The following is a 42843-nucleotide window of genomic DNA, read 5'->3' on the forward strand; positions in this document are numbered from 1 at the left end:
TGCACTTGAGCTCACCACTCATCAGCGCTCCGCGCACCTGCTCCAGCACTTCGGGGGCGGGCTCGGGGGGCATCATGATGGGCTCGGGCTGTGCCGCCATCGCCAACGCCTCCTGCGCCTCTCTGCGAGCTTGCTCCTGCTGCCCACGCCACATCCGGCGAAAGCGGTTCTCCTCGCCGATCAGGCTGACGAAAAAGGCGCCGAACACGTCGAGCAGCACCGAGAGGAAGCAGACCAGCAGGAACTGCACCTGGCTGATGCTCATCCCCACCCCGTCCGCCAGACTGCTCATCAGCCCCAGCATGGAAGATTGTTCGTTGACCGGCTTGGCATCGCGCTGCTGACGCAGCTCATCCTGCTGCAAGCGCAGCTTGGTGTTGGCATGCTGCAATGAGGAGACACCACTGGAGATGCGCTCCAGCTCGATGTATTTGCGGGCTGCCTCCTCGTTGAGCTGGATCTGCCGCTCGATGCTGGCGATCTGCTCGTCGAAACGGGCAAGCTCCCGTTCGTGGCGCGCCTGCTGGCTCAACACCGTATTGGTGGCGCTGTTGATGCCACCGATACTGCCGCCGATGGAGATGGCCGCCAGCACACTGTAAAACAGCAGCGACCAGAAAGCGCCACTCAGATCCCGCCGCGCCTTGCGCTCGCCGTACTCGTACCAGACGTAAAACTTGCCCAGCTCGAAGATGATGGCCAAGCCGCCGAACAACCACTTCATCAGCGGGTTGTCATCGATGGAGAGGAACAGCAGCAGGGAGAAGATAATGGAAGCCAGAATGGCCAACCCGGTGAAACTGTATACCGTCGTCAGAGCAAACCACCCCTTGGGGTAGCGCAGTGTGGAGGAGTCCTGTGTGGTCATGATGAAGGGGTGTGCTGTGCAGGAAAAGTTGGCTGCCGATTATAGTCGCCAGACTCGCCCAGAGAAGGGCAAATGACTGAATTCCTTCAGATTGGCAACCAGCTGCCCAGAGTGCGACCAAAACGGACAAATCGACAGCAGAAAAGCGATACAATCCCTCCCTGACTTGATCATGTGGTGAGATGGGGAACAGTTCCGCCCGGGTTCAGCTCCGGTCTGTACACTCATCCACCGTTGCAATTATCCGAGGCCATCATGAACAGTAAGACCACTTTGCTACTCTCCCTTCTTCTGGTTACCGGCAGCGCCGCAGCGACCCAGCAATATCAAGAGAGCAGTGGCTCCGAATTCTCCGTCGATGAGCTTAAATTCAACCTGGACTGGGATGACAAGCAGTTCGGCTGGACCCAGAACGACTGCCTCGACTTGGGGGTCGGCGAAACCGCCCCGGCCGACTGCCGGGCAGTCAAATTCAATCTGGAAGATGAAGAGAACCGCAACCAGCCGCCGCAAACCAACCAGATCCCTGCCAACTCGCAGAGTGGCCAATAACGACAGGAGTCCCCTTGCGATGACCCAAGCCAAACACAACCCCGTTATCCAGCGTGGCGCCCTGCTGCTCTCCCTGCTGATGACGCATGGCATCGCGGTTGCGGCACCGCCAAGCAAAAATAGCGATGGCATCAAGATCTCCGGTGATGACATCAAGATCAATCTCGACTGGGATGACAAAGAGTACGACTGCTGGCAGGACAACTGCCTGGATCTTGGCATTGGCGACAGCCGGATCAAACTCAACTGCGACAAGATGGATGGCAAGTACCGGGCTCACTACAACCGCAGCATCCACAGCGGCAATAACCCCGGGCAAGGTCACGACAAACAGAAGGATAAAAACAAGGGCAACGGCAAGAAGAACTGAACGCCCTCTCCAGATGCAGCAGGGGCCTGGCGCCCCAGTGCTGATTGTTTTACCAATAATTCTCCGCACTGATATTGCCCGGCGCCCGCCGCAGATTCTTGGCCAACCCCAGCGCCAGCAAGGTCTGCTGGGTCTCTTTCACCATCTCCGGATTGCCACAGACAAGCACCTGACTCAGCTCGGGTGAGAACTCCAACCCTACCCGCTGCTGCAACTGGCCGTTGGCTATCGCCGCCGGGATCCTGCCAGCCATTGCATCGGGCCAGGGCTCGCGGCTGACAAAGGGGACATAGCGAAAACGCTCGCCATATTGCTCGACAAAGCTGGCGATCAAATCCTGATAGCTCAGCTCTTCGCCTTTGCGCACCCCATGCACCAGCACCAAATTCTCGAAACGGTTGAACGCCTCACCCTCGGCCAGCATGGAGAGGAAGGGGCCGATGGCAGTGCCGGTCGAGAGCAGCCAGAGATCGCGCCCGGCGGGCACCTCATCCAGCGTCAGAAAGCCGGTAGCCTGGGATTGCACCAGCAATGTATCGCCCGCTTGCAGCGAGCCGAGGGACGGAGTCAGCTCACCACTCGGGATCTCGACCAGATAGAACTCGTGGTATGGCGCAGAGGGGGGATTGACGAAGGAGTAGGCGCGCTGAATGCGCCGCTCGCCCTGCTCAAGGGCCAGTTTGGTGAATTGACCTGCCTTGTAGGGGGCCAGATCGGCCGCTACCCGCAGGGAGAACAGAGTAGGTGTCCATTCGATGCGTTCGATGACGCGACCTTCGACCCAGGCCATAGAGATCTCCTCCAGAGGAACAGAGCTTCACTCTACCCCCGGGCCGGAAAATAAAAAACCCGCGCAAAAGCGCGGGTTTTCTCTGCAAAAGCGAATCGCTATTACAGGGCAACAACCTGGATCTGTACGGTTGCTTTAACGTCAGCGTGCAGCTGAACAGCAACTTCGTAGTCACCGGTGTTACGCAGAACGTTGCCCATACGGACTTCGCTCTTGGCAACGGCTACGCCGGCAGCAGTGATGGCTTCAGCCACGTCACGGGTACCGATGGAACCGAACAGCTTGCCTTCGTCGCCAGACTTGGAAGCGATAACCACGGTAGCCAGTTCGGCCAGCTTGGCAGCACGCTCTTCAGCAGCAGCTTTGTTGGCAGCCAGTTTGGCTTCCAGCTCAGCGCGACGAGCACCGAAAGCTTCGATGTTGGCCTTGGTGGCCATAACAGCTTTGCCTTGCGGGATCAGGTAGTTACGGGCATAACCAGATTTCACGGAAACTTGGTCACCCAGACCGCCCAGTTTGGCGATTTTGTCGAGCAGGATAACTTGCATTACCTTTCCTCTATAAATTTCGTTGAGTTAGGCTTAAGTGCCGGGCCGATTCTTACTTGTTGTGCAGATCGGTGTACGGCAGCAGAGCCAGGTAACGAGCACGCTTGATGGCGCGTGCCAGCTGACGCTGATACTTGGCGCGGGTACCGGTGATTCGGCTCGGTACGATCTTGCCAGATTCAGTGATGTAGTTTTTCAGAGTAACGATATCTTTGTAGTCGATCTCGGTAACGTTCTCGGCGGTGAAGCGGCAGAACTTACGACGACGGAAATAACGTGCCATGGCCTTTATCCTCTAGTCAGTGATCCAGAATTACTCTTCGGAAGCAGCTTCAGTAGCTTCTTCGCGGCGCTCGTCGTCACGACGGGTGAAGCGCTCTTCTTTGGCCTTGGCCATCGGAGAAACTTCAGTCACGGCGTGCTTGGTGCGCATGATCATGTTGCGGATAACGGCATCGTTGAAGCGGAAGTTGGTTTCCAGCTCATCGATAACGGCTTGCTCTGCTTCTACGTTCATCAGAACGTAGTGGGCTTTGTGCAGTTTGTCGATCGGGTAAGCCAGTTGACGACGGCCCCAATCTTCCAGGCGATGAATGGTACCACCGGAGGTGGTGATGGCGCCGGTGTAACGCTCGATCATGCCGGGAACTTGCTCGCTCTGGTCCGGATGAACCATGAAGACGATTTCGTAATGACGCATTTTAGCTCCTTACGGATTAATTCAGCCTCCGCCCAGGTGCAGCCAGACCTCGGAGGCAAGGAACATAAAGGTGTTTAGTCGCTGCTTTTCTAGGGCGGAGTATTGTACGAAATCACATCCCTCACTGCAACTGACCGCCTTAAATGTTTTTCCCGATGGAAATCATCAGAAACAACAATTGATAATGATTATCACTTAGATCTATTCTCTCTCCATATCCTTATGGAGGGTGATGCCATGCAACCCGCACTGACGACTACGATTCCAGCCCGCAAATTCAAACTGACCCTGCTCGGGCCTGCCTTTATCGCCGCCATCGGCTATATCGACCCGGGCAACTTCGCCACCAATATTCAGGCGGGCTCTACCTTTGGCTACCAGTTGCTCTGGGTGGTGGTATGGGCCAACCTGATGGCCATGCTGGTGCAGACCCTCTCGGCCAAACTTGGCATCGTCACCGGCAAGAATCTGGCGGAGCACATCCGCGACCGACTGCCGAAACCGGCGGTCTGGGCCTACTGGGTGCAGGCAGAGATCATCGCCATGGCCACCGATCTCGCCGAATTTATCGGCGCCGCAGTCGGCTTCAAGCTGCTGCTTGGCGTGACCTTGCTTGAAGGAGCCTGTATCACCGCCGTAGTGACCTGGGGGATCCTGATGTTGCAATCCCGTGGCCAGAAACCGCTGGAGTTCGTGGTCGGTGGCCTGTTGCTGTTTGTCGCGGCGGCCTACATCGTCGAGCTGATCTTCTCCCGCCCTCATCTGCCCAGCCTGCTGGAGGGCGCCCTCTTCCCCGGTCTGCCCAACAGCGATGCCGTCTATCTGGCCGCCGGTGTGCTCGGTGCCACCGTGATGCCCCACGTTATCTATCTGCACTCGGCACTGACCCAGCACACGCAGGATCAGGGCTCGGTCAGCCAGCGGCTGCACACCACCCGGGTCGATGTGGCGATTGCCATGACCATCGCCGGTTTCGTCAATCTGGCGATGATGGCGATGGCGGCCGCCGCGTTCCACAGCTCGGGCCACCAGCAGGTAGCGGAGCTGGAATCCGCCTACCAGACCCTCACTCCGCTGCTGGGTCAGGCTGCCGCCACCCTGTTTGGCCTCTCGCTGGTCGCCTCCGGCATCAGCTCTACCGTGGTGGGCACCCTGGCCGGGCAAGTGGTGATGCAGGGCTTTGTCCGCTTTACCATCCCGCTCTGGCTGCGACGCGCCATCACCATGGCTCCCGCCTTCGTGGTAATCGCCATGGGGCTCAACACCACCGAAATTCTGGTGTTGAGTCAGGTGATCCTGAGCTTTGGCATCGCGCTGGCCCTGATCCCGCTGTTGATGCTGACCGGCGATCGGGCACTGATGGGGCAACATCGTAACCATCCGGTCACACAAGCCATCGGCCGCCTTATCGTTGCGCTGGTGATCGGGCTCAACGCCTATCTGCTGGTCGCCATGATCTAGCGAACCGTCAAACCGAGAAGAGGGGCTCATTAACTCTGGTTAATGAGCCTCTTCGCACTTTGGCGTATGCTGCCGCTTTCTCTTCTCATTTATCGTTGCGGGAGCCTTGCCATGGAACATACCCGAGCCAGCTTCGTGCTGGGCCATCATCAAGAGCAGGCCAGCGTGGTCTGCTGCCAGCGTGGCGACACCACGCTGCTGGTCACCGACCTCACCCCCTTTCATCCCCAGAGCCACCTCTGGCCCGATCAGCCGGGGGATGTGGGCCATGTTCGCTGGGAAGGGGGCGAAGCAACCATTGGCCCCTGCCGGATGGGGGCCATCAGCCCGGATGGCGAGCTGTTCGTCGATACTGCCATTCCGGTCAAACGGGGCGCTGAGGGGTGGCGTTTCGTGGTGGTCCATCCGCTGACCGGTGACCATGCGCTGACCGTTGGCAGCCAGGTCGAATTGCAAGTGGATAGCGCTACCCGCCACGCCCTGAGTCTGGGTCATAGCGGCTGCCATCTGGCCGCGCTGGCGCTCAATCGAGTACTAACTCCCTACTGGCGCAAGGAGGTAAGCGAGCGTGATGCACTGGGCCAGCCCGACTTCGACCGCCTGGCTATTCAAAGCTCTCGGGTCGAGCCTTGTGGATCGCGGGAGCAGTACCGCATCGGCAAGAGCCTGCGCAAGAAGGGGGTCAACAGCGAGGCGCTGCTGGCAGATCTGGCGCTGATTGAAGAGAAGATCAACCAGCAACTGGCCGACTGGATCGCAGCCGGAGGCGAGATCCGCCGTAGCCGCGCTGGCGAGGCGATCATCGATTCCCGTTACTGGCACTGCATGCTGGAAGGCCAGGAGGTGACCATTCCCTGTGGTGGCACTCATGTTGCCTCGCTCGCCGAGTTGGGGGCGGTCAAGGTACAGCTCACACAAGTGGAAGAGGGCTTTGCCATGCTGACACGGGTCACGCCAACCGGCGCCTGAGTCGCAGACTTGACCACTCAGGGCTAACGCCCAAATTGGCAATAGAGACGTATCGCAAAGAGGGGGCATCATCATGCCCCTCAACGCCAGTCACGACGGGCCGATGCTTCTCTTTTAACCACTCCCTGATTAGAATGCGCCTCCCACAGGAGGCATATCCCCATGAGTAGTACTCAACTTCGCACCACCCCTGATCGACTTCGTTATCTGGTTCTCTACGAAGGCATCGGGCTGGCACTGGTCGCACCGCTGATCAGCCAGCTGTTCGGTCAGGGCGTCGCCGAGGTCGGTTCGCTGGCCATCTTCTTCTCCATCGTCGCCACTGCCTGGACCTACGGCTGGAACCTGTTGTTCGACAAGGAGTTGCTCAAACTGTGCGGGCGCACCAACAAACGACCACTGGACCGCTTCCTGCACGCGTTTGGCTATGAGGCGAGCTTTATGATGCTCTCCCTCCCCTGCGTCATGTTCTGGCTCGATTTGGGAGTGTGGGACGCCCTGATGCTGGATCTCGGTTTCGTCGCCTTCTACCTCGTCTACATCATGGTCTTTACCTGGGCCTATGAGCGGATCTGGCCGCTGCCATCCAACCCGCAGACGGCATAAGGCCTCAGCCGCAATAAGGCTGACAGAAGGAAAAGTCAGGAAGGACCAATAGGAAGGATGTGAGAATCCCATAAAAACAATGCCAGTCAGCAAGCTGACTGGCATTGGACAAAACAGACTTTCGGACTTACTTGACGGCGTCTTTCAGAGCCTTGCCAGCCACGAATGAAGGCACGTTAGCAGCAGCAATCTGGATCTCTTTACCAGTTTGCGGGTTACGACCGGTGCGGCCTGCGCGGTGGGTGACCTTGAAGGTGCCAAAACCGACCAGTTGCACAGCATCGCCTTCTTTCAAGCTCTGGGTAATACCATTGATGATCTCTTCCAGAGCCACTTTGGCCTGAGCTTTGCTCAGATCTGCTTTGGCGGCAATCGCATCGACAAGTTGAGCTTTGTTCATAACATTTCCTTTATGATCGGGCATTTAGCGCTGGGTCACTCTATGCAAAAAAAAACGCACAGGCAAAGCCTTTATCGAGCCGAACGCGTCAAACGCTGGGGTTTTCATCAAGATCTGCGGAAATAGTCACATTCCACACGCGAAAAACCGTGAGCAGGCCTGAAACCTGCTAGCACTCAGACACAATCCACTGACTATTTCTTCGCCACTTAACATTATCCCCCCATGGCTATTGACGCTTGCCCAGATTTTCCCTAGTTATAGGTTGTGTCACTGCTCAAACGGCTCGGAATACCGAACATTCGGCCAGCCTTTGCCCCACGGAGGGATAGGGATTATGTTGACGAAACTGGAACAGACCAAGCAGGCGCTGGCAGGCAAGCATAAGGCTATCGACGACTGGCTGGATGCAAGGCAAGCGTTGCTGGTTGGATACATGCAGCTGGCAGGCCTTACTCCGGCGCGGACCAAGCAACGCAGCCTGCCCAAAACAGAAGAGCTGCATCAGTTTTGCGACCGCCTGGTCGACTATGTCAGCGCGGGCCATTTCGAGATCTACCACCACGTCGTCACCGCCTTCGAGCAAGCCAGCGGCGAAACACTGGAGCTGGCCAAGCGCATCTATCCCCATATTCGTAACAGCACTGAATTCGCCCTCGAGTTCAACGACAAATACAGTGATGCCGACGAGGCCCAATTGCTGCTACTGGATGATGATCTCAATGAGTTGGGTCCGGTTCTGGAAGAGCGGTTCAAACAGGAGGACCGCCTGGTCAAGGCGCTTCATGTGGTGGAATCCTTGGGTACCCAGCAAGCCTGAATGCCATTTTCGGAGCAAGTTCAAGATACTGGCAACCAAGGTGGATTACACTCAGAGCAATGACCCTAGCGTCCACACTTATTGCATACAGGAGATGAGCATGTCTGAGCGCCGCCGTTTTGCACGGATCCTCTACTTGACCATGGCAGAACTCACTCAGGGGGAACAGAAGTGGCAGACCCAGCTTGTCGACGTCTCCTTGCAGGGAGCCCTGCTGATCCGCCCCGACGAGTGGGAGAGTCGTGACAACAAGGAGTACCAGCTCAGCTTTATCCTGAGCGGTAGCGATATCGAGATCAAAATGCAGGTCGAGCTGACCCACGAAGCCAGCAAGAAGCTGGGTTTCTACTGCCACCACATCGATATCGACAGCGCCACCCACCTCAAGCGGATGATAGAGCTTAACGTCGGCGACGAAGAGCTGCTCCACCGCGAGCTGGAACAACTGCTGAGCGAACATCTGGAACATAGCCAGCCCTGATGGCAGGTTCCAGCCCATAAAAAAGAGCGCCGAGGCGCTCTTTTTCCGTTGTGCTGTTGTATCGATTGCAATGCTGAGGGATTACAGCGCCTCGAGTGCCTCAGACAGCTTCTTGACCGGCACTACTTCCATCCCTTCGATGGGATGCTTGGGGGCATTGGCGTGCGGCACGATGGCACGGCGGAAACCGTGCTTGGCCGCCTCCTGCAACCGCTCCTGGCCGGACGGCACCGGGCGAATTTCACCGGAAAGACCCACTTCGCCGAACACCACCAGATCCTTGGGCAGCGCCTGGTCCCGGAAGCTGGAGACCATCGCTAGCAGCAGCGCCAAGTCCGCACTGGTCTCCTCGACCTTGACCCCGCCGACCACGTTGATGAAGACATCCTGATCCGCCATCTGCAGCCCGCCGTGACGGTGCAGCACCGCCAGCAACATGGCGAGCCTGTTGTGATCCATCCCCACCGCCACCCTGCGCGGGTTGGAGAGCTGGGAGTAATCCACCAGCGCCTGCAACTCCACCAGCAGCGGTCGGGTGCCCTCCCAGATCACCATGACGATGGAACCGGGCGCCTGCTCCTGCCCCCGGCTGAGGAAGATGGCGGAGGGGTTGCTCACCTCGCGCATCCCCTGCTCGGTCATGGCAAAAACCCCCAGCTCGTTGACCGCACCAAAGCGGTTCTTGTGGGAGCGCAGAGTCCGAAAACGGGAGTCATGGCCACCGTCAAGCAGCACAGAGCAGTCGATACAGTGCTCCAGCACCTTGGGACCTGCCAGACTGCCATCCTTGGTCACATGGCCCACCATAAAGATGGCTACATGATTCTGCTTAGCGTAGCGGGTCAGCAGCGCCGCCGCTTCGCGCACCTGTGAGACAGAACCGGGGGACGATTGCACATCCGCCACATGCATCACCTGAATGGAGTCGATCACCATGATCTGCGGCTGCTCCTGCTGGGCAATCAGGCAGATCTGCTCGACGCTGGTCTCGGAAAGCATCCGCAGCTTGTCGGTGGGCAGCCCAAGGCGGTTGGCCCGCATCGCGACTTGCTGGAGCGACTCCTCGCCGGTGACATAGAGGGTTTTCATCCGCTCTGCAAGACCACACATGGTCTGCAGCAGCAGGGTGGACTTGCCCGCCCCCGGGTTGCCGCCGATCAGAATGGCCGAGCCTGGCACCACACCGCCACCAAGCACCCGATCCAGCTCCTTGAAACCTGAGGTAAAACGGGGAATTTCGGTGGTGGCGATCTCTGCCAGTGTCTGTACCTGACTGCCGACCGCGCCGGCATAACCGGAGTAACGGGCACTCTTGCCAGCGGGGCTCACCGAACCGAGGCGCACCTCGGTAATGGTATTCCACTCTTTGCACTCGCTGCATTGACCTTGCCAGCGTGTGAAGTCGGCACCACATTCGGAACAAACATAAGCAGTTTTATTTTTGGCCATTGATAACTCGGGGACAGGATGAATTCCTGCTTGATATACTTGTTTGCGACCGACAGATCAAACCCAGAATCGGAAAAGTGACTTTCCGTGGCAGGAACAAATGGATTCAGAACACCAGCAACATCTGATTGAACAACTCGTCCCCTTGCTGCGGGAGAAAGATTTCGAGGAGATCTTCAACCGCATGACCCAGGAGGAAAACAGCAACAGCCGTTTTCTGATCAAGATGGAGCTCAAGCGCAAGTGCTCCCCCTGCCGCAGGGTCATCGACATGCGCGATGAGCTGGAGGATGAGTGCCTGGTGCATGAGTTCGACGGCATCACTCACTTCATGCCCGCCGATGCGATTGCCCTGTTCCAGTCCCAGTGCTATCTCTACCGCGATATCTATACCCTCGGTGTCTACGAGGCGCTGCAACAGTGGCAAAAACAGCACCACAACGCCCGCGTGGATGGTCAGCTGTCGCCGCCGGCCAGCCCCTTCCGGCAATATGATGTCAACACCATTGCCTTTGCCAGCTACTACGGCCGCCGTCAGGAGCGGATGCACTTCAGCTCGCCGGTGCTGATCAAGTTTCAGGATGGTGAGAAGCTGTTCGCCAAGAGTTCAGATCTCTCGCTGGGTGGCATGCGGGTCTCGGTTCCCTATCTGCCGAACTATCACACCGGCGCCCAGGTGGAGGTCTTCTTTACCGGACTGGAGCGGGACACCCCTAATCCGGTGCTGCACCAGCCGGTCGGCTATCAGATCCTTGGCGAAGAGAGCAAAGAGGGGAAATACTGGCTGCGGCTGGTGCGCTCCGGCGAACAGCCCGCCTTTGATGCCTTCCTCAGCGACTTTATCGATGCCAACAAGATCCGCTATCGGGTCAGCGTCGACTATCTGCTCTCCGCCGCCATCATCAAGGGGTATGAGCAGTTCTACCTGCCGCGGATGACCGGCATGCCGCTCTTCTTCGGCACAGGCGACAGCCCCAATCTCGAGATTGCCCTGCGTACCGAGAACAACCAGCACCTGCTGGAGTATTGGCGCGATGAAAAAAACCGCGATGCCCTCGCGGGGCTTTTCAGCGCAGAGCGGATGAAACGGCTTTGCCCGGCCCCCGGAACCACCACCGAGACCATCATCTACTGCTTTACCCACACGGTGCGCAGCCACATCTACTTCTTTTCCGCCACCGCCGAGGAGCTGCGCCAGAGTGGCCTCACCGCCCTCTTCTTCCAGGTGGGCTCACGCCGCCCCAGCTGGCGTGTCTACAAGTTCACGCTGGAGGCATGCGATCTCGTCGAGGCGGATGTGGGGCAACTACAGGGGCAGGACAACCCGCAGTTACAAGACATCCTGCTGCTCGAGCGGCTCAAGCAGATCGGCTATTGCGGCCTGCTGCAGGAGATCGGTCTGGAGTCCCAGCGGGAAGAGTTCCACCAGGAAGGAGTCAGCAACAACGCCAACGAGCTGCAACGCTTTGGTCACGAACAGGGGGTTGCCCCGTTCGAGATCGAGACCCTGCACTATGTTCAGCTGCGCAAGGAGTCGCGCTACATCCACAAGACCGCGGTCGCCATCCATCACAACGGCAAATCCTGGATCGGCTGGACCCGCGACATCTCGACTCACGGCCTGCAAATCGAGCTGGAAGATGCCTTTATCGGCGAGAAAAACGATGTGGTGACCATCGCCCTGCCCCGCCTGCAGGAGCTCTCCAAGAGCATGGACCTGCAGCGCCTCTCCTACCGGCTGGTCAGCCTCAACATGACCCGCACCGTGCTGCACCTCTGCATCGAAGGGGATTCGGATCGCCATACCGGCCGCCAGTTCTTCAGCCTGCTGATCGAGAGCAACCAGAACAAGCTCAAGGCGGCGCAGGAGCAGCGCCGCTATCGCGGGCTGGCGCGGGCCCTGCGCAACATCTACACCCACCACCTGTTCAACTCGCCAGTCTATGTCAACAAGCTGAAAGGCGCGCCCAAACCGGCCTCCATCGGCAAATCCCTGCAACCGCGCAGTCTGCAGCGCCTGCTGCAAGCCTGTGCCGAGCTACCGGAGCAGGAGAACCTCTATCCGCTGTTTCAGGGGGAGCTGCTCAAGGAGCTGCTCATGAACCCGCTGCGCGCCATCGAGCGGGAGGACAAACCGAGAGAAGATGAGGTCTATATCGCCAGCATCCAGACCAAGGCCGGTCTGCCCATCTTCAGCAGCCGGCTGGCCAGCAGCTTTGCCAATGTCAAAGAGAAGCGTCAGTTCATCGAGCTGGCGCAGCAACAGGGGGAGTTCTACTCGGTGCTGGTCGGCATCTCCCGTACCGGACGGCCCGACACCAACTTCATCGCCAACGAGCTGGACTACATCGCCAAGTTCGCCATCCACAAGGCACGCAAGCTGGAAGAGGAGCTCTGGAGCGTGGTGGGGGTGGGCGAACTGACCGATACCACCCAGGCCACCCTGTTCCGCTTTGGCATCACGCCGCCGCTGAACTGAAGATCCGGAAACAGACAAAAATGAAACAGGGCGCGCGAGGCGCCCTGTTTTTTGTCATGCCGCCTGCGGGTTGAGCAGCCAATCGAGGATCTGGGGGAAGTGATCCTCCTGGGCCTGCGGGGCGGTCAGCATATTGATGTGGTCATAATCGAGGCGGTTGCCATTGTCCCGCCCCAATCGGGTGTGACGTGTGGCCGACCCCATCTCGTCGCTGAAGCGGCGCACATCGGTCGGGTGACCCAGCACCTTGTCCGCTTTGGCCGAGATCATCCAGAGCGGTGGCCAGTTGACCCGTGCCGCCGCCTCGTCATAGGCAAAACCGTCGTGAGGATCCTGCCAGGGGCCGCACTTGACCCAGGGGATGGTCTCCTGCAGATAGCGCAGCGGCTCGTCGTCAGCACCGATCTTCAGATTGCGAGCCGCCAGAAAACCACGGCGGCGAGCCAGCCAGGGGGCCAGCCGATTCCAGATCAGGTCCACCTTCAGCCAGCGCTCGGGATTGTGCACCGACACGCCGCGCTTGGTGCCAAAAAACAGCAGACTGGCCACCTGCTCCGCCAGTTCGGGAAAGCGCACCAGCGTGGAGGCCATGATGACGCCGCCCCAGGAGTGGGCCACCCAGTGCACCTTGAAGCCGTGATGGCGCTCGGCAATCCCGTGCTGCAGGGCGGGCAGATCCTCGGTGATCAGCTCATGCTGACCGTGCTCCGCCTGCTCGGCGATAGCCGGGGTACTGAGCCCCCGCCCCCGCAAATCAGCCACATAAACCTGATAGCCATGGCGGGCCAGAAAGCAGGCCAACCCTTTGCCCGACTCGGTATAGAAAATCCGCCCATTCTCGATGGCGCCGTGCACCATCAGGATCGGCTCGCCATGCACGGCGACCCGGGGTTTGATGTGGCGCACATGCAATTGATGGCCACCACAGGGGATAAACAGAGACTGCTGCAACAATTCCATTTTTATGGGTTTCCTCCTTGAAACACTGTCAGCGCTTGCCCCAGCGTTGCTCGCTGCAGGCCCACGCCGCCAGCAGGCAGATCACCCCCTCCAGATCGTGATGATTGAGGGTGGCCGCCGCCTGCGCCCGCACCAGCGGCTTGGCGTGAATGGCGATGCCAAGGCCCGCGACCCCCATCATCTTGAGATCGTTGGCACCATCGCCGATGGCCACGGTCTGTGCGGCAGCAATGCCGTACTCCTGAGCAAGCTGCTGCAACACCTCGGCCTTGACGCTGGCGTCGACGATACGCCCGCTCACCTTGCCGGTCAGCTGACCCCCTTCCACCGCCAGCTCGTTGGCGAAGATGGCATCGAGCTTCAGCTCGCGCTGCAACTGGCCAGCAAAACGGGTAAAACCGCCAGAGGCGATGGCCACCTTCCAACCCGCCCCTTTGAGGGTATCGACCATCAGCTGCAAGCCCGGCATCCAGGGCATCCATGCCGCCACCTCGTCGAGAATGGTGACCGGCGCCCCTGCCAGCAGGGCCACCCGATTGCGCAGGCTGTCGGAAAACTCCAGCTTGCCCTGCATGGCAGCAGCTGTTACCGCCGCCACCTGATCGCCGACCCCCGCTAGCCGCGCGATCTCGTCGATGCACTCGATGCAGATCGCGGTGGAGTCCATGTCCATCACCAGCAGGCCGGGCTCGTTCAGGGTCGGTAGCGCGGGCAGATGGCAGAGATCGATCTCCCACTCACCGCTCTTGAGCTCGGCCACCAACTCGGCAGAGAAGCGATCGCAGCCAAGCAGCAGCAACGGCACGCCTGCCACCTCGGTGGGAGGATAGAGGGTGGCCGCCAACCCCTCCGCTGCCAACAAAGGCGACAGACGCGCCAGATGGGAGGCGCCCAGCCCCTTGCCAAACAGCACCAGCCAGCCGCCCGCCTGCGGGGTCTCTGTCGGTTGCAACGCATCTGCGTTGAGCTGCCAACAGGGTGAGCCGGACAACAACGCGGGCCAATCGGATAACAGAGGGGGGAGCCGGGACAACAACATAAGGGATACGCCTTCCTTGGTGATCAGGGGGTTAACAATGCTGGCCCAGAGTAGCGTATTGCTTTTTGTACAGGCAAGCGCCAAGATCCCGCCACTCCTTGTTACCAGAGGTCTTACGCTTGCAGCGTCATCTTCCCATTAAACGTGTTCTCAGCCTGGGTGCCGGTATCCTGCTCGGATGCTGGGTGCTCGGTGTGCTCATTCATATGCAGGGTGAAAGCCAGGCCTCGCTGCACAGCGAAGCGCGCAACCGGGCACAGGCGCTGGTCGCCTATGCTGCCCGCGACATGAAGCGCTGGATCAAGGAGGAGAAGAGCAGCGAGCTGGAGCGTCTGGCTCGGGATCTGGCGGCGGAGCCGGAGATCCTCGATGCCACCCTCTACGACGGACGCGGCATTCCCCTCGCCCAATCGGAGCAGGCGGTGCCACTGGAGAGCCTGCTGCCCATCGGCAGCGATAACAAGTCACTGCCGGAGCAGGGAAAGGGGCGGATCCAGTTCGTACAGGAGATCCGGGATGGCGAGCAGACCATCGGCTTCCTGCGCATCACCCTGGAAGAGCAGCAGATGCTGGCAGACAAGGACACCCGGCTCAAGGTGGTGCAGGAGAAACAGCGCCTGATGCTGCTGGTAGCCCTGCTGGCCGGGGTGCTCATATCCTACGGCGTACGCCGCAACTACATGCGGGTGCGCAAGCACAAGAAAAAGAGTACGCCCCCCGCGCCGCCTCCGGAAAACTGATGGCGCAACCAATGAGCAGATACAAAAACGGCGGCCAGAAGGCCGCCGTTTCTTATTCGCAAGGGAATTACTTGTCGCCCAGCAGGACGGAATCCAGTGCGATCTCGATCATGTCGTTGAAGGTCAGCTGACGCTCTTCAGAGGTGGTCTGCTCACCGGTACGGATATGGTCGGAGACGGTGCAGATGGTCAGTGCCTTGGCACCGTACTCTGCGGCCACGCCGTAGATACCGGCGGCTTCCATCTCGACACCCAGGATGCCGTATTTTTCCATGACGTCGAACATGGAGGGGTCCGGAGTGTAGAACAGGTCGGCGGAGAAGATGTTACCGACGCGCACGGCAACACCCTTGTTCTTGGCGGCCTGCACAGCATTGGCAACCAGGTCGAAGTCGGCGATGGCAGCGAAGTCGTGATCTTTGAAGCGCAGACGGTTTACTTTGGAATCGGTGCAGGCACCCATACCGATCACCACGTCACGCAGTTTCACGTCTTCACGCACGGCGCCACAGGAGCCCACACGGATCAGGGTCTTCACACCGTAATCGGTGATCAGCTCTTTGGCGTAGATGGAGCAGGAGGGGATACCCATGCCGTGACCCATGACGGAGATACGACGGCCCTTGTAGGTACCGGTAAAGCCGAACATGTTGCGCACGTCGCAGATCTGCTCGACGTTCTCCAGGAAAGTTTCAGCGATGTACTTGGCGCGCAGGGGGTCGCCCGGCATCAGCACGGTATCAGCAAAGGCGCCATCTTTCGCATTGATATGAGGAGTTGCCATTCTCTTGATTCCTTCACACTAGGTTGAGTTTTATTGTTTTATAAATTGCCCGCCGCCGAAGTGGCGGGCGGGTAAATTACAGGAAGCTGGTACCGTACGCCAGTTTCGGCAGGCCGTGATAAGCCGCGATGCTCTGGCCGATATCGGCAAAGGTCTCACGACGACCAACGGAGCCAGCCTTGACCGGCTTGCCGAAGAACAGCACCGGAATGTATTCGCGGGTATGGTCGGTGCCACCCCAGGTCGGGTCGCAGCCGTGGTCGGCAGTCAGCACCACCACGTCGTCATCCTGCAGCAGATCAAACAGCTCCGGCAGGCGGGAATCGAAATACTCCAGCGCACCGGCATAACCGGCAACGTCACGACGGTGGCCGTAGGAGGAGTCGAAGTCGACGAAGTTGGTGAAGACGATGGTGTTGTCACCGGCCGCTTTCACCTCTTCCAGCGTGCGATCCCACAACTCGGTCAGACCGGTCCCTTTCACCTGCTTGGTGATGCCCTGCTGGGCATAGATGTCGGCAATCTTGCCGATGGAGACCACCTGACCGCCCGCATCTTTCATGTAATCCAGCACGGTCGGCGCCGGCGGCAGCACTGAGTAGTCGTGACGGTTGCCGGTACGCTTGAAGTTGCCCTTGCCACTGCCCACGAACGGACGCGCAATCACGCGGCCGATGTTGTAGGGCTCCAGCAGCTCGCGCACGATGTGGCACAGCTCATAGAGCTTCTCGAGGCCGTAGGTCTCTTCGTGGCAGGCAATCTGGAACACGGAGTCGGCAGAGGTGTAGAGGATCGGCTTGCCGGTCTTCATGTGCTCTTCGCCCAGATCGTCCAGCACCTGGGTACCGGAAGCGTGGCAGTTGCCCAGATAGCCAGGCAGACCAGCCTTCTCGACGATGGCGTCCAGCAGCTCCTGCGGGAAGCTGTTGTGGTGATCCTTGAAGTAGCCCCACTCGAACAGCACGGGCACACCGGCGATCTCCCAGTGACCGGACGGGGTATCCTTGCCGGAGGAGAGCTCCTGAGCAAAGCCGTAGGCACCGACCACCTCGATATCTTTCTTCAGCCCTTCCGGGAAGTAGCCGGAGGCCTGCTCGCAGGCGTGGCCCAGACCCAGCTTGTTGAGGTTGGGCAGATTGAGGGCACCACGGCCTTCAATTTCACCTGCCGCACACGCCTTGGCGATATGGCCAAGGGTGTTGGCGCCCACATCTCCGAACTTGTCGGCGTCGGCAGCTGCGCCAATACCGAAAGAGTCCATCATCAGAATAAAGGTACGTTTCATGGGTCTTCCCCTTGTTACAAATCGGCCAGGGTGATACGGCGGTACACTTCAGGCAGTGCCTCCGGCCGCTCGCCACCAATCCGGACAGCCGCCTGCACCATGCTGGCAGCCTGAGCATATTGCTCTTCAGTCTGAGCGTGGATCATCGCGATCGGCTTCTCAGCATCGACGCTCTGACCCAGGCGGATAAAGTCGGTCAGACCGACCGCATAATCAAGTTTGTCACCGGCAGCGCGGCGCCCCCCGCCCATCGCCACCACGGCCAGCCCCAGCTCGCGGGTATCCATGGCGGTCACGAAACCGCTGTTGGCCGCGAAAACCGGGCGGACGATGGCTGCCTTGGGCAGGTAAGCGTCGTAACGCTCCATAAAATCGGCCGGGCCACCGAGACCAGTCACCATGCGACCGAAGATCTCGGCAGCCTTGCCGTTATCCAGCACCGCCTGCAGCTTGGCGCGGGCATCGCGCTCGTCGCTGGCCAAGCCTGCAGAGATAAGCATCTCGGCGCACAGCGCCATGGTCACTTCGTGGATCCGCGGGTTGCGGTATTCACCGGTCAGGTAGCGCACCGCTTCACGCACTTCCACCGCGTTACCGGCGCTGGAGGCCAGCACCTGGTTCATATCGGTCAAGAGCGCAGAGGTGCGGCAACCGGCACCGTTGGCCACGGCCACAATGCTCTTGGCCAGCTCTTCGGAGGCTTCAAAAGTCGGCATAAAGGCGCCGGAGCCCACTTTCACATCCATCACCAGCGCTTCGAGCCCAGAGGCGAGCTTCTTGGAGAGGATGGAGCCGGTGATCATGGCAATGGATTCGACGGTGGCAGTGATGTCCCGTACTGCATAGATACGCTTGTCAGCGGGGGCCAGATCGCCGGTCTGACCGATGATGGCGACACCCGCCTCTTTCACCACTTTCAGGAAACGGTCGTTGTCGACCGAGGTCTGGTAACCGGGAATGGCATCCAGTTTATCGAGGGTACCGCCGGTGTGGCCCAGGCCACGGCCGGAGATCATCGGCACGAAACCGCCACACGCAGCGACCATCGGGCCAAGCATCAGAGAGACCACATCACCCACACCACCGGTGGAGTGTTTGTCGACAATCGGGCCACCCAGATTGAGGTGATCCCAGGTCAGCACCATGCCGGAGTCGCGCATGGCGCAGGTCAGGGCAACCCGCTCATCCATGGTCATGTCTTTGAAGTAGACCGCCATCGCCAGGGCGGCGATCTGCCCCTCACCGATGGTGTTGTTGGTAATGCCCTGAACGAAGAATTGAATTTCTTGGGTACTGAGCGCTTCACCGTTGCGCTTCTTGCGAATAATTTCTTGAGGCAAAAACATCTTTCATTCCCTCCGCCATTGCTGGCGTTACACAAGCCTGAATCCTTGCCCGCACACCACATGGTGGGGGCTAACAGGGCGGACAGCAGTCCGCCCTCTCATCAACCTATTAGTAACCGCTGGTGTTGGCCGGCTTGTCGCCATGCCCCAAAGTGGCCAGCAGACTAGCCAGCAGGCTGGATGCACCAAAGCGGAAGGTACGGGCGGACACCCAGTCGTTGCCGAGGATCTCTTCGGCCATGGCCAGGTACTGACCGGCAACGGCTGCGTCTTTCACGCCACCAGCTGGCTTGAAGCCGACTTTCGGATTCTTGGCCTTGATCACTTCCATCATGATCCGCGCCGCTTCCAGGGTCGCATTGACCGGCACCTTGCCGGTGGAGGTCTTGATGAAGTCGGCACCGGCATCGATACAGATCTCGGAAGCGCGACGGATCAGCGCCTCTTCTTTCAGCTCGCCGGTTTCGATGATCACTTTCAGCAGCACGTTGGCACCGCAGGCCTCTTTACAGGCTTTGACCAGATCAAAACCGATCTGTTCATTGCCAGCCATGAAGGCGCGATACGGGAACACCACGTCCACTTCGTCAGCACCGTAAGCGACAGCGGCACGGGTCTCGGCCACGGCGATCTCGATGTCGTCGTTGCCGTGCGGGAAGTTGGTCACGGTCGCAATGCGTACGTCGGCAGCGCCGATCTCACGCAGGGTCTTGCGAGCGATAGGGATAAAACGGGGGTAGATGCAGACAGCGGCGGTCAGACCGGCCGGTGACTTGGCCTTATGGCACAGGTCGATCACCTTCTGATCGGTGTCGTCATCGTTCAGGGTGGTCAGGTCCATCAGGTTCAGGGCGCGCTGAGCGGCCACTTTCAGGTCAGTCATTCTGTTCTCCAAAGTCTCGATTTAATCCAGATAACCGGGCACCACCATACCATCCAGCGATGGATGCACAGGCAGTAATCCCCAGCTATACGGGAATGGAATTACAGTGCGAATGCACCGGCACTATCGGGATGCTATTCAAAACACCCTGCAGGCACTGCGACTGTAAATAAGGCAAGAGCCCTGTCACTTTCTTACAAAAGTGCGGACTTGGTTCCATGAAGACTTGAGAAAGGCCGACAGCATCTGACCCAACTTCCCAATCAATTCCATTTGACCGCCAACACCCGATTTCATCGAGTATTAGTCATTGCCAGCACCCTGCTGGCAACGCCTATTTCAGCCGAGATACCCCCTGTTTGCAAGCCGGATTTGCCAATTTCAGAGGTACCTCACATCTGGCAAATCCAGGTCTAAAAAAGCCTTACGAAAAGAAACGAGTCAGGATCCAGGAGTAGGCCAATCCCCCCAGATAGACCCCGACGATCCCCATTACCCCGGACAAAACGGGAGGCGCAGGGATCGGCAATTTGAGGAAAGAAAACAACAAACCAACTATAAAGCCGGCCACCATCGCCAGTAGCACTTCATTCATATAACCTCCGATTTGACTCATTTTATTATTAGTTTAGATAGGAAAACGGTTGTCACCGCTCCATACGCGAACGCCACGGCAGATGCCGTGGCGTTCGTGTTTATACCCTGTCAGTCAGGCGGCGATTACATGCCGGACAGTGCCAGGAAGAAGCCTGCGATAGTGGCAGACATCAGGTTGGACAGAGAGCCAGCCAGTACGGCTTTCAGACCAAAGCGTGCAATGGTACCGCGGCGGTTCGGCGCCATGGACCCCAGACCACCCAGCAGGATGGCAACAGAGGAGAGGTTGGCAAAACCACACAGCGCGAAGGAGATGATCGCCTTGGTGTGATCGGACATGGCCACACCGTTGATCAGCACTTCGTCTTTCAGGTACGGAGCGAAGTTCAGGTAAGCCACGAATTCGTTCACTACCAGCTTCTGACCGATGAAGGAACCGGCAACCACTGCTTCATTCCAGGGCACACCGATCAGGAAGGCCAGCGGGGAGAAGATCCAGCCCAGCAGCAGTTCCAGAGAGAGTTGCGGATAACCGAACCAGCCACCCACACCGGAGAAGATGCCGTTGATCATGGCAATCAGACCGATGAAGGCCAGCAGCATGGCGCCGACGTTCAGGGCCAGTTGCATACCGGCAGAGGCACCAGCAGCAGCAGCGTCAATGACGTTGGCAGGCTTGTCATCCAGCTCGGCATCGGCAGAGCTTTCGTCGTAGTTCGGGGTCTCGGTTTCGGGAACCAGCAGCTTGGCGAACAGCAGACCACCCGGTGCAGCCATGAAGGAGGCAGCAATCAGGTACTCCATCTTCACGCCCATGGAGGCGTAACCGGCCAGTACGGAACCGGCAACGGAAGCCAGACCACCACACATGACGGCGAACAGCTCGGAGTCAGTCATCTTGGCGATGTAAGGACGAACCACCAGCGGCGCTTCGGTCTGACCGACGAAGATGTTGGCAGTTGCAGACAGGGATTCGGTGCGGGAAGTACCCAGTACTTTCTGCAGACCGCCGCCCAGCAACTTGATGACCATCTGCATGATGCCCAGGTAGTAGAGCACTGCAATCAGGGAAGAGAAGAAGATGATGACCGGCAGAACACGGAAGGCAAAGACAAAGCCGCCGCCACCAAACACTTCAAACATCTTGTTGCTGACCAGACCGCCAAACAGGAAGTCGATCCCGTTCTGGCCGTAGCTGATCACGCTGGATACCGCGTCGGATACGCCGACCAGGATATCGCGACCAACCGGAACATAGAGTACAAACGCCCCCAGACCGGCTTGAATTGCGAACGCACCGACAACGGTACGAACGTTGATTGCCTTGCGATTGCTGGAGAACAGCACCGCGATAAGGACGAGCGTCGCCATCCCTACCAGACCCATGAACAAATTCATTATTATCTTCCTCTAGTAGCACCTGGCTTGTTAGCGAGTTGTTATTAAACCCAACTAATCAAGGGGAGCGCATTATACTAATTAAAGTCCGATAAAATAGAATGCTGGTCACATTTTATCGTTATCAAAATGTCCAAGTGTCACAAAATTAGACAGCAAACGATTTTTACGCTCATTTTTTTTCCTGACAACTAAATCAGGTGTTGCGAATTTGTTTCATGGCTATTGGTCGTGATGGAAAATATGCCGGGCAGTTTCAAATAACACCTTGGCAACATCTGCCGATGGTTCATCCCGCAATGTCATCATTATTTCCGCTATTTTCGGCAGCGCTTCCGGTGTATTTCGGGAGCCTTGTGCGCCTTGCAACGGCATATCTGGCGAATCGGTTTCCAGCACCAGAGCCTCGAGCGGCATAGCCCGAAATACCTCTCGCGTCTTGTTCGCCCGCTCAAAACTGATTACCCCGCCCACCCCGAGTCGAAAGCCCAGTTGCCAGAAAGCCTCCGCCTGCTGCAACGAACCGCTGAAAGCATGGATCACCCCACCACGAGGCGGCTTGAAGCGGCGCAACAGCTTGGCCACAGTGTCATTGGCACGCACCGAGTGGATCATAAGGGGAAGCCCGGCATCAACAGCCAGCCGGACCTGAGCCTCAAACAGCGCAAGCTGCCCCTCCTGCGGCACGTGAGAACGGAGGTCAAGCCCGCACTCGCCAATGGCCACCAGCCCTGCAGGCTGGCTCATCACCAACGCTCGCAACCGTTCCATCACCCCCTCACGCTGTTCACCGGCATACCAGGGATGAACGCCCAGACCATAAAAGAGGCCGTCATGTTGCTCTGCCAGTGCCATCACACGAGTCCAGTTATCTTCTGCGATGGCAGGAATGATATACTCCGTCACCCCCAATGCCCGGCAACGGGCCAGCAGTGCCTCCCTGTCCTGATCAAACACCGGAAAGTCGAGATGGCAATGGGTATCTATCAGCTGCATATCACTCACACCTGTTTGCGGTATTTAAATGGGTCATTGAACATGATGAACAACAGAAACAACGGCTTTACCCTGATTGAACTGGTGCTGGTGATCATAGTGCTGGGGATCCTGGCCGTCACCGCCCTGCCCCGCTTTATCAATATCAAGGATGATGCCCTGAAAAGCACGGTCTCGGCGACCGCAGGCAGCTTTGCCAGCGCGGTACAGCTGGCTAATGCAGGATGGGCGGTAGCCACACAAGGACAAGCACTCGCTCTATATAATCTGGGAAGCTTTGGCGCCAAGAATATGGACATCAATCTCTATGGCTGGCCGGTGGGCTCTGAAGAGGGCAGCGGAAAAGGCATAAACGAGACGTATGACCTGAGCAAACTGCCATCAGACTATATTTCTATTTCTGGAAATGATGACTGCAAGCTTGTCTTCAAGGAGTTACTCGAAACTGAATACACGGTTGCAGCCAGCAATGAAAACCAAGCTCTGCGCGACAAAGCAGACTACATATCTACAGTCAGCAGCAATTACAAAACCGACGAGCATGGTCAAACCCATAGGAATTGCACCTATATTCTTCGCGATTCTATCGGCCGCTTCCCGGATCACCCCAACGGCCTCGGCTTCGAGTACAACAGTGTTACCGGTGCCGTGACCCGCAATTTTGATTGAGCTCAGCCTCTTCTGTGCAAGCTCGCTCTTTGCTTGAATCATCATCATAACGAACCGGCGTGCAGCAGCGCCGGTTTTCCTGGGTGAGCCCCCACTCCTCGCACCACGCGTCGTAACGGGCCAGCCAACGCAGCAATACCCCTTTCATCGTCACACCTCCGCCAACAGGTTCAGGTCAAAAACCATCCTAATCAGAGTCAGCAAGGGGAGCAAGTCATCCCCATGACCGCGATCGGGCGGAATAAAAAAGAGCCGGTCAGCATGGCTGACCGGCTCTTTTAACATTCCCTGAAGAGGTTATCCGATGAGCGACAGCTCATCAGCCTCACAGACTCTTCAGCTTCTCTTCCGGCAGGGCCAGCTCGTCGTTGTGGTTGACGCCGATACCGCGCTCCAGCACATGACGGGCGATGGCGTGCGCCTCTTCCAGCGAGTGCATGCTGTAGGTGCCGCACTGATACTCGTTCAGCTCGGGGATCTTGGCCTGATCCTGCACGGTCAGCACGTCGCTCATGGCCGCCTGCCAGGCTGCGCCAACACGGGCTTCGTCCGGCGCGCCGATCAGGCTCATGTAGAAACCAGTACGGCAACCCATGGGGGAGATGTCGATGATCTCCACGCCGTTGCCGTTCAGGTGATCACGCATAAATCCGGCGAACAGGTGCTCCAGCGTATGGATACCGCGCTCGGAGAGGATCTCCTGATTCGGCACACAGAAACGCAGATCGAACACGGTAATGGTGTCCTTGTTCGGGGTCTGCATGGTCTTGGCCACACGCACCGCTGGCGCTTCCATACGGGTGTGGTCAACGGTAAAACTGTCCAATAACGGCATTTCTGACTCCTGATTTGGTTACCAGAACCAGCCCCCGCGGGAGAGCTGATCCTTGCATTGACGGTACTGGGCGCCGTAGCGCTGGGCGCGAGCTTCCACCTTGCGAGAGGTCTTCATCAACCACCCCTTGCTGCGATAGCTGCCACGCCGGTAGCCACCCCACCCTTCGTGATAGTTGAGGTACTGGCCATAGGCATCCCACTTGGAGGTGCCATTTAGCCGCTGGGCTTTGTTAGTGTACCAACCCATGAAATCGATGGCGTCGGCAAAGTCATCGCGATCGCTCCAGCTGTTGCCGGTTTCCCGCTGGTAATCCGCCCAAGTTTCATCTTTGACCTGAGCATAACCATAAGCCGAACTGGCCCGCCCGGTCGGGATGAAGAGGAAATACTGCATCGGCGGCTGGGCATCATGTACGTAAGAGGACTCCTGATACATCATGGCCATCACCACATGGATCGGCGTCCCCCACTTCTCATTCATCTTGAGCGCGGCCTTGTGCCACTCGGGTTTCTCCCGAAAAATCTGGCACAGATTCTCCGGCTGAGCCGGTGGACGGGTACTGCAAGCAGTCAGGCCCGCCAACAGGCTGGCGACTACCACGAAGCGCATCCACCCCATCAAATGAGGTCGCGCTTCACGCCTCTGGTCAGGTAAAGAGATAGCCAAGGTCAGATCGCGTCTTCATTCTCTTCGCCGGTACGGATACGAATGACACGCTCCACCTCGCAGACGAAGATCTTGCCATCACCAATCTTGCCGGTGCGGGCGGTGTTCTGGATCGCTTCCAGACAGGCATCGAGATCCTCGTCCTGCACCACCAGCTCCACCTTCACTTTCGGCAGGAAATCGACCATATATTCGGCGCCGCGATAGAGCTCGGTATGGCCCTTCTGGCGGCCGAAGCCTTTGACTTCGGATACGGTCATGCCGTTGATGCCGATCTCGGCCAGGGCCTCGCGCACATCGTCCAGCTTGAACGGTTTGATGATGGCTTCAATCTTCTTCATGGTGACTCCTTACCAGTTCTGTTTACCGAACCCGGATGTAATGGGGTAACGGCGATCCTTACCAAAGTTGCGAGCCGTGATGCGGGGCCCGACCGCCGCCTGACGGCGCTTGTATTCGTTGAGATCCACCAGCCGGATCACCTTGCGCACCACCGCTTCCTCGAAGCCTTCTGCCACCATATCGGCGACCGAAGCATCCTCTTCCACATAACGCTTGAGGATCGCATCGAGGATATCGTAGGGGGGCAGACTGTCCTGATCCACCTGATCCGGCGCCAGTTCCGCTGAAGGGGGGCGGTCGATAACCCGCTGCGGGATCACATAGTCGACCGAGTTGCGATATTCGCACAACTTGAAGACCAGCGTCTTGGGCACATCTTTCAGCACGTCGAAGCCACCAGCCATGTCACCGTACAGCGTGGCATAGCCAACAGCCATTTCACTCTTGTTGCCAGTGGTCAGCACGATACGACGACGCTTGTTGGAGAGCGCCATCAGCAGCACGCCGCGGCAGCGGGCCTGCAGGTTCTCTTCGGTCGTATCGCGAGCGGTACCTTCAAACAACGGCGCCAGCTGGGTCATAAACCCTTCGAACATCGGCTCGATGGAGATGATGTTGAACTCCACCCCCATCCGCTCGGCCTGCTCCTTGGCATCTTCCACACTCATCTGGGCTGTGTAGCGGAACGGCATCATCACCGCCTGCACTTTGTCGGCGCCGATGGCATCGGCAGCGATGGCCAGGGTCAGTGCCGAGTCAATGCCGCCGGATAGGCCCAGCACGGCGCCGTGGAAGCCGTTCTTGGTGACATAGTCGCGCACAGCCAGCACCAGCGCCTGATAGGTCTCGACCAGCGGCTCCAGCGGCGCAGCGGGTTCCCGCTCCTTCACCGGCTGGCCATCGGCAAAACGTACCAGCGCCAGCTCTTCGGCAAACGGGGCCAGCTTGTGGGTCAGCTCGCCCTGGCTGTTGAACACCTTGGAGCAGCCGTCGAAAATCAGCTCATCCTGACCACATACCTGATTGAGGTAGACCAACGGCAGATCGGTCTGATCGCAGCGCTCAGTCATCAGTTCGCGGCGGATCCAGGGTTTCTCTTGATCGTAGGGCGACGCATTGATGGTGAGCAGCAGCTCGGCCCCCGCCGCCTTGGCGGCCAGCGCCGGGCCCGGCTGCCACAAATCTTCGCAGATGAGCAGCCCCAGCTGGTGACCACGGAACGGCACCACGCAGGTCTCGGTCGCCGCGGTGAAGTAGCGCTTCTCGTCAAATACCCCGTAGTTGGGCAAGTCCTGCTTGAAGTAACGGGCAATCAGCTTGCCCTGCTCATACAGTGAAGCCGCGTTGTAGAGCGCCTCCCCTTCACGCCAGGGATGCCCCACCAAAATGGCACAGTTGCCCTGCCATTCGGCAACACGAGCCAACGCGGCTTCGACCCGCATCATCAGATCGGCGCGCAGCAGCAGATCTTCCGGTGGATAGCCGGTCAGGGCCAGCTCGGAGCAGACCAGCAGATCGGCACCTTGCTGCTCGGCCTGAGCCGCCGCAGCGAGCACTTTGTCAGTGTTATCTTCGATGGCGCCTACCGTCAGATTCAACTGGGCAAGCATCAGAGAGAGGGCTTTTGCCATGGCGATGCATCTTGAATTCGAAAATGATGGGGAATGATAAAGAAAAGGGGGGCAATCTGCCAGTTCAAGACAGGCGTAACCGTGTGACAGCAACCAACGGGAAGGATAAGCTGTACATAGTCACGGAACGACAGGCCTTCGCAGATATGAAAAACGCCGGATTTACCCTGATGGAGTTGATGATAGCCATTGCGCTGGGTGTCATTCTGTTGGGGATTGGTATTCCTTCCCTCTCTAACCTGCTTGGCAGCAATAATTTGGCGACCCAGGAAAAGAGCCTGCTAAACCACTTAAACTATGCGAGACAACAGGCAATATCTAACCAACAAACGGTTACTCTCTGCCTGACCACTATCAATAATTCTGTAGAGGAGTGTGTTACTGCCAATCAAAGTGGAGCGACCCGGCAGATCGCTTTTATCGATACTAATAGCGATCAGAAGCTCAATGGCAGCGAAACAACTCTGACGGCAAGTCCCGAGTTTCCTGCAGAACTGGCCATTTCTGCAGATGCACAGGCGCTGCGCTTCACCCCAGATGGCACCATTACGTCTGACAGCGAGGTCATCTTTTCACTCTGTGTAAGCGGCGAAAAGGGCGTTCAGATTGAAGTTATGCCTGCCGGACGTGCCCATAGCCAAGCAAGTGGTGCTGTATGTCCATGACCAGCGTTAACTACAGCGAAACACACATGAGCACAAAAGGATCCATTTCAATCCAGTAGCTATGCTTAGAGTCTCCTTTGAGCAAGGACTCATACGCTATGGCACGAAATGGATTTACCCTGCTTGAGTTTTTGATATCGGCAAGCCTGACAACCATCCTGCTGACTGTGGGACTACCGTCATTGGCAAATTTGCTAACATCCACTGACAGCGACATCTACACCAGAAACCTGCAGGACCACCTGATCTTCGGTCAACGGCAAGCCATCACACAGCAGCAACCCGTCACAGCATGTCTTGCCATGCCGGTCAGAAACTCCACAAAAGAAGGCTGTGTACTCGCAAATCAAACCGGCGCCCAGCGCATGCTTGTCTTTATCGACATCAATCAGGATCGCCAATTCGATATTACAAATGGCGATATCTTGTTATCAGCAACAGAACCCTTTCTTGAAAAACATACCGTGACGGCCAATCGACAATTTGTGCGCTTTAGTCCAGATGGCACTGCGATTGGCACCAACATGACACTCAGGTTCTGTATCGACCAGGTGCCCCGAGTCGATATCATCGTTTCCCCATCCGGCAGAAGCAGAAGCGAAAAAAAGGGGCTGAGTTGTTCTTAGCCCCTTTACCCTACTCAATAACCAACGTTATCTGGGTTGGATTTCATCTTGTTTTTTTGCATTAGCCAGCGAAAAGGTGGCCGCCAAAGGAACGCACTCGATTACCTCTGTCACAAGATGCACCACCCCATCAATCTCATAACCTTTCTGTTTAAACACCCTGACAAGATTTGCCTTGCTCGTATCAACAACCGGTTGCTGCAACACCATCTGTATGCCACCTTCCAGAGTGACATAACATTTTATGTCTTCCGTTTGGGCATGAACCAACAAGGGCAAGCCCACACACCAGAGCAGCATGCGTTTCATCCCTGTTCTCCTTCATAGAGATAGATTTTCTTGGGAGACATATCCATTTTTGCCTCTTCCGCACCTTGTGAGCATTCTCCTTCACCGGTACAGCGCTCAGGCTCTCCCTTCCCATCATCTTTGAGGATGACCTCCTTACCCGGAGCACCACCTATAATCCTGATCCGGCCATCATCCCCACCATGAATAACCAGATCATCAGCAACCTTATTTTGCACCTCTACGTAACGCTGAATAACTTCCTGATTGTTGCTATCCAGTACATATTTGAAAGAAGTGCCATAGTGCATATCAATCATATATTGGCGCATGGCACCGATCGATTGAATCGTACATTGTTGGAAGTCCTGTACCTGAGGCAGGAAGGAGGTGAAATAAAGCTTGCCTTGCAACACCAAACCAGCCCCCATTGATTTTTCACCGCTTTCATTGAGCCAGAATTTCCATCCCAACTTGCTGGTCAACGCCTTGGTGGTGTTTACGATCTGCTCTTCATTCAAACCCGTAAAGGGATCGCTGGTCACATCGTAGAGATCGTTCAGTGTGATACTTGATGGCACCGCTGGTTCAGACGTTGCCCCAAACAAGGTTGGATTAACATTGTAGTCACGTAGCATCACATACACATTTTGGGTTGTCGCCTCCGAGGAGGGGCGGTTTCTATCACCACTGCCTATCAATACGGCATCAAACGGACGCTCGCTGTAAAGATAATTTGTCCCATCATACTTCCAACCTTTATTGATGGTGCGCACCAATACGGGCTGGGTAAAGAAACGGCGATCATCTTCCAGCTTCTTGGCAGTTCCACTTAAATGTGCATTTCCCAAACTGGCAAACTTGATGGCCGTCCATTTGGATTTTTCTGTCCCCTTCATGTCGATGCGCCAGATCTGACCGCCGGTATCACCCGCATAAACTCGGTCAGATACACCATCTCCATCGCTGTCCAGCACAGAAACAGCGCCTGGCATGCTATAAACCATGCCTGCAACCTGTTTGTTGGTTGCACTGGCCGCATCCGGGGTAAAGCTGAACAACAGCGTGCCGGCCTCAGCATCCACGATATAAATACCCAACCCTTCACTGTCTTCAGCCCCCTGGCCCAAATAGCTCTTGGCCTGATCATAACCTCCAGAGAATATCAGGACTGGCTTATAGGTTTTTTTACCATTGGTTTCTGTGTAATGACCGGGAATAAACGCAACCTCGGGGATCGACCAGGTCTCGCCTAGTTTGCTGAAACCGGCGCTGTTTTTATCCAACCGCCACATCAGCGAAGGGGAGTCCGGATTGGATATATTCAACGCATAATAGGCCTTGCCACCACCCCGCAGCCCGGTAAATAACCACACCTTGTCACCTTGTGACGACTTGATATGACCATCTTTGACTTGCTCATTGACCAGCACAGTGGGCGATGAATCTACACCATATAGATGAGCCGATGAATCCAGGTTTTCTCGCAGCGCTTTCTGATTGGCAATAAATTGATAGGGCATAACGGCCCAGCTTTCATCAACCGTGGTGACGCTGTCTTTAAACATATGCAAGAAGCCGGCATTACTTCCCATCACAATGCGCAAGTCAGGTGTACATGTAGTCTGTCCTGTCGACGTTGTACAACCGTAGTTGATCACTAATGGCCGTGAATGCAACGGGTCACCAAGAATATGCTCCCGATTATCTGTTCTATCACCATCCTGATTCTCATCAAACGCATCAATCCCCTTGGTCCAATTAAGCAGGTCATCCATGCTATCAGCACTATCAAGCTTCATGACAGTGCGTAGCTGCGTCGCCCCGCCTGCCATGCCCTCAAGAGCAGACTTGCTAAAGGGAGCTAATGCATTAGTGGAGGGGGGAATAACATAAAGATTGCGATTGGTCTTAGCTGCCAGCATCTCCTGTACCCCACCCTCGGCAACGTTATTACCATCACTAGTGGATGACCAATAGGTTTTAGCTGACTTGAGGATGGTTCCATCACCAGCGATAGCAGGCAAGCCTGTTTGATCAACCACGTAACCTTTCTCCGGCGCAAGAACCAGTTTCTTCAGGTTACCCTTCCATCTCGGTCCTGCTCCGGGTTCAAACATGGCGTAGTAGATATTATTAAGGCTGCGAGTTCGGTCAAAGTTATTAGTGGCTATGGCAGGAGAGACCAGCGAGGTATTCATCTTCAAGATAGCCAGCAATGATGACTTTAACGCTTCGTTAAGTTGGGTTGCATCGGTGGCGGGATAATATTTTCCTTTACCACGACGGGCGGTTTCAGCCAATAGAACGCCAGCCCCCTTAATTGCATCATCCCCAAACCCAACGGTAAAGGTTGTGACAGTTTGTGTACCTGCAGCTGATGTATTGACATCTTTATGACTCATATAACCCGCAAGTGCAGCAAGGTAGCTTGTTTCTTTTCCTGTGCCATAAGGAACTGGATCTTTATCTGTGCTAATTGCTGGCTCATAATCTTTAAGCAACCCTTTCACCAACTCATCAGCAGCTTTATCATTTGTTGGAGCACCATCAGTCATATATATAATATAACCGTTACTGGAACACTTATCATATGGAGATTTGTAAATACCTGCAGACGACTCTGAATTTGGATCACGTTTTGGATTTCGATCAGAATCATCATCCCCAAAATAAACACCCGCGCCACCAAAATAACGGTAGGCCTCATACAAGGTTTCGCACAAGGGCGTCCATGTCTCCGCCGAAAGGCTATTTGACTTGTCAATGAGATCCTGTGCGCCTGTTTTGCCGCCAGCCAAGATAGCGTCATTACCCATAATGTGCCTAATGATACGACCACCATTTTTATTGGTACTGCTGTTGCCATCATTTTGGTTAAACACCGCAAGGCCAAAATCTACCGCTGGCGTAGATCGAACCAACTCCCTCAGCGCCTGTTTGGCTACATTTAGTCTCGATGTGGTAATGGTGGAAGGTGCATAATACCAACGTAAATAGTTTGCGGTATATATGGTCAGCACTTCTGTCCCACCCGTATTCGGGGCGACAGGAGTAGCACTATCAACCCATGGCATATTAATATTAGTGTTGTTTGATCTATTTACAGGGTAACCTTTAGTAGTTCCTGAGACAGACTGATATGAGCCGGTAAAGCCGCTATTATCATTGTTTTTTGCTGAAATGTCCTGTTGACAATCCACTATATTGGTTGTGTTGGACGCATAGTTCTTCAATGGCTTCCACTCCCCTTTCTTTTTAGCTCCAGTGCCAGACACCTCATAATTCCAATAGACAGATGAGAATAGTCCAATTTGGTTAAGAGGCTCCCGAGATGTGGCACAAGCATTTTTACTCGTTGAGAACCGTCTGGTATTGTTACTATCTAACGTTTGAGGGGGAGTTCCATTTGTTGAGTAATAGAGAAAACTGTTACTCCCATCATCATATGTCAATCTTGGATAAGGAAATTCAGGGTCATACTCTTCCTTTCCTAGCAAAGTTGTTTCGCCCATACTGCCTGAGTTATCGAATATAAATAGAACCTTTGGCCGAAAATCCCCGGCTTTGGCAAAGTCATAAATAAACAACTCGGTATCATCGGAATAACCAGTACCTACCGCCAAAGATGCCCCTGATACTCCGTAACACAATACCAGCAAGCTTGTAAACAAACAGTTCCTTATGTTCATTACGGGCTCCCTAATTGGCACTGAGCAGGGGCTGTTCTACCCCGGCGGTAAAGGTCATTTGGCTATTCACCTTGCCATAAGCACTGGATGTGGTGGCTTCAGCATAACGACAAGCTGGTGTTACATTCTGGCTACTGGCTTCAAATTTACGTTTGCATACACTTTCTGTATTGACTGTCAGGGTTGTAGCTGGAGTAGTAGTACCTATTGCAGCTGAAACCCCAATAGCCTGTGTAGCAATTTGTGTTGAAAGAGAAGTATCGCTCAATGCAGACTCCAGAGTACCTTCAACTTCGTGCTCCGCTCGTTGCAAACTGGCACTAGAACCCGCCATCTTCAGACTCATACCACTGGATTGCATGACGACTACCGCAATCAGAGTCAAGGGAACCAGAATAACCAGTGCAACAATCAATGCTATACCCTGGTTTTTTTTAACCAATCTCATGTTCCACCTCGGGTGGTTATTTGTTGATTGCGTAATGCAATACTGCTTTCCAAGAGCAGACGGCGATAACCATCACCACCACCATTAACCGTAATATTACCGAGTTGATAGCTATTGTTATTCTTATAGCGACTTGATTCCCGAGCGGCTCTAATCAGTAAGAAAAGCCGAGCCCCCAATACTCGCCCCTCATTCCAGCGCTGTGTTGTCATTTGGTCCGTTGACATATATCTGTCTATGCGTCCATCAGGGATCAAGGAATCGTCAACACCATACATCAGCACCATATGTTCAACGCCCTCAGCCATAGCGCCACCAATCAGAGCAGAGCCACCATTGACGGTCAAATAGCGCTTGCGTAAAACAGGAATACCATCTTCTTGTGATAGGTAATAAATGTAGTGCTGGTATTCCCAGATCTGGCTCTCATTATTGGCACCAAAGAGTGGTCTGGTTTCGCTTCCCTTGATGACTCTCGCCTCCTGACTATTGGTTGCCATATAAAAGCGGTTTGTATCCAATCCCTCTGATGCTGGTATAGGACGCCCTACCAGTCGCTTGATACTGATTACATCGGAGTTTGCCACTCGATCGTTGGCATCAATACAAGTAAAACCACTCAATCCTTTGCTTGCGGAGACCCGTGAAACCCACAGTCCGCGAATTGGCCCAAGAGGTGATGGCAAACTACCGACAGTGCGCTCATCCAGACAATCGCTACTGGCAGGAACAATGCTGTCAGCACTGAGGCTCAGAGAAGAACCAACTTGTGTTGACTGACCAGTATAAGCTCCAAAAAAGCCAGCCCATTTGATATCCTGGCTAACCAACCGAATGGCCAATCGACCATTTTCCTGTAATTCACTTTGATCAAAGGCATCTTGAGAGCTGGAGCGAGACATCACAAAAACAGTGAATACCCCTGCCAACAAAAATAGACCGAGCAGCATAGCGACCAGCCACTCTACCAGCGTGAAACCGCGAGAATTCATAAAGTCGTCGTCAGAATAAACTGGCGCCTCGAAAGATTATTTGCTGTCGAGAGTTGACACTCATTGATCAGCGTTGCTGCGGCGGCAGCAGCCCCCCCATCAGATATCTCTTGCTTGCCAGCCCAGAATATCCCGACAGCCAATACATTATTGGCCCGCCGCACCACGCAACCTATCGGTGAATTCAAGGAAGATGCAGCCCCCGACACACTGGCCCCAAGCAAGGCTTGTTGCCAGTAGTGAAGGTCGGCGTTACGTAAATCTGCAGCACTGCACGCGCTAATTGTGCCATCTGCTGCTGCGCATGTCGGGCGTGGCAAGTTAGCAGCAAGATTAACGGTCACTGCACCGGATGCGGTCCAGCTATCGCGATTTATCCGTACTCGTTCGACCATATCGTTAGCCAGCCAGCTGGCAATAGTGCGCTGGCGAGCTTCATAACTGGCAAATTTTGAATGGGTTTGCAAAGCAACCAGACCAAGCAGCCCCAGCGACAGGATGACTGCGGTGATCATCACCTCCAACAGGCTAAATCCCTTCTCATGTGATGAGACATGAATGGCCATGGCTATTCCCAACAACTATTGCTAGCTGCACCAGAAGCACTTTTGACGCCCAACTGATTAATGGAAAACACCGTGCAATCGGTATCTTTGGCTTGGGCTGTCGTCGCGCCAGCACTGGCTGACAAGGTGTAGGTGTTGCCTGATACGGCAATGGATAATTGATACAGACCATTCTCAGATGCACTACTGATACCAAGAGCAGCAGCAGAGGATGCATACTGATTGAAATCCATAAAATAGGTTTCTTGCCGATTGGCTGCATTGAGCAGCATGGCCTTGGCTTCGACACGATGACTGGTCAGCACATATTGCTGATAGGCGGGATAAGCGATGGTGCCAAGAATCGCCACGATGGCGATGACAATCATCAACTCAATAAGAGAAAAGCCACGAAAGTATCCAATCATATCCCATCCTTGGTGACAGACTGCTTCATAAGTTTAACGCCGAGCCTGTCCCATGAACAAACCCGGCGTCATTATCAACACACTTTATTCTTAAGCCTTCCTGGCTGCACTCAAATTATTCTAAGTTCGGGAGGAACCTCAAAGACTACGTTCTCTTCACGGCCAGGATGCTCGGCGACCACCTTGCCACCCAGCTCCCGCAGGCGGGCAATCACGTTTTGCACCAGCACCTCGGGTGCAGAAGCACCAGCGGTGACGCCGATCGCCTTCACGCCTTCCAGCCAGCTCGCCTCAATCATCGACGCATCGTCGATAAGATAGGCTCTGGCGCCCACCTTCTCGGCCAGCTCGCGCAGACGGTTGGAGTTGGAGGAGTTGCGAGACCCCACCACCAGCATAGCGTCCACCAGCCCAGCCATTTCCCGCACCGCATCCTGACGGTTCTGGGTGGCGTAGCAGATATCGTCCTTGCGCGGCCCCTGGATCTTGGGAAAGTGCTTGCGCAGCGCATCGATCACGTCAGAGGTCTCATCCACGCTCAGGGTGGTCTGGGTAACGAAGCAGAGATCATCCGGATTCTTCACCTGGAGCTTGGCCACATCTTCCGGTGTCTCCACCAGATACATGCCGCCTTCGCGATTCTCGTATTGCCCCATGGTCCCGATCACCTCGGGGTGGCCAGCATGACCGATAAGCACAGCTTCGGAGCCCTTGCGACTGGCGCGATGGACTTCCATGTGAACCTTGGTCACCAGCGGACAGGTGGCATCAAATACCTTGAGGGCGCGGGACTTGGCCATCTCACGCACTGTTTTGGCCACGCCGTGAGCAGAGAAGATGACGATGCTGTCATCCGGCACCTCGTCCAGCTCCTCGACGAAGACAGCGCCCGCATCTTTCAACTTGTTCACCACATACCGGTTATGCACCACTTCGTGGCGGACATAGATGGGGGCACCGAACTTCTCCAGCGCGCTCTCGACAATACTGATGGCGCGATCGACACCGGCGCAAAAACCGCGAGGGTTAGCGAGCAGAATATCCATTAATGCACCTTCTCCTCATCATCAACGCCCAGGATCTCCACCTCGAAGGTGACGGTATGACCGGCCAGCGGGTGGTTGAAATCGACCGTGACCGACATCCCGGCTACCGCCCGGATAATGCCCGGCAGCTCGCTGCCATTGGGCTGATCGAACAGGATGATGGTGCCGACTTTTGGCTCCACATCGGCGCCAAATTTGGCACGGTCGAGATGGTAGATGTTGTCGGGGTTGGAGAGGCCAAAGGCCTCTTCCGGCGCCAGAGTAAAACTCTTGCTCTCCCCTTCGCTCAGCCCCAACAGGCATTGCTCGAAGGTGGGGGTCAGGCTGCCATCGCCCATCCGCAGGCGGGCCGGTTTGCCGTGCAGCGCCGTGCTGTCGGCAACCGAGCCATCTTCCAGCTTGATGGAGAAGTGGAACAGCACGCTGCTGTTAGCGGTGATCTGCTGGCTCATGCCTGCTCCTTTTTCTCACCACGGAAACCGTCCAGCACAATCATGGCGGCCCCGATAAAGATAAAGCTGTCGGCCAGATTGAATGCCGGCCAATGCGCACGCTGCCAGTAGAAGTCGAGAAAATCGACCACATGGCCCAACACCAGTCGATCAAAGACGTTGCCGAGGGCGCCGCCGATGATGAGTGAATAGGCGATACCGCTCCAACGCTGGGCCACCGACTGCTTGCGTAGCCAGTGGATCAGCAATCCACAAATGGCAAAAGCCAGCACCGCGAAGAACCAGCGCTGCCAGCCCCCCTGATCAGCCAGGAAGCTGAATGCGGCACCCTTGTTGTAGACGTGAACCAGATTGAAGAAGGGGGTGATCTCCACCCCCGGGTAACCAAATGGCAGCAACTTGACCACGGCGAGCTTGCTCGCCTGGTCCAGTACAAAGGCCAGCACTGCCAGCCACAGCCAACGCAGGCCGCTTTTATGTTGAGTCATGTTCATCAGGCAAATTGACGAGTTTCGCCGTCACCCTCAACGTTGGTCACACAGCGACCACAGATCTCTTCGTGACCCGCGATGGTGCCCACATCTTCCACATGGTGCCAGCAGCGGTCGCACTTGGCGGCGGCAGACTGGGCCACGCTCAGCCACAGGTCATCACGCTCGGTCGCCACAGAGCCTTCCGGCGCAGTGTCAGCCACCACCACCTTGGCTTTGGAGGTGAGCAGCACGAAGCGCAGCTCATCAGCCAGGGCATTCAGGCGTGCAGCCAGCTCCGGCTTGGCGAACAGGGTCAGTTCGGCCTGCAGGGAACCGCCGATACGCTTCTCGCCACGGGCCAGTTCCAGTGCTTTGTTCACTTCACCACGCACGGTGAGGATCTCGGCCCAGAACTCGTCGTTGAGGGATTCACCCGCTTCCAGCCCGAACAGGCCGTCGTACCACTCTTCGGTGAAGACGAACTCGCCGCGCTCACCCGGCAGCAGTGCCCAGATTTCATCGGCGGTGAAGCTCATGATCGGCGCCATCCAGCGCACCATGGCCTCGGCAATGTGATAGAGGGCGGTCTGGCAGGAGCGACGGGCCAGGCTGTCAGCCTTGGCGGTGTACTGGCGATCCTTGATGACATCCAGATAGAAGGAGCCCATCTCGATGGAGCAGAACTGCATCAGCTTCTGAGTTACGCCGTGGAAGTTGTACTCATCGAATGCCGCCATGATCTCGGCCTGTACCGCTTTGGCACGACCCACAGCCCAGCGATCCACCACCACCATGTCGGCAGGTGCCACCATGTCGGTCGCCGGATTGAAGCCGTTCAGGTTGGCCAGCAGGAAGCGGGCAGTGTTGCGAATACGACGATAAGCATCGGCAGAGCGCTTGAGGATCTCGTCGGAGACAGTCATCTCGCCGGTGTAGTCAGTGCTCGCTACCCACAGACGCAGGATGTCGGCACCCAGCTTGTTCATCACGTCCTGCGGGCTCACCACGTTGCCGATGGACTTGGACATCTTGCGACCCTGACCATCCACAGTGAAGCCGTGAGTCAGCACCTGGTTATAGGGAGCCTTGTCTTTCATGGCCACACCGATCATCAGGGAGGACATGAACCAGCCACGGTGCTGGTCAGAACCTTCCAGATACATGTCGGCCGGCTTGCCGTTGAACTCGGGACGGGCATCAACCACGGAAGCGTGGGTAGAACCGGAGTCGAACCAGACGTCCAGAGTGTCAGGCACCTTGTCGTACATGTCGGCATCGGCACCCAGCAGCTCGGTCTTGTCGAGATCCCACCATGCCTGAATGCCGGACTGCTCGACCCGCTTGGCGACCTCGTGCATCAGGCGCACGGATTCCGGATGCAGTTCCTGGGTCTCTTTGTGGACGAACAGGGAGATGGGCACACCCCAGGTACGCTGACGGGAGATACACCAGTCAGGACGGTTCTCGACCATCGCCTGAATGCGGTTTTTACCCCAGGCCGGTACCCAGCCACTCTGGCCTTGCTGGGCAATGCCGTCCTTCTCGATGCGCTCGATCTCTTCCAGTGCGCGCTTGCGCAGACCCTTCTGCTCCATGCTGATGAACCACTGTGGAGTAGCACGGAAGATGATCGGGGTCTTGTGACGCCAGCAGTGCGGATAGGAGTGGTTGAACACCTTGTGATGCAGCAGGGCGCCGCGCTCGGTCAGCACTTCGATCACGGAGGCATTGGCCTTGAACACATGCTGGCCGGCAAACAGTTCGGTATCCGGCAGGTAAACACCGTTGCTGCCAACCGGGTTGGCCACTTCCAAACCGTACTTCTGACCGACCACGAAGTCTTCCTGACCGTGGCCAGGGGCGGTGTGAACGGCACCGGTACCGGCATCCAGGGTGACGTGGTCACCCAGTACCACAGGTACATCGAAGCTGTAGAAGGGGTGGTTGAAGCGCAGCAGCTCGAGCGCGGCACCCTTGGCATAGCCCAGATTGTGGAACTTCTCGATACCGGCGCGATCCATGACGTCCTTGACCAGCTCTGCGGCCAGGATCAGACGCTCGGGATGCTCACCTTCAACCTGCACCAGTGCGTAATCCAGATCGGCGTGCATGGCGATGGCGCGGTTGGCGGGCAGGGTCCACGGAGTGGTGGTCCAGATCACCGCAGAGATCGGGCCCTTGCCGGTGTGGCCTTCGGCGCAGTCAAACTTGGCGGCAACGGTCGCCTCATCAACGGCCTTGAAGCGCACATCGATGGAGGGGGAGTTTTTGTCGTAGTACTCCACTTCGGCTTCAGCCAGCGCGGAGCCACAATCGGTACACCAGTGCACCGGCTTGGAGCCTTTGTGCAAGTGGCCGTTTTCAACGATCTTGGCCATGGAGCGGATGATGTTGGCTTCGGTGCCAAAATCCATGGTCAGGTAGGGGTGTTCCCAGTCACCCAGCACACCCAGACGGATGAAGTCGGTCTTCTGCGCTTCGATCTGGGTCTTGGCGTATTTGCGGCACTCGGCGCGGAATTCGGCAGCGGAAACCTTCTCACCCGGCTTGCCAACCATGCCTTCCACTTTCAGTTCGATAGGCAGACCGTGGCAATCCCAACCCGGCACATAGGGGGAATCGAAACCGGAGAGGCCCTTGGACTTGATGATGATGTCTTTGAGGATCTTGTTGACCGAGTGACCGATGTGAATGTTGCCGTTCGCATAGGGGGGGCCATCATGCAGAATGAAAGAAGGCTTGCCCGCTTTGGCGCGGCGAATAGCGCCGTAGAGATCCTGATCGTACCAACGTTTCAGCATGTTGGGTTCGCGCTTGGCCAGATCGCCACGCATCGGAAACTCGGTTTCCGGAAGATTCAGGGTGTGTTTATAGTCGCTCATCAGTCCTGGGTTCCCTTCTTTTCTAAAAGAGTGCTGGGTAAATTGAATTGTGGCAGCCCGAACCAGGCTCGGGCCACCAGGGCATCTCGTTCGATCTGCTCTTTCAAGGCAGTGAAAGAGGCAAACTTCTGCTCTTCGCGCAGCTTGTGGCGAAGCAGCACCTTGACCTGTTGACCATATAGATCACCAGAAAAATCAAATAGATGTACTTCCAATCTGGCTTGTGTACCGCTCAAGGTCGGCCGTACACCCACATTGGCTACACCGGGGAAGGTCTTGCCGGAACATATCACTTCCACCGCAAACACGCCACCGACCGGGGTCACCTGGCGCTTGAGGGCCAGATTGGCGGTGGGAAAACCTATGGTGCGCCCCAACTTGTCGCCGTGGGCCACCCGGCCGCTGATGGTATAGGGACGGCCAAGCATCAGCTCCACTTCCGCCATCCGGCCCGCCTTGAGGGCTTCACGCACCAGGGTGCTGCTGACCCGCTGCCGTTCAAGTTGGAAGCTCTGGGTACTGATCACCTCGAAGCCGAAGCGATGACCCGCCTCCTCCAGCAGGTGGAAGTCCCCTTCCCGCCCCTTGCCGAAGCGAAAATCATCGCCGACCACCAGATAGCGCACTCCGAGCTTCTCCACCAGCAACTGCTCGATGAATGTCGAGGCCGCCTGCTCGGCAAAGCGGTGGCTGAAGCGCACACAGAGCATGCGGTCGATATGCAGCCCCTGCAGCGCTTCATACTTCTCCCGCAACCGGCTCAGCCGGGCGGGCGCAGCGGTGCCGGCAAACAGCTCCAGCGGCTGCGGCTCAAACAGCATGACGCAGGCGGGCAATCCCAGCTGGGCCGCTTTCTCCTTGAGACGTGCCAATACCGCATGGTGACCCTGATGAACCCCATCAAAGTTGCCAATGGTTAATACACATCCCCGGTGACGGGGCTTGAGATTGTGAATGCCGCGAATAAGCTCCATCAGTGCCTTGTGCGTTGCTGCCATGGAAATCGGCGGATTATATATCAGGCAGCAGGCAGGGTCAGCCCTCATAGCCTGATTTCAACTATCCGGGCCCAATCCCGCCCATCTGCGGCGCCATGAGGCACTATCCCCATGGCGCTGCAGGATCACGACTACTGCTGCCCCGATTTAAGGTGACGCGGCCGAATACCCAGCAGCAGCAACACCACGGCATAGACCGCAGCCCCCAGCGACAGCAGCATGGTCAGCTGCAAACTGGCCTTACCCATGCTCCACGCCCCCCACTGGGCCAATTCTGGCGACAGATAGGCGAGCACGCCCCCCATCAGCACGCTGGCGACCAGCAGCTTGAGGCAGAACACGCCAGTATGGCGGGAGGGACGATAGACGCTCTGCTGGTACAACCCCTTGAACAGCAAGGCCGCATTCAGAGTGCCCGAGCAGGCGGTCGAGAGCGCCAGACCCACGTAACCGAGCGGGTAGATGAAGATGAGGTTGCAGACCATGTTGGCAATCATCGACATCACCCCGATCCGCACCGGCGTCTTGGTGTCCTGACGGGCGTAGTAACCGGGCGCCAGTACCTTGATCAGCATCAGGGAGAGCAGACCGGTAGTGGAGGCTAGCAGGCTGGCGCTCGACATGCTCACTTCATGCAGGCCAAATTCGCCGCGCATGAATAGCACTCGCAAAATGGGCTCGCGCATGACCGCAATGCCTATCATGGCGGGCAGGCCGAGCAGCATCACCATCCGCACCCCCCAATCCATGGTGCGGGAGAAGTCCGCCGGATCGGCATCCACATGCTTCTTCGCCAGCGCTGGCAGGATCACGGTACTGATGGCCACCGCAAACAGCCCGAGGGGGAACTCCAGCAGGCGATCCGAGTAGTAGAGATAGCTGATGGCACCGGTCGCCAGGAAAGAAGCCAGCATGGTGTTGACCAGCAGGTTGATCTGGCTGACCGAGACCCCGAACAGGGCCGGGATCATCAGGGTGCGGATCTTCACCACCCCAGGGTGATTCCATCCCCACTTGGGCCATACCAGCATGTTGATTTGGCGCAAAAAGGGGTACTGGAACAAAAACTGCACCAAACCGCCCAAAAAGACACCAATCGCCAGCGAGATCTCAGGTTTGTCCATCAGCGGTGCAATCCACCAGGCCGCCGCAATCATGGTGATGTTGAGAAACACCGGCGTAAACGACGAGACCGCAAAGCGGCCGAAGGTGTTGAGGATGGCCCCCGCCATGGCGGTAAAGGTGATGAACCAGAGGTAAGGGAATGTGATTTTGAGCATCAGACTGGCGAGCTCGAACTTCTCGGCCGCAGGGCCGCCATGCAGCCAGTCCCAGAACCAGCCCCAGCCAAACAGCGCGGTCAGCACACCCGACCCCAGCACACCGAGCAGGGTGACCACCGTCACTATCCCCCCCAGCGTGCCCGCAACCGCCGCCAGCAATTCACGCACTTCCCCCTCGTCGCCATTTTTCTTGTACTCCGTCATCACGGGAACAAAGGCCTGGTTGAAGGCACCTTCGGCGAACAGGCGACGCAGAAAGTTGGGAATGCGATTGGCAAAAAAGAAGACGTCGGCGGCCACCCCGGCACCGAGCAGATTTGCGATGACCACATCGCGAACCAAGCCCATTACGCGGGATGCCAGCGTCATTCCGGACACTATCATGCCGGATTTGATCAATTTCTTACTCAAGACGAGGCCTCTGGAACTGTCAGAATGAAAAGAATGCTGCTAGAATCGGCCGACAGTTTAACCGTCTCCCTACTGACACACCACCGGGAGGCGGTGTTTATTTGCACAAATCATTTGACAATATGTGGTTGGAAGGGCATATTTCCGGGCCTTTTCAATACACTCGCTAAGACAGTTTTAGGAGTTTTACCTTGGCTAACATCAAATCTGCTAAGAAGCGCGCTCTTCAGTCAGAAAAACGCCGTCAGCACAACGCCAGCCGTCGTTCCATGACCCGTACCTACCTGAAGAAAGTCATTGCTGCTATCGCCTCTGGCGACAAAGCTGCTGCGACTGCCGCTTTCGCTGTTGCTCAGCCGATCATGGATCGTATGGCGACCAAAGGCCTGATCCACAAGAACAAAGCAGCTCGTCACAAGAGCCGCCTGTCTGCCCAGATCAAAGCTATGGCTTAATCAGCGTCTGCTGATCAAAGCTGAAAAAACCGGCCTTAGTGCCGGTTTTTTATTTATCTGCGCTGCAATAAAGTCGATGTAGCAAACTGATCATTTCACGCACCTCATGGCTGCGCAGCGAATAGTAGACCGTCTGAGCCTCTTTGCGCGTCGTCACCAGCTCATCCCGCCGCAACAGCGCCAGGTGCTGTGACAAGGCCGACTGACTCAATCCCAATCGCTCGTTGAGCTCCCCCACTGACAGTTCGCGCTCCAGCAACTGGCACAGAATAAACAGCCGCCGTTCGTTGGCCAGCGCCTTGAGCAAGGCCACCGCTTTACTCGCATTGGCTTCCATCTCTTCAAGTTGCATCACATCTCTCCTCTACCACTTATCGCCGATGATACGTGGTGACGGGTCGTTTTAAAACGACAGGGTGGCCGGCTGGATGGCGGAAAAATTCTCCTGCCCGGAAAAGAGAAAGGTAAAATCGCTCTCACAGACCCGCTTCA

Annotated in this window: 46 protein-coding genes; 13 read left to right on the top strand and 33 right to left on the bottom strand. The window is 56.6% G+C overall.

All coding sequences use genetic code 11. The features are described 5' to 3' along the window. A partial coding sequence (locus DBR30_RS19530; RefSeq protein ID WP_375135864.1) for a Preprotein translocase subunit SecY occupies nucleotides 1–868 on the bottom strand: 868 nt, incomplete at its 3' end. Between the two features lie 255 nt (nucleotides 869–1123). On the opposite strand from DBR30_RS19530, the gene DBR30_RS19535 reads away from it, so the two are divergent. Beyond that, the gene (locus tag DBR30_RS19535; protein WP_021229026.1) at nucleotides 1124–1420 is read left to right on the top strand and encodes a hypothetical protein; all 297 of its coding nucleotides are present in this window, start codon (nucleotides 1124–1126) and stop codon (nucleotides 1418–1420) included. 19 nt (nucleotides 1421–1439) lie between these two features. After that, the gene (locus tag DBR30_RS19540) at nucleotides 1440–1790 is read left to right on the top strand and encodes a hypothetical protein (RefSeq protein ID WP_181363635.1); all 351 of its coding nucleotides are present in this window, start codon (nucleotides 1440–1442) and stop codon (nucleotides 1788–1790) included. Between the two features lie 49 nt (nucleotides 1791–1839). Here the strand turns inward: DBR30_RS19540 and DBR30_RS19545 are convergent, their stop codons facing one another. The 4 genes from DBR30_RS19545 to rpsF all read right to left on the bottom strand — a co-directional run bounded on the left by DBR30_RS19545 (nucleotide 1840) and on the right by rpsF (nucleotide 3828). Continuing rightward, nucleotides 1840–2580 (bottom strand): ferredoxin--NADP reductase, encoded by a 741-nt coding sequence (locus DBR30_RS19545; protein ID WP_108540895.1) that lies wholly within the window; start codon nucleotides 2578–2580, stop codon nucleotides 1840–1842. A gap of 101 nt (nucleotides 2581–2681) precedes the next feature. Next, the gene (rplI, locus tag DBR30_RS19550) at nucleotides 2682–3128 is read right to left on the bottom strand and encodes a 50S ribosomal protein L9 (protein WP_005340490.1); all 447 of its coding nucleotides are present in this window, start codon (nucleotides 3126–3128) and stop codon (nucleotides 2682–2684) included. Nucleotides 3129–3180: 52 nt separating this feature from the next. After that, nucleotides 3181–3411: a 30S ribosomal protein S18 gene (gene rpsR, locus DBR30_RS19555; protein WP_005308890.1), complete on the bottom strand. Its 231-nt coding sequence runs from the start codon at nucleotides 3409–3411 to the stop codon at nucleotides 3181–3183. Between the two features lie 30 nt (nucleotides 3412–3441). Further along, nucleotides 3442–3828 carry a 30S ribosomal protein S6 gene (gene rpsF, locus DBR30_RS19560; protein ID WP_005308887.1) on the bottom strand — a complete coding sequence of 129 codons (387 nt, stop codon included), beginning with the start codon at nucleotides 3826–3828 and terminating at the stop codon, nucleotides 3442–3444. Nucleotides 3829–4065: 237 nt separating this feature from the next. Between rpsF and DBR30_RS19565 the strand changes: the two genes are divergently transcribed. From DBR30_RS19565 to DBR30_RS19575, 3 genes are all read left to right on the top strand, one after another. Then, entirely contained in the window at nucleotides 4066–5289 is a 1224-nt protein-coding gene (locus tag DBR30_RS19565) for an Nramp family divalent metal transporter (protein ID WP_005358049.1), read from the top strand. A 111-nt stretch (nucleotides 5290–5400) separates the two neighbouring features. Further along, a complete protein-coding gene (locus DBR30_RS19570) occupies nucleotides 5401–6258 on the top strand; it encodes a hypothetical protein (RefSeq protein ID WP_108540896.1) in 858 nt (285 codons plus the stop codon). Nucleotides 6259–6420: 162 nt separating this feature from the next. Continuing rightward, on the top strand, nucleotides 6421–6864 hold the full coding sequence (locus DBR30_RS19575) for a PACE efflux transporter (protein WP_108540897.1): 444 nt from the start codon (nucleotides 6421–6423) through the stop codon (nucleotides 6862–6864). Between the two features lie 127 nt (nucleotides 6865–6991). On the opposite strand, the gene hupA is transcribed toward DBR30_RS19575, so the two are convergent. Beyond that, nucleotides 6992–7264, bottom strand: coding sequence for a nucleoid-associated protein HU-alpha (gene hupA / locus DBR30_RS19580; protein ID WP_005340484.1), 273 nt, complete (start codon nucleotides 7262–7264; stop codon nucleotides 6992–6994). Nucleotides 7265–7601: 337 nt separating this feature from the next. Here hupA and rsd point away from each other — a divergent pair, with 337 nt between their 5' ends. Together rsd and DBR30_RS19590 are read left to right on the top strand one after the other, a co-directional pair. Beyond that, a complete protein-coding gene (gene rsd, locus DBR30_RS19585; protein ID WP_108540898.1) occupies nucleotides 7602–8084 on the top strand; it encodes a sigma D regulator in 483 nt (160 codons plus the stop codon). 100 nt (nucleotides 8085–8184) lie between these two features. Then, entirely contained in the window at nucleotides 8185–8565 is a 381-nt protein-coding gene (locus DBR30_RS19590; protein WP_108540899.1) for a PilZ domain-containing protein, read from the top strand. Between the two features lie 81 nt (nucleotides 8566–8646). Here the strand turns inward: DBR30_RS19590 and radA are convergent, their stop codons facing one another. After that, entirely contained in the window at nucleotides 8647–10014 is a 1368-nt protein-coding gene (radA, locus tag DBR30_RS19595; protein ID WP_005348973.1) for a DNA repair protein RadA, read from the bottom strand. Between the two features lie 100 nt (nucleotides 10015–10114). Between radA and DBR30_RS19600 the strand changes: the two genes are divergently transcribed. Next, a complete protein-coding gene (locus DBR30_RS19600) occupies nucleotides 10115–12493 on the top strand; it encodes a PilZ domain-containing protein (RefSeq protein WP_019445559.1) in 2379 nt (792 codons plus the stop codon). Nucleotides 12494–12547: 54 nt separating this feature from the next. Here DBR30_RS19600 and DBR30_RS19605 read toward each other — a convergent pair whose 3' ends face one another. Next, complete coding sequence (locus DBR30_RS19605) at nucleotides 12548–13453, bottom strand: alpha/beta fold hydrolase (RefSeq protein WP_108540900.1); 906 nt, start codon at nucleotides 13451–13453, stop codon at nucleotides 12548–12550. 28 nt (nucleotides 13454–13481) lie between these two features. Further along, entirely contained in the window at nucleotides 13482–14492 is a 1011-nt protein-coding gene (serB, locus tag DBR30_RS19610; protein WP_108588492.1) for a phosphoserine phosphatase SerB, read from the bottom strand. Between the two features lie 119 nt (nucleotides 14493–14611). Here serB and DBR30_RS19615 point away from each other — a divergent pair, with 119 nt between their 5' ends. Then, complete coding sequence (locus DBR30_RS19615) at nucleotides 14612–15232, top strand: YtjB family periplasmic protein (RefSeq protein ID WP_005348965.1); 621 nt, start codon at nucleotides 14612–14614, stop codon at nucleotides 15230–15232. Nucleotides 15233–15299: 67 nt separating this feature from the next. Here DBR30_RS19615 and deoD read toward each other — a convergent pair whose 3' ends face one another. The 7 genes from deoD to DBR30_RS19650 all read right to left on the bottom strand — a co-directional run bounded on the left by deoD (nucleotide 15300) and on the right by DBR30_RS19650 (nucleotide 22521). After that, nucleotides 15300–16016, bottom strand: coding sequence for a purine-nucleoside phosphorylase (deoD, locus tag DBR30_RS19620; RefSeq protein ID WP_005340471.1), 717 nt, complete (start codon nucleotides 16014–16016; stop codon nucleotides 15300–15302). Between the two features lie 76 nt (nucleotides 16017–16092). Continuing rightward, nucleotides 16093–17301: a phosphopentomutase gene (locus DBR30_RS19625; protein WP_108541626.1), complete on the bottom strand. Its 1209-nt coding sequence runs from the start codon at nucleotides 17299–17301 to the stop codon at nucleotides 16093–16095. Nucleotides 17302–17315: 14 nt separating this feature from the next. Further along, entirely contained in the window at nucleotides 17316–18647 is a 1332-nt protein-coding gene (deoA, locus tag DBR30_RS19630; RefSeq protein ID WP_108541627.1) for a thymidine phosphorylase, read from the bottom strand. 109 nt (nucleotides 18648–18756) lie between these two features. Beyond that, nucleotides 18757–19530: a deoxyribose-phosphate aldolase gene (gene deoC / locus DBR30_RS19635; protein ID WP_108541628.1), complete on the bottom strand. Its 774-nt coding sequence runs from the start codon at nucleotides 19528–19530 to the stop codon at nucleotides 18757–18759. Between the two features lie 424 nt (nucleotides 19531–19954). Continuing rightward, complete coding sequence (locus tag DBR30_RS19640) at nucleotides 19955–20125, bottom strand: XapX domain-containing protein (protein WP_005340467.1); 171 nt, start codon at nucleotides 20123–20125, stop codon at nucleotides 19955–19957. A gap of 125 nt (nucleotides 20126–20250) precedes the next feature. Further along, nucleotides 20251–21525 (bottom strand): NupC/NupG family nucleoside CNT transporter, encoded by a 1275-nt coding sequence (locus DBR30_RS19645; protein WP_005340466.1) that lies wholly within the window; start codon nucleotides 21523–21525, stop codon nucleotides 20251–20253. A 222-nt stretch (nucleotides 21526–21747) separates the two neighbouring features. Then, entirely contained in the window at nucleotides 21748–22521 is a 774-nt protein-coding gene (locus DBR30_RS19650) for a TatD family hydrolase (RefSeq protein ID WP_101317912.1), read from the bottom strand. A gap of 42 nt (nucleotides 22522–22563) precedes the next feature. Here DBR30_RS19650 and DBR30_RS19655 point away from each other — a divergent pair, with 42 nt between their 5' ends. Continuing rightward, nucleotides 22564–23190: a type II secretion system protein gene (locus DBR30_RS19655; RefSeq protein WP_108541573.1), complete on the top strand. Its 627-nt coding sequence runs from the start codon at nucleotides 22564–22566 to the stop codon at nucleotides 23188–23190. 325 nt (nucleotides 23191–23515) lie between these two features. On the opposite strand, the gene luxS is transcribed toward DBR30_RS19655, so the two are convergent. From luxS to DBR30_RS19680, 4 genes are read right to left on the bottom strand one after another with little or no spacing between them, the layout of a single operon-like run. Continuing rightward, nucleotides 23516–24025, bottom strand: a complete 510-nt coding sequence (luxS, locus tag DBR30_RS19665) for an S-ribosylhomocysteine lyase (protein WP_005340462.1) — start codon at nucleotides 24023–24025, stop codon at nucleotides 23516–23518. Nucleotides 24026–24043: 18 nt separating this feature from the next. Next, nucleotides 24044–24637 (bottom strand): transglycosylase SLT domain-containing protein, encoded by a 594-nt coding sequence (locus DBR30_RS19670; RefSeq protein WP_013724120.1) that lies wholly within the window; start codon nucleotides 24635–24637, stop codon nucleotides 24044–24046. A gap of 59 nt (nucleotides 24638–24696) precedes the next feature. Beyond that, on the bottom strand, nucleotides 24697–25035 hold the full coding sequence (gene glnB / locus DBR30_RS19675; protein ID WP_005308848.1) for a nitrogen regulatory protein P-II: 339 nt from the start codon (nucleotides 25033–25035) through the stop codon (nucleotides 24697–24699). A 9-nt stretch (nucleotides 25036–25044) separates the two neighbouring features. Then, nucleotides 25045–26667 carry an NAD+ synthase gene (locus DBR30_RS19680; protein ID WP_108541572.1) on the bottom strand — a complete coding sequence of 541 codons (1623 nt, stop codon included), beginning with the start codon at nucleotides 26665–26667 and terminating at the stop codon, nucleotides 25045–25047. 11 nt (nucleotides 26668–26678) lie between these two features. On the opposite strand from DBR30_RS19680, the gene DBR30_RS19685 reads away from it, so the two are divergent. After that, a complete protein-coding gene (locus DBR30_RS19685; protein ID WP_258224518.1) occupies nucleotides 26679–27332 on the top strand; it encodes a GspH/FimT family pseudopilin in 654 nt (217 codons plus the stop codon). A gap of 98 nt (nucleotides 27333–27430) precedes the next feature. After that, nucleotides 27431–27958 (top strand): GspH/FimT family pseudopilin, encoded by a 528-nt coding sequence (locus DBR30_RS19690; RefSeq protein WP_108541571.1) that lies wholly within the window; start codon nucleotides 27431–27433, stop codon nucleotides 27956–27958. A gap of 27 nt (nucleotides 27959–27985) precedes the next feature. Here the strand turns inward: DBR30_RS19690 and tapY2 are convergent, their stop codons facing one another. The 12 genes from tapY2 to murJ form a co-directional block, all read right to left on the bottom strand. Continuing rightward, nucleotides 27986–28267: a type IVa secretion system protein TapY2 gene (gene tapY2, locus DBR30_RS19695; RefSeq protein WP_108541570.1), complete on the bottom strand. Its 282-nt coding sequence runs from the start codon at nucleotides 28265–28267 to the stop codon at nucleotides 27986–27988. After that, nucleotides 28264–31938: a pilus assembly protein gene (locus DBR30_RS19700; protein WP_108541569.1), complete on the bottom strand. Its 3675-nt coding sequence runs from the start codon at nucleotides 31936–31938 to the stop codon at nucleotides 28264–28266. The genes tapY2 and DBR30_RS19700 overlap by 4 nt, the downstream gene beginning before the upstream one ends. Nucleotides 31939–31948: 10 nt before the next feature. Continuing rightward, the gene (gene tppD / locus DBR30_RS19705) at nucleotides 31949–32386 is read right to left on the bottom strand and encodes a type IVa pilus pseudopilin TppD (RefSeq protein WP_108541568.1); all 438 of its coding nucleotides are present in this window, start codon (nucleotides 32384–32386) and stop codon (nucleotides 31949–31951) included. Continuing rightward, nucleotides 32383–33378, bottom strand: a complete 996-nt coding sequence (locus tag DBR30_RS19710) for a PilW family protein (protein WP_108541567.1) — start codon at nucleotides 33376–33378, stop codon at nucleotides 32383–32385. Before DBR30_RS19710 ends, tppD begins: the two co-directional genes overlap by 4 nt. Continuing rightward, complete coding sequence (gene pilV, locus DBR30_RS19715) at nucleotides 33375–33944, bottom strand: type IV pilus modification protein PilV (protein WP_108541566.1); 570 nt, start codon at nucleotides 33942–33944, stop codon at nucleotides 33375–33377. Before pilV ends, DBR30_RS19710 begins: the two co-directional genes overlap by 4 nt. Nucleotides 33945–33946: 2 nt before the next feature. Beyond that, a complete protein-coding gene (locus DBR30_RS19720) occupies nucleotides 33947–34351 on the bottom strand; it encodes a type IV pilin protein (protein ID WP_013724124.1) in 405 nt (134 codons plus the stop codon). Between the two features lie 110 nt (nucleotides 34352–34461). Then, entirely contained in the window at nucleotides 34462–35397 is a 936-nt protein-coding gene (ispH, locus tag DBR30_RS19725; protein WP_019445576.1) for a 4-hydroxy-3-methylbut-2-enyl diphosphate reductase, read from the bottom strand. Further along, complete coding sequence (gene fkpB / locus DBR30_RS19730; protein WP_005341354.1) at nucleotides 35397–35849, bottom strand: FKBP-type peptidyl-prolyl cis-trans isomerase; 453 nt, start codon at nucleotides 35847–35849, stop codon at nucleotides 35397–35399. Before fkpB ends, ispH begins: the two co-directional genes overlap by 1 nt. Further along, on the bottom strand, nucleotides 35846–36343 hold the full coding sequence (lspA, locus tag DBR30_RS19735) for a signal peptidase II (RefSeq protein WP_019445577.1): 498 nt from the start codon (nucleotides 36341–36343) through the stop codon (nucleotides 35846–35848). The genes fkpB and lspA overlap by 4 nt, the downstream gene beginning before the upstream one ends. After that, on the bottom strand, nucleotides 36343–39204 hold the full coding sequence (ileS, locus tag DBR30_RS19740) for an isoleucine--tRNA ligase (protein ID WP_108541565.1): 2862 nt from the start codon (nucleotides 39202–39204) through the stop codon (nucleotides 36343–36345). The genes lspA and ileS overlap by 1 nt, the downstream gene beginning before the upstream one ends. Beyond that, nucleotides 39204–40178, bottom strand: a complete 975-nt coding sequence (gene ribF / locus DBR30_RS19745) for a bifunctional riboflavin kinase/FAD synthetase (RefSeq protein WP_108541564.1) — start codon at nucleotides 40176–40178, stop codon at nucleotides 39204–39206. The genes ileS and ribF overlap by 1 nt, the downstream gene beginning before the upstream one ends. 155 nt (nucleotides 40179–40333) lie before the next feature. Beyond that, complete coding sequence (gene murJ / locus DBR30_RS19750; RefSeq protein WP_108541563.1) at nucleotides 40334–41896, bottom strand: murein biosynthesis integral membrane protein MurJ; 1563 nt, start codon at nucleotides 41894–41896, stop codon at nucleotides 40334–40336. 191 nt (nucleotides 41897–42087) lie between these two features. Here murJ and rpsT point away from each other — a divergent pair, with 191 nt between their 5' ends. Beyond that, nucleotides 42088–42351, top strand: coding sequence for a 30S ribosomal protein S20 (gene rpsT, locus DBR30_RS19755; RefSeq protein ID WP_005308808.1), 264 nt, complete (start codon nucleotides 42088–42090; stop codon nucleotides 42349–42351). Nucleotides 42352–42400: 49 nt separating this feature from the next. On the opposite strand, the gene DBR30_RS19760 is transcribed toward rpsT, so the two are convergent. Beyond that, nucleotides 42401–42703, bottom strand: a complete 303-nt coding sequence (locus tag DBR30_RS19760; RefSeq protein WP_013724128.1) for an ArsR/SmtB family transcription factor — start codon at nucleotides 42701–42703, stop codon at nucleotides 42401–42403. Nucleotides 42704–42843 lie beyond the last annotated feature (140 nt).

The organism is Aeromonas sp. HMWF017, assembly GCF_003061465.1.
Classification (GTDB): Bacteria; Pseudomonadota; Gammaproteobacteria; order Enterobacterales; family Aeromonadaceae; genus Aeromonas; species Aeromonas veronii.

What these genes read in the sequence shown, in the direction of transcription:
- DBR30_RS19535 (WP_021229026.1), top strand. Translation starts at nt 1,124, where the DNA reads ATGAACAGTAAGACCACTTTGCTACTCTCCCTTCTTCTGGTTACCGGC.
- DBR30_RS19540 (WP_181363635.1), top strand. Translation starts at nt 1,440, where the DNA reads ATGACCCAAGCCAAACACAACCCCGTTATCCAGCGTGGCGCCCTGCTG.
- DBR30_RS19545 (WP_108540895.1), bottom strand. Translation starts at nt 2,580, where the DNA reads ATGGCCTGGGTCGAAGGTCGCGTCATCGAACGCATCGAATGGACACCT.
- rplI (WP_005340490.1), bottom strand. Translation starts at nt 3,128, where the DNA reads ATGCAAGTTATCCTGCTCGACAAAATCGCCAAACTGGGCGGTCTGGGT.
- rpsR (WP_005308890.1), bottom strand. Translation starts at nt 3,411, where the DNA reads ATGGCACGTTATTTCCGTCGTCGTAAGTTCTGCCGCTTCACCGCCGAG.
- rpsF (WP_005308887.1), bottom strand. Translation starts at nt 3,828, where the DNA reads ATGCGTCATTACGAAATCGTCTTCATGGTTCATCCGGACCAGAGCGAG.
- DBR30_RS19565 (WP_005358049.1), top strand. Translation starts at nt 4,066, where the DNA reads ATGCAACCCGCACTGACGACTACGATTCCAGCCCGCAAATTCAAACTG.
- DBR30_RS19570 (WP_108540896.1), top strand. Translation starts at nt 5,401, where the DNA reads ATGGAACATACCCGAGCCAGCTTCGTGCTGGGCCATCATCAAGAGCAG.
- DBR30_RS19575 (WP_108540897.1), top strand. Translation starts at nt 6,421, where the DNA reads ATGAGTAGTACTCAACTTCGCACCACCCCTGATCGACTTCGTTATCTG.
- hupA (WP_005340484.1), bottom strand. Translation starts at nt 7,264, where the DNA reads ATGAACAAAGCTCAACTTGTCGATGCGATTGCCGCCAAAGCAGATCTG.
- rsd (WP_108540898.1), top strand. Translation starts at nt 7,602, where the DNA reads ATGTTGACGAAACTGGAACAGACCAAGCAGGCGCTGGCAGGCAAGCAT.
- DBR30_RS19590 (WP_108540899.1), top strand. Translation starts at nt 8,185, where the DNA reads ATGTCTGAGCGCCGCCGTTTTGCACGGATCCTCTACTTGACCATGGCA.
- radA (WP_005348973.1), bottom strand. Translation starts at nt 10,014, where the DNA reads ATGGCCAAAAATAAAACTGCTTATGTTTGTTCCGAATGTGGTGCCGAC.
- DBR30_RS19600 (WP_019445559.1), top strand. Translation starts at nt 10,115, where the DNA reads ATGGATTCAGAACACCAGCAACATCTGATTGAACAACTCGTCCCCTTG.
- DBR30_RS19605 (WP_108540900.1), bottom strand. Translation starts at nt 13,453, where the DNA reads ATGGAATTGTTGCAGCAGTCTCTGTTTATCCCCTGTGGTGGCCATCAA.
- serB (WP_108588492.1), bottom strand. Translation starts at nt 14,492, where the DNA reads ATGTTGTTGTCCCGGCTCCCCCCTCTGTTATCCGATTGGCCCGCGTTG.
- deoD (WP_005340471.1), bottom strand. Translation starts at nt 16,016, where the DNA reads ATGGCAACTCCTCATATCAATGCGAAAGATGGCGCCTTTGCTGATACC.
- DBR30_RS19625 (WP_108541626.1), bottom strand. Translation starts at nt 17,301, where the DNA reads ATGAAACGTACCTTTATTCTGATGATGGACTCTTTCGGTATTGGCGCA.
- deoA (WP_108541627.1), bottom strand. Translation starts at nt 18,647, where the DNA reads ATGTTTTTGCCTCAAGAAATTATTCGCAAGAAGCGCAACGGTGAAGCG.
- deoC (WP_108541628.1), bottom strand. Translation starts at nt 19,530, where the DNA reads ATGACTGACCTGAAAGTGGCCGCTCAGCGCGCCCTGAACCTGATGGAC.
- DBR30_RS19640 (WP_005340467.1), bottom strand. Translation starts at nt 20,125, where the DNA reads ATGAATGAAGTGCTACTGGCGATGGTGGCCGGCTTTATAGTTGGTTTG.
- DBR30_RS19645 (WP_005340466.1), bottom strand. Translation starts at nt 21,525, where the DNA reads ATGAATTTGTTCATGGGTCTGGTAGGGATGGCGACGCTCGTCCTTATC.
- DBR30_RS19650 (WP_101317912.1), bottom strand. Translation starts at nt 22,521, where the DNA reads ATGCAGCTGATAGATACCCATTGCCATCTCGACTTTCCGGTGTTTGAT.
- DBR30_RS19655 (WP_108541573.1), top strand. Translation starts at nt 22,564, where the DNA reads ATGATGAACAACAGAAACAACGGCTTTACCCTGATTGAACTGGTGCTG.
- luxS (WP_005340462.1), bottom strand. Translation starts at nt 24,025, where the DNA reads ATGCCGTTATTGGACAGTTTTACCGTTGACCACACCCGTATGGAAGCG.
- DBR30_RS19670 (WP_013724120.1), bottom strand. Translation starts at nt 24,637, where the DNA reads ATGCGCTTCGTGGTAGTCGCCAGCCTGTTGGCGGGCCTGACTGCTTGC.
- glnB (WP_005308848.1), bottom strand. Translation starts at nt 25,035, where the DNA reads ATGAAGAAGATTGAAGCCATCATCAAACCGTTCAAGCTGGACGATGTG.
- DBR30_RS19680 (WP_108541572.1), bottom strand. Translation starts at nt 26,667, where the DNA reads ATGGCAAAAGCCCTCTCTCTGATGCTTGCCCAGTTGAATCTGACGGTA.
- DBR30_RS19690 (WP_108541571.1), top strand. Translation starts at nt 27,431, where the DNA reads ATGGCACGAAATGGATTTACCCTGCTTGAGTTTTTGATATCGGCAAGC.
- tapY2 (WP_108541570.1), bottom strand. Translation starts at nt 28,267, where the DNA reads ATGAAACGCATGCTGCTCTGGTGTGTGGGCTTGCCCTTGTTGGTTCAT.
- DBR30_RS19700 (WP_108541569.1), bottom strand. Translation starts at nt 31,938, where the DNA reads ATGAACATAAGGAACTGTTTGTTTACAAGCTTGCTGGTATTGTGTTAC.
- tppD (WP_108541568.1), bottom strand. Translation starts at nt 32,386, where the DNA reads ATGAGATTGGTTAAAAAAAACCAGGGTATAGCATTGATTGTTGCACTG.
- DBR30_RS19710 (WP_108541567.1), bottom strand. Translation starts at nt 33,378, where the DNA reads ATGAATTCTCGCGGTTTCACGCTGGTAGAGTGGCTGGTCGCTATGCTG.
- pilV (WP_108541566.1), bottom strand. Translation starts at nt 33,944, where the DNA reads ATGGCCATTCATGTCTCATCACATGAGAAGGGATTTAGCCTGTTGGAG.
- DBR30_RS19720 (WP_013724124.1), bottom strand. Translation starts at nt 34,351, where the DNA reads ATGATTGGATACTTTCGTGGCTTTTCTCTTATTGAGTTGATGATTGTC.
- ispH (WP_019445576.1), bottom strand. Translation starts at nt 35,397, where the DNA reads ATGGATATTCTGCTCGCTAACCCTCGCGGTTTTTGCGCCGGTGTCGAT.
- fkpB (WP_005341354.1), bottom strand. Translation starts at nt 35,849, where the DNA reads ATGAGCCAGCAGATCACCGCTAACAGCAGCGTGCTGTTCCACTTCTCC.
- lspA (WP_019445577.1), bottom strand. Translation starts at nt 36,343, where the DNA reads ATGAACATGACTCAACATAAAAGCGGCCTGCGTTGGCTGTGGCTGGCA.
- ileS (WP_108541565.1), bottom strand. Translation starts at nt 39,204, where the DNA reads ATGAGCGACTATAAACACACCCTGAATCTTCCGGAAACCGAGTTTCCG.
- ribF (WP_108541564.1), bottom strand. Translation starts at nt 40,178, where the DNA reads ATGGAGCTTATTCGCGGCATTCACAATCTCAAGCCCCGTCACCGGGGA.
- DBR30_RS19760 (WP_013724128.1), bottom strand. Translation starts at nt 42,703, where the DNA reads ATGCAACTTGAAGAGATGGAAGCCAATGCGAGTAAAGCGGTGGCCTTG.